Here is a 57,347-nt window from a genome sequence, read left to right on the forward strand (position 1 = left end):
TCCGCAGACCGAGTCGTACTGGGGCAACGTCAATCCGATCGGGCCGCGCAGCGTGTACGACGAGGCCAAGCGGTTCGGGGAGGCGCTCACCGCCGCGTTCCGCGAGTCGCGCGGGGCCGACACGGCGATCGTGCGCATCTTCAACACCTACGGCCCGCGGATGCGCCCCGACGACGGCCGCGCCATCCCGACGTTCATCCGCCAGGCGACGGCCGGGGAGGCGCTCACCGTCACCGGGGACGGCTCGCAGACCCGCTCGATCTGCTATGTCGACGACACGGTCCGCGGCATCCTGGCGCTGGCCCTGTCCGGCCATCCCGGTCCGGTGAACATCGGCAGCCCGTACGAGATGTCCATGGCCGACCTCGCCCGCCTGATCATCGAACTCACCGGCTCGCGCTCGGAGCTGCGGTTCATCGAACGGCCCGTGGACGACCCGGCGGTGCGCAGGCCCGACATCAGCCTCGCCAAGGAGCTCCTCGACTGGAAGCCCGAGGTATCCGCGGAGGAGGGCCTGCGGCGGACGATCGAATGGTGCACGAGAGAGCCCGTGCGCGCCCGTACGGCGTGATCGGCGACGGCCCTGCGGAGGCGGACGCCGCCGTACGGGGTTCGGCGGCGTCCGCGTCCGGTGTACGGCGGTCGATCCGCGTCCGGACGTGATCGTCAGTCGACGTCGACCCAGCCGAGAGTCCGCTCGACCGCCTTGCGCCAGCCCGCGTAGCCCTCCTCGCGCTTCCGCTCGTCCCACGCCGGCTGCCAGCGCTTGTCCTCGTTCCAGTTCCGCCGCAGCTCGCCCGTGTCGCGCCAGAACCCGACCGCGAGCCCTGCGGCGTAGGCGGCGCCGAGCGCGGTGGTCTCCGCCACCACGGGCCGCGACACCGGGACGCCGAGGATGTCGGCCTGCAGCTGCATGCACAGCTCGTTGGCCGTGACGCCGCCGTCCACCTTGAGCACGTCCAGGGTGACCCCCGAGTCCTCGCGCATCGCCTCCACGACGTCACGGGACTGGTAGCAGATCGCTTCCAGCGTCGCGCGCGCCAGGTGGGCGTTGGTGTTGTAGCGCGACAGCCCGACGATGGCGCCGCGGGCGTCGCTGCGCCAGTACGGGGCGAACAGGCCGGAGAACGCGGGCACGAAGTAGACGCCGCCGTTGTCCTCCACCTGCGCCGCCAGCGACTCGCTCTGCGACGCGCCGGAGATGATCCCGAGCTGGTCGCGCAGCCACTGCACGGCCGACCCGGTCACCGCGATCGACCCTTCGAGCGCGTAGACGGCGGCGTCGTCCCCGAACCGGTAGCAGACGGTGGTGAGCATCCCGGCCTTCGAGCGCACCAGCTCGTTGCCGGTGTTGAGCAGCAGGAAGTTGCCGGTGCCGTAGGTGTTCTTGGCCTCGCCGGGCGCGAAGCACACCTGCCCGACGGTGGCGGCCTGCTGGTCGCCGAGGTCGCCCGACAGCGCCACCTCGCCGCCGAGCGGCCCGCCCGGGCGCGTCATCCCGTACGGGTCGGGCGCCGAGGACGGCTTGATCTCCGGCAGCATGGCGCGCGGGATGCCGAAGAACGACAGCAGCTGGTCGTCCCAGTCGAGCGTCTCCAGGTCCATCAGCATCGTGCGGCTGGCGTTGGTCGGGTCGGTGACGTGCACGCCGCCGTCGGTGCCGCCGGTGAGGTGCCACAGGATCCAGGTGTCGATGTTGCCGAAGACGGCCTCGCCGTTCTCGGCGGCCTCGCGCACGCCGTCGACGTTCTCCAGGATCCACTGGACCTTGCCGCCGCTGAAGTAGGTGGCGGGCGGCAGGCCGGCCCGGTGCCGGATCGTCTCGCCGCGCCCGTCGCGCTCCAGCGCCGAGGCGATGCGGTCGGTGCGGGTGTCCTGCCAGACGATCGCGTTGTAGTAGGGGCGCCCGGTCCGGCGGTTCCAGACGAGGGTCGTCTCGCGCTGGTTGGTGATGCCGAGGGCGGCGAGGTCGCGGTGCCCCAGGTCGGCCTTGTCGAGCGTCGTCTGGATGACGGCGCGGGTGCGTTCCCAGATCTCGGTGGGGTTGTGCTCGACCCAGCCGGCCTGGGGCAGGATCTGCTGGTGTTCGAGCTGGTGGCGGGCGATCTCGTTGCCGCCGTGGTCGAAGATGATGAAGCGGGTGCTGGTCGTCCCCTGGTCGATCGCTCCGACGAAGTCGGCCATCGGTCTCTCCTGCTGGACGAGGTGGTCAGGGCTGGACGTCGTACTCGGGCTTGGTCTCGGGCCTGGTCTCGGGCGCGGGCTCCGGCGGGAGGTTGCGGCCGATGAGGAACAGGTAGAGCCCGGCCCCGATCACAGCACCGGCGAGCGGTCCGATGATAGGGACCCAGAAGTACAGATCGCCGTACTGGTCGCGCCAGGCGCCGCCGTACCCGGTGAGGTACTGCGCGAGCCGCGGCCCGAAGTCGCGCGCCGGGTTGATCGCGTAACCCGCGTCGGTGCCCCACGCCATGCCGATGCCGACGACGAGCAGGCCGATGATGACGGGGGTGAGGTTCGACAGCGGCGGCAGGTTGCGCAGGTCGGTGAGGGCCATCACGACGAACAGCAGGATCGCGGTGCCGATGATCTGGTCGCGGAAGCCGCCCCACATGCTGACCGGGAGCGTTCCATTGCCCGGCAGCGTGGTGAAGACGCCCTGCGTCTTGATGGTGTGGCCAGGGTCGGCCTTGGCCAGCACCTCGGTGTAGTTCCACCGCACGAGCAGCGCGGCCACGAAGGCGCCCGCGGTCTGGGCCGCGCAGTACGGGAGCACCTTGCGCCAGGAGAACCGGTTGAACACCGCCAGCGCGAACGTGACCGCCGGGTTGATGTGCCCGCCGCTGATCGCGGCGGAGACGTAGACGCCGAGGGTCACGCCGATGCCCCAGGCCCAGGCGATGCTGTCGTGGTCACCGATGCCGCCCGCGGCGACCTGCGCCACCACCCCCACCCCGAAGAGGATGAGGATCATCGTTCCGGCGAACTCGGCGGCCATCTCGCGGGCCAGCGGCGGGAATCTCAGTCGTTCCGCCATCTCTCCTCCTCGGGACGAACGGGCGGGTGTGACGTGAGGCACAACTGTCAGCGAAAGTAAGTAACTGGGACGAACCGGTCAACCGGTAAGGCCTTCCGATGTCGCCTCCGCACGCCTGCCGGCTCCGCATGACGCCGGGCCACTTGATTCCGGACCGAGGTTGTGGTTGTCAGCGGCGGGTGACCGGCTCCCAGCCCCGGGCGGGCTCGCGCGTGTGCGGCCCCTCGTCTCCGCGGCTGCGGTAGACGATGTAGGGACGGAACAGATACTTCAGCGGTACCGCGAACGCGTGCACCAGGCGGCTGAACGGGAACAGGATCACCAGCGCGATCCCGGCGAGCACATGCGCGGCGTAGAGGAAGGGCACGCCCGCCATCAGGCCGGGGTCGGGCCTGAGGGTGAAGATGCCGCGGAACCAGGGCGCGACCGTCCGCCGGTAGTCGTACGGCCCGAGCACCCCGTTGGCGACGATCGTGACGGCGACGCCCAGCACGATCGACCCGCCGAGCAGCACGTACATCAGCTTGTCGTTGCGCGTCGTGGCCGAGAAGACCGGGCCGGTGGTGCGGCGCCGGTAGACGAGCAGGACGAGCCCGGCCAGCGCCGCGAACCCGGCGAGCGAGCCGCCGATGAGCGAGCCCCAGTGGTAGGCCCGTTCCGACACGCCCGCCGCCTCCGTCCAGCCCTCGGGCACGAGCAGCCCGATCACGTGGCCGAGGATCACGAAGATCAGGCCGTAGTGGAACAGCGGGCTGGCGATCCGCAGCATCCGGCTCTCGTAGAGCTCCGACGAACGCGTCGTCCAGCCGAACTTGTCGTAGCGGTAGCGCCACACGGTCCCCGCGACCAGGACCACGATCGCCACGTACGGCAGGACCGCCCAGAGCAGCAGGTTCATCGGGACTCCCGGCTTGGTCGGACGTCGTCAGGCAGGATCGGCGCAAGGCCGACGCTCTCGGCCGGCGGGCCCGACCCCGCGAGCCTGACCGCCTCGGCGCGGTCGCGCGGCGAGGGTCCGGGCAGGGTGGCGCAGACCGCCTCGACCGGCGCGGCGTAGGGCGTGCCGCGATCGAGCAGCGCGAGCCTCAGCAGTTCCAGACCGGCCCGGTGCTCGGCCAGCAGGGCCGCGCCGCCGTGCAGCGCCGCGAACTCCAGCACGATCGGCAGGAAGTCGGGCGGCTCGCGGCTGTCGAGTTCGACCCCGGCGGTCCGGTAGCGCGCCTTGAGCACGGCGAGCGAGGCGCCGCGCCGCCGCGTGTCGCCGTCCCGGTAGTAGGTCAGGTAGAGGCAGCAGCGGCGGCGCAGGTCGAACGTCTCGACATAGTGCTCGGCGAGCCGCCCGAGCGGCGTCGCGTCCAGGTGGTCCAGGAACGCCGTGAGCCGTCCCGCCGCCCGGCCCGTGCCGAGCGCCGCGACGGCCCCGCGCAGCATCGGCCGCCGGTCGTACAACCCGCGGTCCGGGTAGGCGAGCAGCAGCGACGCCGCCTGCCACACCGTCGTCCGCCCGTCCATCAGCCGTCCTCCTCCGGTCCGGGTGGGAACAGCCCGTCCGGGCGGCCCTTGCCGTCCCAGTTGAGCAGGTTGACGCGGCCCCTGCGGTCGGACGGGTCCGTCAGCGCGCCGCTGGTCTGCCGCTCGCGCAGCGCGTGGAAGCTCTCCACCGAGGCGGGCCCGACACGGCCGGACGACTCGCCGAACGGCCCGTTGCCCTCGTCGTGGTCGCCGTAGTCGACCGGGCACACCGTCTCCTCCAGCGCGGCGGCCTCGGCCCGCGCCTGGGTGGGGATGACGTACCGCTCCTCGTACTTGGCGAGCGCGAGCAGCCGGTACATGCCCTCCAGGTCGGCCGAGCTCATGCCGACGTCGATCGCCTTGCCCACGTCGGTGGGGCCGCCGAGGTTCTTGTCGCGCATGTACGAGCGCATCGCGGCCAGCTTTCGCAGGACGCCGATCACGGGCGCGGTGTCCCCGGCCGTGAACAGCTCCGCGAGGTACTCGGCGGGGATGCGCAACGTGTCGATCGCCCCGAAGAGGTTGCGCGCGTCCTCGCCGTCGTGGCCGGAGTCGCGGAGCGCCTCCACCACCGGCGAGAGCGGCGGGACGTACCAGACCATCGGCATCGTCCGGTACTCCGGGTGCAGCGGCAGCGCCACCCGGTACCGGCTGATCAGGGTGTGCACGGGCGAGCGCCGCGCGGCCTCCACCCAGGCGTCCGGCACGCCGTCGCGCCGCGCCGCCTCGCGCACCCGCGGATCGGCCGGGTCGAGGAAGAGCCCGAGCTGCGCCTCGTACAGGTCACGGTCGTCCTCGGCGCTCGCCGCCTCGGTCACCTTGTCCGCGTCGTACAGCAGCACCCCGATGTAGCGCAGCCGTCCCACGCACGTCTCCGAGCACACGGTCGGCAGGCCGACCTCCACGCGCGGGTAGCAGAACGTGCACTTCTCGGCCTTGCCCGTCCGGTGGTTGAAGTAGATCTTCTTGTACGGGCAGCCGGTCACGCACATCCGCCAGCCGCGGCACTGGTCCTGGTCGACCAGCACGATGCCGTCCTCGGCGCGCTTGTAGATCGCGCCGGACGGGCAGGAGGCGACGCACGTCGGGTTGAGGCAGTGCTCGCAGATCCGCGGCAGGTAGAACATGAACGCCCGCTCGTAGTCGAGCCGGACCGTGTCCGAGATCTTCTCCACGACCGGGTCGCGCGCGGCCAGCGCGGGACCTCCGCCCAGGTCGTCGTCCCAGTTGGCGCTCCACTCCACCTTCATCGGCCTGCCGCTGATCAGCGAGTAGGGCCGGGCCACCGGGATGTCGTCGTCCAGCGGCGCGGTGGTGAGCGTCTCGTAGTCGTAGGTCCAGGGCTCGTAGTAGTCCCTGATGTTGGGCAGCAGCGGGTTGGAGAAGAGGGTGAGCAGCTTGCGGACGCGTCCCCCGGCCCGGGGCCGCAGCCGTCCCCTCCGGTCCAGCGTCCAGCCGCCCCGCCACCTCTCCTGATCCTCGTACCGCCGCGGATAACCCTGGCCGGGCCGGGTCTCAACGTTGTTGAACCAGACGTACTCCATGCCCGACCGGTTGGTCCACGCCTGCTTGCACGTCACCGAACAGGTGTGGCAGCCGATGCACTTGTCAAGGTTCATCACCATCGCCAATTGCGCCATGATGCGCATCTCAGTAGGTCACCTCCTGGGACCGGCGGCGGATCACGGTGACCTCGTCGCGCTGGTTGCCGGTCGGGCCGAGGTAGTTGAACCCGAACGACAGCTGCGCGTACCCGCCGATCAGGTGGGTCGGCTTGACCAGCAGCCGGGTCAGCGAGTTGTGGATGCCGCCGCGGCGGCCGGTGGCCTCGCTCTTCGGCACGTCGATCACGCGTTCCTGGGCGTGGTGGTAGTAGACCGTCCCGGCCGGCATGCGGTGCGAGACGATCGCGCGGGCCACGACGACCCCGTTGGGGTTGACCATCTCGATCCAGTCGTTGTCGCGCACGCCGATCCGGTCGGCGTCGGGGACGCTCATCCACACGGTCGGCCCGCCGCGCGACAGCGTGAGCATGAACAGGTTGTCCTGGTACTCGGAGTGGATCGACCACTTGGAGTGCGGGGTGAGGTAGCGGACGGCGAGCTCGGCCGTCGCGTCGCCCCCGAGCGCCGGCTCGCCGAACAGGCGGTGCATGTTGAGCGGCGGGCGGAACACCGGCAGCTGCTCGCCCAGCTCGGCCATCCACTCGTGGTCGAGGAAGAAGTGCATGCGGCCGGTGAGCGTGTGCCACGGCTTGAGGTGCTCGACGTTGACGGTGAACGGCGAGTACCGGCGGTCCGGCGCCTCGATGCCCGACCATTCGGGCGACGCGCCGACCGGCGCCGGCCGCGCCTGGGTGTCGGCGAACGTGACGCGCCGCTCGGCGCCGTGGGCGGCGAGCGTCTCGAACGACGTGCCGGTGCGTTCGCCCAGCCGCCGGAAACCCGCGGCCGCCAGCCTGCCGTTGGTGGTGCCCGACAGCGCCAGGATCGCCTCGCACCACTTGACGTCGGTGTCCAGGCGCGGGTTGCCGTCGGCGCCGGTCCCGCACCGCTGCCGGAGCCAGCCGATCTCCTCGTCGGGCTCGAAGACGACGCCCTTGACCGGGAGTCCGGCGCCGGCCGCCTTGGGGCCGAGCGCCGCCATGCGCCGGCCGACCGCCGGATAGTCGCGTTCCACCACGGCGAACGCGGGAGTGGTGCCGCCCGCGACGCCGTGGGGAGCGCCCATCTCCCCGGGTGTGTCGTGCTGGAGCGCGCCGGCCACCAGGTCGCGGCGTACGCCCAGGTGCGTCGCGGCCAGCTCGCTGAACCGGTCGGCGATCAGCTGGAAGGCGTCCAGGTCGCTGCGCGCCTCCCACGGCGGGTCCACCGCCGGGGTGAAGGCGTGCACGAACGGGTGCATGTCGGTGGACGACAGGTCGTGTTTCTCGTACCACGTGGCGGCGGGCAGGACGAGGTCGGACATCAGGGTCGTGGACGTCATCCGGAAGTCCAGCGACAGCAGCAGGTCGAGCTTGCCGCGCGGCGCGTCCGGCATCTCCTCGCCGCGCAGGTTGGAGTCGGTGCCGAGCAGGTGCCGCAGGAAGTACTCGTTGCCCTTGGCCGACGAGCCGAGGAGGTTGGCCCGCCAGACGGTGAGGACGCGCGGCCAGTTCTCCGGAGCGTCGGGGTCGTCGCAGGCGTATTTCAGCGTCCCCTCGCGCAGCCGCTCGGCCACGTGCGCGCCGGGGTCGCCGTCACCGATCTCATCGGCCAGGTCGAGCGGATTGCGGTCGAACGCGGGGGCCATCGGCATCCACCCGAGCCGGACGGACTCGGCCACCAGGTCCTTGGTGTGCCGCCCGGCGAACAGGCCCTTGCCCATCGGGGAGGCCAGCGCGTCCGCCCCATGGCCGTCGTACCGCCACTGGTCGGTGTGCAGGTACCAGTACGGCGTGCCGGGGATCTGCCGGGCGGGCCTCGCCCAGTCGAGCCCGAAGGCCAGTTGCGCCCAGCCGGTGAAGGGCCGGACCTTCTCCTGGCCGACGTAGTGCGCCCAGCCGCCGCCGTTCACGCCCTGGCAGCCGGTCAGCATCAGCAGCGACAGGAACGTCCGGTACATCGTGTCGGAGTGGAACCAGTGGTTGGTCCCCGCCCCCAAGATGATCATGCACCGGCCGCCGGAGTCCTGGGCCGTCCGGGCGAACTCGCGGGCGATCCGGACCGCCGACCGCGCCGGGACGGAGGTGATCTCCTCCTGCCAGGCGGGCGTGCCGGGCGCCGTGGCATCGTCGTACGAGGCCGGCCACTCCCCCGGCAGGCCCGGTCGCGCCACACCGTACTGCGCCAGCATCAGGTCGTAGACGGTGGTGACGAGATGCCCCCGTACGGTGCGGACCGGCACGCCCCGGCGCAACGTTCCGGCCGACCCGTCCGGGGCGTCGAAGCGCGGCAGGACGACTTCGGCCGTCTCGCCCTCGCCGCTTCCCAGGACCGTCAGGAGGGGGTCCACGCCGCGCAGGTCCAGGTTCCAGTTGCCCTTGCCGGTCTCGTTCCAGCGGAAGCCCAGCGACCCGTTCGGTACGACGGGCTCGCCGGTGGCCGAGCCCAGCAGGACCGTCTTCCACGCCGCGTCCTCGCCCCGGTCGCCGAGGTCGGCGGAGGTGAGGAAACGGCCGGGCACGTACGCGCCGTCTCGCTCCTCCAGCGTCACGAGGAACGGCAGGTCGGTGAACCTCTTGACGTAGTCGGTGAAGTACGGGACCCGCCCGTCGACGAAGAACTCCTTGAGGATCACGTGTCCCATGGCCAGGCCCAGCGCGCCGTCGGTGCCCGGATGCGGCGCGAGCCACTCGTCGGCGAACTTCGTGGCGTCGGAGTAGTCCGGCGAGAGCACCACGACCTTCTGCCCGCGGTACCGGGCCTCGGCCATCCAGTGCGCGTCGGGCGTCCGGGTCACCGGGACGTTGGAGCCCCAGAGCATCAGGTAGGCCGCGTCCCACCAGTCGGCCGACTCGGGCACGTCGGTCTGGTCGCCGAACACCTGCGGCGAGGCGACCGGCAGGTCGGCGTACCAGTCGTAGAACGACAGCATCGCGCCGCCCACGAGCGACACGAACCGCGAGCCCGCCGCGTGCGACACCATCGACATCGCCGGGATCGGGGAGAAGCCCGCCACCCGGTCGGGCCCATACGTCTTGATCGTGTGCACGTGGGCGGCGGCGGCCATCTCGACGGCCTCGTCCCAGCCGACCCTGACCAGGCCGCCCTTGCCGCGCGCCGACTGGTACCGGCGCCGCTTGCCCGGGTCGGTGGTGAGCTCGGCCCACGCCGCCACCGGGTCGCCCAGCCGCGACCGGGCCTCCCGGTACATCTCGACCAGCACGCCCCGCGCGTAGGGGAAGCGGACCCGGGTCGGCGAGTAGGTGTACCAGGAGAACGCGGCGCCGCGCGGGCAGCCGCGCGGCTCGTACTCCGGCCGGTCGGGGCCCACGGACGGGTAGTCGGTGGCCTGCGTCTCCCAGGTGATGATCCCGTCCTTGACGTACACCTTCCAGGAGCACGAGCCCGTGCAGTTCACGCCGTGGGTCGAGCGGACCACCTTGTCGTGGCTCCAGCGGTCCCGGTAGAAGACGTCCCCCTCCCGGCCGCCGGTCTCGTAGACCGCCCTCAGGTCCGGCGAGATCCGCCCCTTGCGGAAGAACCTGCCGGTACGCAGCAGCACATCGCTCATCGCACCCCCGAACTGATCGCTCCGGCGATCATTCCCATCACGCTGGGTACATAAGCGGTGACATCCTGCTGGAATTCGGGGGCATCGATGAGCGAAAGCGCGCTGCGCCGAGGACAGACGCTCAACCTGGCGCTGGCCACCTGGACGTTCGCGATCAACTTCTGGGCCTGGAACCTCATCGGCCCGCTGGCCTCGGCCTACTCCAGGGACCTGCGGCTGTCGGCGTTCCAGACGTCCATGCTCGTCGCGATCCCGGTCCTGGTCGGCTCGCTGGGACGGATCCCGGTCGGCGCGCTCACCGACCGCTACGGCGGGCGCGTCATGTTCGCCGCGGTCAGCTTCCTGTCGATCGTCCCGGTCCTGTTCGTGGCCTTCGCCGGAAACTCGTACGGCCTGATGCTCGCCGGGGGCTTCGTCCTCGGCATCGCGGGCACCGCCTTCGCGGTCGGCGTTCCGTTCTGCAACGCCTGGTACGACAAGTCCCGTCGCGGATTCGCCACCGGTGTCTTCGGCGCGGGCATGGGCGGCACGGCACTGTCGGCCTTCCTCACCCCGCGCCTCGCCGACGCGATCGGCCGGACGCCCACGTTCCTGCTGGTCGCCGCGGCCCTCGCGGTCACCGGCGCCGTCGTGCTGCTGGTCGCCAGGGACTCGCCGGAGTGGCGGCCCTCGGCCGAGCCGGTGGCGCCGCGGCTGGCGGCGGCGCTCAGGATCAGGACCACCTGGCAGGCGTCGCTGCTGTACGCGCTGGCGTTCGGGGGCTTCGTCGCCTTCTCCACCTACCTGCCGACCTACCTCCGGGACGTCTACGCGTTCGACGCGGTGGACGCGGGGATGCGCACGGCCGGATTCTCGCTGGCCGCCGTCGTCGCCCGCCCGCTCGGCGGGATCCTGTCCGACCGGATCGGCCCGCGCCTGGTGCTGATGGCCTCGTTCGCGCTGGCGGCGGTGATGGCGGTCGTGGTGTCGCTCAAGCCCGCACCCGAGCTCGGCGCGGGGCTGTCGTTCGTGCTGCTGGCGTTCGCGCTCGGCCTCGGCAGCGGCGGCGTCTTCGCCCTGATCGGCCAGCGCGTCGAGGCGTCCAAGGTCGGCTCCGTCACCGGGCTGGTCGGCGCGGCGGGCGGCCTCGGCGGCTACTTCCCGCCGCTGCTCATGGGCGCCGTCTTCGGCGCGACCGGCTCGTACCTCATCGCGCTCCTGCTGCTGGCGTGCTGCGCCGTCGCGGCGCTGCTGCTGACCGCGCTGGCGTTCCGCGACACCGGCCGCGCGCGCACCGAGCGTCCCGCCGCCGAACGCGGCCACGTCCGCCGGTGACCGCCGTCAGTGCCCTCGGAAGGCCTCCTCAAGCCACCAGGCCGCCCGGTTCCGGGTGACCTTCGCGTCGATGACCATCGGCCGGTCGCGCGGTCCGGCCAGCCACTCCCGGACGGCCGCGAGATCGCCCTCGCCCCGCACGGTGACGGCGGCGCAGCCGAAGCCGCGCGCGATCGCGGCGAGATCGGCGGGCGGGAAGGTGACGGTGTCCAGCGGATGCCCGTCCGGCCCGAAGTGGTGCACCTCCGCGCCGTACGCCTCGTCGTCGTAGATCACCACGAGCAGGCCCAGCCCGAGCCGCGCCGCGGTCTCCAGCTCGGCGATCGCCATCAGCGCGCCGCCGTCGCCGAGGGCCGCGACCGTCAGCCGGTCCGGGCGGGCGACCGCCGCGCCGATCGCGGTGGCCAGGCCGAGCCCGACCGACTGGAACGACTGCGTGAACACCAGGCCGTCGGCGTCCGGGACGGCGAGGAACATCGCCGGGTATCCCATGAAGTTGCCGGAGTCGACGGCGACCGTGCGGTCCGCCGGCAGCAGGTCGTCGAGGGCGATCGAGAGGGTCCGCGGATCGATGTGCTCGCCGTCGGACTCGTCCTTGTACGCCTGGTCGCGCCAGCGGCCCTCGCGCGTGAGCCGTTCGGCCACCGCGGCCGACCGGTAACCCGGCACGGCGTGGCCGCGGGCGGCGAGCTCGGCGTCGACGAGCCGCGCCGTCTCGGCCACGTCCCCGATGATGCTGAGGTCGACCGGCTGGTGCGCGCCCAGCGCCTCCGCGTCGACGTCCACCTGGACGACCTTGGCGTTCTCGCCGACCAGCGAGCCGTGCCGCAGGGTCCACATGTTCAGCGAGCAGCCCCAGCCCACGAGCAGGTCGGCGCCGCGGATCAGCTCGCCGGCGACCGGGGTGGCGAACCCGCCGCTGACGTCGAGGTCGTAGGGGTCGCCGCCGAAGAGCCCGCGGGCGACGGCGGAGGTCGCCAGGAGAGCGCCGCAGCGTTCCGCGAGGTCGCGAAGGGCGTCGCCCGCCCCCGACAGGCGGGCGCCCCGCCCGGCGATGAACACCGGCCGCTCGGCCGCGGCCAGCGCGCCGGCCAGCCGGGCGACCGCGGCGGGCGGCGGCACCGGCAGCAGCGGCACCGGCACCGCCGGCGCGGCGAGCGGCGCGCCCGCCGGGATGACGACCGGACCGGGGTGCTCGGCGGCCTGGACGTCGAGCGGCAGGCCGAGCAGCACGGTCCGGCGCAGGCCCACGGCGGTCCGGCAGGCGCGCGCGACGTCGGCGAGCGCCGACTCCGGCGAGTGGACGCGCTCGGCGACCGCGCCGACCGCGATCGCGATCGCGGCCTGGTCGACGCGGAAGTTGGACCGCACCGCCGAGGCGGCCACCTCGCCGGCCAGCACCAGCAGCGGCGTGCGGCTCTTGGCGGCCTCGGCGATGCCCGTGATCGCGTTGGTCAGCCCGGGTCCCTGGTGCACCGACACCACGCCCAGCCCGCCGCTCACCCGCGCGTACGCGTCGGCCATCGTGGCGGCCCCGCCCTCGTGGCGCGCCGCGACGAACGTGGCGCCGCCCGCGGCCAGGGCGTTGGTGACGTGGAAGTTGCCGCTGCCGACGACGCCGAAGACGGTCTCGACGCCGAGCCGGGTCAGGGCGGTCCCCACGGCCTCCGCGACGTTCACCGTTCGACCAGGGCGAGCACGCGGGCGGGGCTGCCCGAGCCGCCCACGATCGGCAGCGGCGCGGCCAGCACGACCGCGCCGCGCGCGGGAAGGCGCGCCAGGTTCTGCAGCTGGGTGAGGCCGTACTTGCCCGCGCCGAGGAAGTACGAGTGGCACGGGAACGGCGGCTCGAACCCGTGGGCCGCGCCCGCGTCGGTGCCGACGGTCTCGACCCCGATCCCGATGATGGGCGTCTCCTCGGCGAGCCAGCGCGCACAGTCCGCGGAGATCCCGGGCGAGTGCGGTCCCGTCTCGTCGGCGTTGAGGAACGCGTCCGCGTCGCCGGAACGGGCGTCCCATCCGGTCCGGTAGAACAGCCACCCGCCGTCAGGCAACGGCCCGTTGGCCTTCTCCCAGGCGCGCACGTGGTCGATCTCCAGCACGAAGTCGGGGTCGGCGGCGGCCCGCGCCGACGCGTCCAGGACCACGGCGGGCGCCACGAGCCGGCGCGGTTCGACCTGCGAGACGTCCTCCCCGTCGCGCCCGGTCACCCAGTGGACGGGCGCGTCGAAGTGCGTGCCGACATGCTCTCCGGTGGTGAAGTCGTTCCAGTACCAGGCGGGGCCCCGGTCGTCGTACCGGCTGATCTGGCGCAGCGCGAACGGGACGGTGTTGGCGAAGGGCTCCGGCAGCCGGAGGATCGGCGTCGACTCCGACAGCGGCGCGGTCAGGTCGACCACCTCCACCGATCCGGCGGCGACGGCGTTGAGCAGTTCGGCGAGCACGGACATCGTTCCTCCCACGGCACGGTGCACCGAACGTATCCGCATACCGAGCGCGCAGGAAGCGAGGGCGCACCGGGTGCCGCATTTCGAAACAGACACGGATGTGTGTTCAAGCACAGCCAAGGGGCCCTAAATGCGTTCCTGTGCACATTTACCTGCGGAAATCAGGCGGGCACTATCGGGGCGTCCCCGTGCTCTCCCACCTCCCGCGGAGGCCCCTCTTGCACACCCGAACCCGCGCCGCAGGCGCCGCGTTGCTGGCCATGGCGCTGCTCACCCTCCCGGTCACGGCCCAGGCAGAGGCCGAGCCGGCGCCCGTACCATCGCCGGTCTCGACGTCGCAGCCGGCGCGCGCCTTCGACCTGGTGCGCCCGTCCGGTGACCCGGTCAAGCTGCGCGACGCGCCGCGCAAGCTCTCGGTGACCTACACCTACAACGGCCGGCAGCACACGCTGGACGACTACCTCGCCCGCACCGGGACCCAGGGGTTCGTGGTCCTCGACGCGCGGACCGGGCAGGACGTGGTGTTCGAGCGCTACTCCTTCGCCGCCCGCGACACCCTGTTCCAGTCCTGGTCGATGGCCAAGTCGTTCACCTCGGCGGCGGTCGGCATCGCCGTCGGCGAGGGCTTCGTCAAGTCCATCGACGACCCGGTGACCCAGTACCTGCCCGAGTTGCGCGGCTCCGGCTACGACGGGGTCTCGCTCCGCGACCTGCTGCGGATGTCGTCCGGCATCCAGTGGAACGAGCCCCTCGACGTCCCGCCGGTGCACGTGGCGGCGAGCATGGGCCACCCGCTGCCGAAGATGGCCGCGCAGCGCAAGCGCGGCTGGGCGCCGGGCAGCCGGTTCGAGTACACCTCGATGAACTCCTTCGTGCTGGCCTGGGTGGTCAGCCGCGCCACGGGCAAGCCGTTCCACCAGTACGTGGAGCAGAAGATCTGGCAGCCCGCCGGCATGGAGTCCGGCGTCTACCTCGGCAACGACTCCAACGGCAACAGCATGGGCTACTGCTGCTTCTACGCCACCGACCGCGACTTCGCCCGCTTCGGGCTGCTGTTCCTGCGCGGCGGCACCGCCCACGGACGGCAGGTGGTCCCGCGTTCCTGGGTGGAGGAGTCGACGCGGCCCTCGTCCACGGTGAACCGGGGGTACGGCCTGCACTGGTGGCTCGACGACGACGGCGCGTTCAGCGCGAACGGGCTCGGCGGGCAGGTCATCTACGTCTCGCCGAAGCACGACGTGGTCATCGTGAAGTCGACCCTCGCGACCGTCCTCGGGATGGAGGAGACCGAGACCGCCTTCCGCGCCGTGGCCGCCGAGGTGGCCCGGACCCGCCAGGGCTGACCGTGTTCTACTGAGCAGCGTGACGGGAGCAGAGGCGAGGATCACCACGGGACGGATCCGCGGCCGGGCGCACGACGGCATCGCGGTCTTCAAGGGCGTGCCGTACGCGGCGGAGCCCTTCGGCCGGAACCGGCTGGCCGCGCCGGTTCCGGCCCCTTCGTGGGACGGGACGCGCGAGGCCGCCGAGTACGGCCCGCGCCCGCCGCAGTCGAGCATGCTGCCCGGATTCCCCGCGTGGAGCCCCGCGGAGGGGCTGGACTGCCTGACGGTGAACGTCTGGACGCCCGACCCCGGCGGCTCGGGGTTGCCGGTCATGGTGTGGGTGTACGGCGGCGCCTACATCATCGGCAGCTCGTCCCAGCCCGAGTACGACGGCGCCCGCCTGGCCGCCGACGGCGTGGTGGTCGTGACCTTCAACTACCGGGTCGGGATGGAGGGCTTCGGCTCGGTCGAGGGCGCGCCGGACAACCGGGCGCTGCTCGACCAGATCGCCGCGCTGCGGTGGGTCCAGGACAACATCGCGGTGTTCGGCGGCGACCCCGGGCGGGTCACGGTCTTCGGCGAGTCCGCCGGGGCGGGCTCGATCGCCGCGCTGCTGGCGATGCCGGCGGCGCGCGGGCTGTTCGGCCGGGCGATCGCGCAGAGCGTCCCCGGCACGTTCTTCGCGCCGGGGTTCGCGCGCCGGCTCAGCACCGCGATCACCGCGGAGGCCGGCCGCACCCCCGCCGTCGCGGACCTGGCCGGGGTCGCCCCCGAGGTGCTCGTCGCGGCGGCCGACACGATGACGGCCAAGCTGCGCGACGACCACCCGAACTGGGGGCCGATCGCCAGCACGCCCACGCCGTACTCCCCCGTCGTGGACGGCGAGGTGCTGCCCACCACGCCGTGGCGGGCCCTCGCGGACGGCGCCGGACGCGACGTGGAGCTGATCGTCGGCTTCAACCGGGACGAGTTCCGGTTGTTCCTGGCCCTCGCGGGACGGTTCGGCACCCTCGGCGACGAGCACGTCGAGGCGGTCATGGAGCGGCTCGTGCCGCCCGGCGGTGCCGACGCCTACCGCGCCGCCCACCGCGACACCTCCGCCGAGGACCTCTACAGCCTGGTGCTGTCGGACTGGCTCTTCCGCATGCCGAGCGCCCACCTCGCCGACGCCCACGCCGCGGCGGGCGGCACGACCTTCGCCTACGAGCTGGCCTGGCCCTCCCCCGCGCTGAACGGGATGCTGGGCGCCTGCCACGCCCTCGACGTCCCCCTCACGTTCGGCAACCTCGACAAAGGCGTCGCGGCGCTCGTGGTGGGCGATCCGGTCCCCGAGGAGGCGGCCGAGCTCTCGGCGCAGTTCCGGGCCGCGTGGACGGCGTTCGCCACGTCCGGCGACCCGGGATGGCCCGCCTACACCCCGGGCGCCGCGGTCACCCACGTCTTCGACGCCTTCACCAAGGACGTGCGCGATCCGGAGGCCCTGTCCCGCCGGATCTGGGCCGCCCATCGCTTCGATCCCCTGGAATAGCGCTTTTCGCTGTCCGCGATCGGACGGGTTCCCCTGTTGACCCCGGGGTACAGGTTAGGCTTACCTAAGTAGGTCTACGACTCGGAGGTCGAGATGGCGACGGGGACGGCACGGCGCACACCGAAGGTCAACAAGGGCCGCGTACTGCGCAAGGAGAAGATCACCCCGCACATGATCAGGGTGGTGGTCGGCGGTGAGGAGCTCGCCGGGTTCGGCGCGGGCGAGTTCACCGACCACTATGTGAAGCTGCTCTTCGCGCCGCCGGGAGCCGAGTATCGCGAACCGTTCGACATCGAGGCGATCCGGGCCGAGCTGCCGCGCGAGCAGTGGCCGGTCACGCGCACCTACACCGTGCGCGCGTGGGATCCGGAGGCGGTCGAGCTGACCCTCGACTTCGTCTACCACGGCGACGAGGGGCTGGCGGGCCCGTGGGCCGCCAACGCCGAGCCCGGCGACGAGATCAGGTTCCTCGGGCCGGGCGGCGGCTACGCGCCGAGCGCCGAGGCGGACTGGCATCTGCTGGTGGGCGACGAGAGCGCGCTCCCGGCGATCGGCGCGTCCCTGGAGCGCGTGCCCGAAGGCGTTCCCGCCCGCGTCTTCATCGAGGTGGAGGGGCCGGAGGAGGAGCAGAAGCTCGACGCGCCCGCGAGCGCCGACATCGTCTGGCTCCACCGCGACGGCGGCCGGGTGGGCGACGCGCTGGTCCGGGCCGTGCGCGAGCTGGACTTCCCCGAGGGCGACGTCCACGCGTTCGTCCACGGCGAGGCGGGCTTCGTCAAGGACCTGCGCAGGCATCTGCGGGTGGAGCGGCAGGTGGCGCTGGAGCAGCTGTCGATCTCCGGCTACTGGCGGTACGGACGCGACGACGAGGCCTGGCGTTCGGCCAAGGCCGACTGGAACCGCCGGATCGAGGAGGAAGAGGCCAGGGCTCTCGCGGCCAGGTCCGCCTAGGCGGTCGCCTCGGTCTCGGCCGGATCCTCCTCCGCCGCGAAGCCCGGTACCCAGCGCTCGGCCTCGGCGCGGAAGGGCCCTTCCGCCTCCAGCTGGCACAGGACGCCGCCGCATCCGCCCAGGGCACGGCTGACCGCCAGGTACTGGGGCGGGAGCTTGATCTGGCGGACGATGCTGCCGGGCCGCATGTCGGTGGCCAGGCCCAGCCCGCGGCCCGTCTCCTGGCGCATCCATTCGCGGGTGAACCTGAACCGCTCCTCGACGAACGGGACGGCCTGCGGCGCGACGATCTCCGCGACCTGCTCGGGATCGACCTGGGCGTCCGGCGCGAGGAAGCCCTCCTCGCGGGCGGCCGCCACCATCTCCTCGCCGCTGCCCAGCGCGCTGATGCGCAGCAGCCGCCCGATCGTCCAGTGCAGCTCGGGCGTGACGCTGGCGGCGCCGCCGAAGTCCAGGACGCCCAGCCGGCCGTCGTCCATCAGGCGGAAGTTGCCCGGGTGCGGATCGATGTGGATGAGGCCGCAGCGGACCGGCCCCGCGTGCATGAAGCGGAAGAGCAGGACGCCGGCGCGGTCGCGCTGCTCCGGCGTCCCACCGGAGATCACCTGGGACAGCGGCGTGCCGTCGATCCACTCGGTGACCAGGACGTTGCCCGACTGCGCGACCACCGCCGGGATCAGGTAGTCGGGGTCGCCGGCGAAGGCCTCGTGGAAGGCCGTCTGGGCGCGGGCCTCGTCGACGTAGTCGAGCTCCTTCTCCAGGCGCCGCTTGAGGTCGGCGACGACCGGCTTGACCTCGATCCCGGGGAACAGCGGGGTGATGAGCCTGCTCAGCCGCGCGATCTGGTTGAAGTCGCTCATGAGCGCCTTGCCTGCGCCCGGGTACTGCACCTTGACGGCGACGGCGCGGCCGTCGTGCCAGACCGCCTTGTGCACCTGGCCGATCGAGGCCGCCGCGGCGGGCCGCTCGTCGAACTCGGCGAACAGCTCGCGCCAGTCGTCGCCGAGGCCCGCGGCCATCACCTTGTGCGCGGTGGCGGCGGGCATCGGCGGCGCGGCCTCCTGGAGTCTGGTCAGGCTGGCGCGGAACGGCCCGGCGACCTCCTCGGGCAGCCCGGCCTCGAAGATCGACAGGAGCTGGCCGACCTTCATCGCGCCGCCCTTGAGCTCGCCGAGCACCTTGAACAGCTGTTCGGCGGTGCGCTGCTGGACCTCCAGCGCCACGGCCTCGGCGGGACGGCCGAGCGTCCGCTTGCCCAGGCCGACCGCGGTGCGCCCGGCGAACCCGAGGGGAAGACTCGCCAGTTTGGCGGTGCGGGTCACCGCGCGGCGGGGGATGTCGCTCAAGGCCTGACCGTCCCTTGCTGTCGCTTGCGAAGGCCGCCGTCGATCTGCACGTCCGGCGGTCGCAGCTTCTCACGACCGGGGGACGGACGTCACGACCTGTGCGTTCCCCTCACCTCGCCCGCGCAGGTCGTCACCGCGGAGCAGGAGCGCAGCAGCAGCTCGATCACGTCGAGGGCCGTCTCGATCTCCGGCCGGCTGCCGCCCAGGTAGTGGGCGTACATGAACGAGTCGCAGATCCGCACGATGGCCTGCGCGAGCGTGCGCGTGGGCAGCGGCACCAGCAGCCGCCCCGCCTCGATCTGCTCCTCCAGCTCGGCGGTCAGCAGCGCGATGGCGCGCTCCTCGATCGGCCCCTGCATGGTGGCCAGGCGCACGAACAGCCGCGGCTCGCGTTCGGTGAACGCCTTGAGCGGCACGGCGGTGACGACGGCGCGCATGAAGCGGTCGAGCACGGTGAGCACGCGGTCGGGGCCGCCGCCCTGGACGCCCCGCACCGCGGCCCGGTACGTCCGCTCGGTCATCTCGGCGAGCACCGTGCCGAGCAGCTGCTCGCGGCTGCCCACCCAGCGGTAGAGCGTCGCGCGGCCGACCCCGAGCTCCGCCGCGAGCGCGGACATGTCGATCGGCTCACCCCGCAGGTAATGCGCGGACGCGGCGGCGATCGCGTCGGCGGGCCCGAGGGCAGTCACCCGCCCAGCATCGCACAGCCCTTACCGTCAGGGCGCGGCCACCACCGACAGGGCGGCGAGCGCGTCGAGCACCTGACGTGCGCCGGGGGTGCTCGCCGGGTCGGCCAGCCACTGCAGGGCGAGCCCGTCGGAGATCGCCACCAGCACGGAGACCACCGCCTCGGGGTCACCGGGCACCTCGACGCCGAGCTCGGCCGCGGCCCGGCGGATCATGGCCGCGCCGTCACGGCGGGCCTCGGCGTACGCCTCGGCCAGCCTGGTCCGCAGCGTCTCCGACCGCAGCGCGGGCGCGTACGCCTCGACACATGAGACGAGCATCGGCCGCAGCTCGTCGAACACGTCGATGAGCGCGACGAGCACCCGTTCGAGCAGGTCCCGGGCGTCGCGCACCGGAGCGCCGCCGAACATCGCCCGTTCGACCCGCGCGGTCCAGTCCCGGACGACGCCCGCCAGCGCCTCGTTCAGCAGCGCCTCCTTGCCGCCGAAGTGGTAGCCGATGGAGGCCAGGTTGGTACCGGAGGCGGCGACCAGATCCCGCGCGGTGGTGTGCGCGTAGCCCTTCTCGCGGAGGCAGACCAGCGCCGCCGAGAGCAGCCTCTCCCGATGGCCTTCCACCGAGCGCCTTCCCGCAGTCCCCACCCGGCCTCCCTTCCCAAGGACGAACTCCGCCTGACCGTTTACCCGAGACGCGTCCCATGATAGGGATCTATACAAGCGTCTAATACAACCGTATAGAACGGAGCCGCCGATGACCCTCACTCCGGTGCCTCGGATCCCCCTGCCGTACGCCTTGCGCTACGTCGTCGATCCCGTCGGGACGTTCGAGGCCGCACGCCGTCGTTACGGCCCGGTGTTCCGGATGGACTTCCCGGGCTTCCCGCCCGAGGTGTTCGTGACCACCGCGGAGCTGGCCGAGCAGGTGTACGCCACGGACGCGTCCGGCGGGCGGGCCGGCGAGATCCGGCGGCAGTTCCTGGAACCGCTGGTCGGACGGCATTCGCTGCTCACCCTGGACCACGCGCCGTGGTGGCGGCACCGCAGGCTGATCAGCCCGCCGCTGCACGGCCGCGCCATCGCCCGCTGGCGCGCGGAGATCGCCGGGATCGCCGCGGCGGAGATCGCCCGCTGGCCGCTGAACACCCCGTTCGCCCTGCGCGACCGCATGCAGGACATCACGCTGGAGGTCATCCTGCGGCTGGTGTTCGGCGTCCGCGACACCCGGCGCCTGGACCGGCTGCGCGGCGCCGTCGCCGAGCTGATCGACGCCGCGGGCGCGTGGTCCCTGCTGCTGATGCCCCCTCGGCCGCGCGACTGGCTGCTCGCGGCGCCCGTCCCGCGCCGCGTGCCGTTCCTGCCGACCACGCGTTTCGCGCGGGTGCGGGAGGCCGTCGACGAGCTGTTGTACGACGAGATCGCCAGGCGGCGCGCCGCCATCGACCCCGACGCCACCGACGTGTTGTCACTCCTGCTGGCCGCCCGCGACGAGGACGGCCAGGGCATGTCCGACCAGGAGCTGCGCGACGAGCTCATCACGCTGCTGGTGGCCGGGCACGAGACCACGGCCACCGGCCTGGCCTGGGCCTTCGAGCGGCTGCTGCGCAACCGGCCGGTGCTGGACCGGCTGACGGCCGAGCTGGCGGCGGGCGAGGACGAGACCTACCTGGACGCGGTGGTCAAGGAGACGCTGCGCTCCCGGCCGGTGGTCTACGACGTGCCCCGGCTGCTGGACGCTCCGCTGCGCCTGGGCGGGCACGAGCTGGAGGCGGGCTGGATGGCCTCGCCGCTCATCATGCTCATCCACCGCGATCCGGAGGTGTTCCCCGAGCCCGGCGCCTTCCGGCCGGAGCGGTTCCTCGGCCCGGACGCCGCCCGCGCCGGCAAGGCGTGGATGCCCTTCGGCGGCGGGCGTCGCTACTGCGTCGGCGCGCAGCTGGCGCTGATGGAGATGCGCGTCATCATCCGAGAGGTGCTGGCGGCCGTGGAGCTGAGCGCGGTCGATCCGGCTCCGGAGAAGCCTCGCGTGCGCCACGTGACGCTCGTACCGTCGAAGCGGACGCGGGTCGTGGCACGGCCCGTGCGGTCGGGACGGTCGCGGAGCGCCGCGCCGTCACGGGTGGTCTGACCACCAGCAGCACCGCGCCGAGCAGCACGCTCACCACGGCGCCGTCCAGCCAGTAGTGGTTGGCGGTGCCGACCACGACCGCGACGGTGATGACCGGATGGGCGATCCACAACCACCGCCAACGGCCGCGGGTGCTCACGATGAGTCCGGTCGCGACGACGAATGCCCAGCCGATGTGCAGCGACGGCATCGCCGCGTACTGGTTGGCCACGGTGTCGGCGTGCGGCGGCCCGTACACCGAAGGTCCGAAGAGGGCGCCGGTGTCGACCAGGCCGGTGCCGGTGAGCATGCGCGGCGGCGCGAGCGGCAGGAACAGGTGGAGGGCGAGCCCGGCGGCCGTCAGGGTGACCAGCACCCACCTGATCCAGCGGTAGTGCGCGGGCCGCCGCAGATAGATCCAGAGGAGGAACGCGGCGGTGGCCGGGAAGTGCACGTACGCGTAGTAGGAGTTGGCGGCGTGCACGAGCGGGTCGCTGTGCAGCAGCGCGTGCTGCACGTCCAGCTCGCTGGGCAGCCGCAGGCGGCGTTCCAGGTCCCAGAGCCCGCGGGCGTTGTCGAACGCCTCCGCCACCCGCCCGTTGGCCAGCAGGCGGCCGAGCTTGTACGCCCCGAACAGAACGGCGATGAGCAGCAGTTCCCGGATGGGCCTGGGCCGGCCGCCGCTCGGCCGGAACCACCGTGGGCGCTGTGGCCGGGGAGTCTGCACAAGATTCATCGCGGTCCTTCGGGGGGTGGGCGATCCGCAACGGGGCCCGCCGCCGCCCCGCCCTCTCGGACGGAACGGCGGCGCGGGCTCCGGTCAGGTACGGGCGGTCTCCAGCTCACGGGCGGCCGGGGCGTCGTCCGCGCCGAGGTGCTCGCGGAGCTGCTCCCCTTCGACGTCGACGTTCGGCACGAGCCGGTCGAGCCACCGGGGCAGCCACCAGGCGGAGCGGCCGAGCAGTGCCATCACGGCCGGGACGATCGTCATGCGGACGACGAACGCGTCGAACGCGACGCCCGCCGCGAGCGCGAAGCCCATCATCTTGATCATCGACTCGCCGGAGAAGACGAACCCGGCGAACACGGCCATCATGATGACCGCGGCCGCGGTCACCACCCGGGCGCCGTGCCGGAACCCGGTGACGACCGCCTCGTCCGGCCCGGCGCCGTGCACGAACTCCTCGCGCATCCGCGTGACGAGGAAGACCTGGTAGTCCATCGCGAGCCCGAACACCACGCCGATCAGGAAGATCGGCATCATGCTCATGATCGGGCCGGTCTCCGCCACCCCGAGCAGCGAGGCCAGCCAGCCCCACTGGAAGACCGCGACCACCGCCCCGAACGTCGCGGCGACCGTCAGCAGGAAGCCGAGCGTCGCCTTGAGCGGCACCAGGATCGACCGGAAGACCAGCGTCAGCAGGAGGAACGCCAGGCCCACGACCACCGCCAGATAGGGCAGCAGCGCGTCGCCGAGCTTGGCCGAGATGTCGATGTTCATGGCCGTCTGGCCGGTCACCATGACGTCGGTACCGGGAGACGCGCTGTGGGCGCGCAGCTGCGACACGAGGTCCTCGGTCGCCTCGGTGCTCGGCCCGCTCTTGGGCACGACGGTCAGCATCGCGGTGTCGCGCGCCTGGTTGACGACCGGCGGGGTGACGACGGCGACGCCGCCGAGACGCTGGGCCTGCCCGGCGAACCGCTGCGCCGCGGGCTTGGCGTCGCCGCCCTCCCCGGCGTCGACGACCACCATGAGCGGGCCGTTGAAGCCGGGCCCGAAGCCCTCGGCCAGCAGGTCGTAAGCCTTGCGCTGGCTGGTCTCGGAGCCCTTGGCCTCGTCGCCGGGAAGGCCGAGCCGCAGGTCCAGGGCAGGCGCGGCCAGCACGCCCATCCCGACCACGGCCAGCAGCAGCACCGGCAGCGGGCGCCGCACGATGAACCGGGCCCAGCGTTCCCCGGCCGGGGGCTTGCCGCCCGGCCGCGCGCGACCACCGCGCAGGCCGGGAATCCAGCCGCCCAGCACAGCGCCCCGTGTGGGGGGACGACCCCCCACAGCCCCCCGGGCGGCTCCGCCGAAGATTCTGCGCCCGGCGAACCCGAGCAGCGCGGGCAGCAGGCTCAGCGCGATCAGCACCGCGACGACCACGGCGAACGCGGCGGCGAGGCCCATCTCGGTGAGCAGCGGGATGCCCACGACACCGAGTCCGGCCAGGGCGATGACGACGGTGAGACCGGCGAAGACGACCGCCGACCCGGCGGTGCCGACCGCGCGGCCCGCGGCCTCCTCGCCGCTCCGTCCCTCCTCCAGCTCGTGCCGGTAGCGGGAGACGATGAACAGCGCGTAGTCGATGGCGACGGCCAGCCCGAGCATGAGCGCCAGCGTGGAGGTGGTGGAGCTCATCTCGATCAGCCCGGTCGCGGCGGTGATGCCCGACATCGCGATGCCGACGCCGAGGATCGCGTTGAGCAGCGGCAGCCCGGCGGCGACCAGCGAGCCGAAGGTGATGACGAGGACCACGGCGGCGACCGCCACACCGATGATCTCGGTGGCGCTCTGCTCCGGCATGCCCTCGGTGGCGCTGCCGCCCATCTCCACCGCCACCCCCGCGGCCTTGCCGGGCTGACCGGCGGCCTCCAGCGCCGTGCGGTCGTGCTCGGTGAGGTCGATGGGCGTCACCTTGTAGGTCACCTGCGTATAGGCGATCCGGCCGTCCGGCGAGACGGCCTTGGCCTGGTACGGGTCGACGACGTTCGCCACGTCCGGCAGGGCCCTGAGCTTGCCGACCACCTGCTCCACGGCGGCCTTGCCCGCCGGGTCGGTGACCGTGCCGCCCGCGGGCGCGGCGAACACCACGCGTGCGGTCGCGCCGTCGGCGGACGCCTGCGGCATGCGCTTCTCGAGCAGGTCGATCGCCTTCTGGGACTCGGTGCCCGGGATGGAGAAGTCGCTGGACGTCGGACCGGCCAGGGTGGCGGCGCCGACGCCGAAGAGCACGAGCAGCCCCACCCAGAGCGCGGCGACGAGCTTGCGGCGCCGGTAGGAGAACCGGCCGAGCCGGTAGAGGAAGGTGGCCAAGAGAACAGATCCCATCATCGCGGGCGGCCTGGGGGCGGCCCGAGCGGTCACGTGGGCATGCCAAAAACGGACATGCGGGTATCGCCTTACGACGGGCTGGGTCGTCAGGCTGCCGGGTGGGGTGGGGTGGACGTGGGGGTCGGCGGGACGGGGCGGGCTAGGCCCGCGGTGGCGGCAGGCCGGCGCGCAGTTGCGCGAAGGCCTCGTCGATCAGGTCGGGCAGGTCGGTGCCGGTGGTGCCTTCGGCCCACAGCTCGACCGCCGCGCGCATGGCCGTGCCCGCGGCGCCGGCCAGCAGGTGGGGGTACAGATCGCGCTCGGCGTCGGTCCCGGTGCGGGCCGCGACGATCTCGGCGATCTCGCGCTGCATCTCCCCGATGCCGCACAGCTGCTGCCCCATGAGCGCGGGATTGTCCTTGACCACCCGCAGCAGCGCGATGGTCTCGGCCCGCGTCTCGGGCGGCAGCATGATGCCGACCAGCACGGCGCGCAGGGAATCCCAGACCGGCTCGCCCGCCGGGCGGGCCCGCAGGCCGTCGATCACGGCCTGCGCGCCCTCGGTCAGGGTCGCGACGATCGCCTCTTCCTTGCCGGGGAAGTAGTTGTGGAAGGTCCGGGGCGACACTCCGGCGGCCGCCGCGATGCCCTCCACCGTGACCCTCTCGACGCCGTGCTCCACGGCCAGGCGCATGGCGGCGAGCCGCAGCGCCTCGCGTGTCGCGGCCTTCTTGCGTTCGCGCAGGCCCATCTCGACGGTCATACCACCACGGTAGGCCAAACTTGCGCGTTCAGCAAAGTTTCAGAGGCTGTCAGTTTGCGTGATCTGAATCATAGTGCGTCCGGCAGTGGCAGTCCCACGTAGTTCTCGGCGAGGGACGTGGCCGCCGCCCGGGACGACGCCACGTATTCCAGGTGCGAACGTTGCAGGCGCCGTGCGAAGTCGTCCGCGGCCGGGTCGGCGTGCAGGAGCGTGGTCATCCAGTACGAGAAGTGCTCGGCCCGCCAGACCCGCGCGAGACAGGTCGCGGAGTAGGCGTCCAGAAGCGTCTCGGAGCCGCCCGCGTAGCGCTCGGCCAGCGCGTTCGCCAGGACGGTGACGTCGGAGACCGCGAGGTTGAGGCCCTTGGCGCCGGTGGGCGGCACGATGTGCGCGGCGTCGCCCGCCAGGAAGAGCCGGTCGTGCCGCATCGGCTCGGCGACGAAGCTGCGCATCGGGGTGATCGCCTTGTCGGTGATCGGGCCCTCGCGCAGTTGCCAGCCGTCGCTCGTGGCGAAGCGGGCGGCGAGCTCGGTCCAGACGCGCTCGTCGGGCCAGGCGTTCAGGTCCTCGTCCGGCGCCACCTGGAGATAGAGCCGGCTCACCTGGGGCGAGCGGAGGCTGTGCAGGGCGAAGCCGCGCTCGTGGTGGGCGTAGATCAGCTCCTCGGTGGACGGCGCGACGTCGGCGAGCACGCCGAGCCAGGCGAACGGGTAGTCGCGCGAGAACGTCCGGACGCCCGGCACCGCCGCCCGGCCGACGCCGTGGAAGCCGTCGCAGCCGGCGACGTAGTCGCAGCCGAGGGTGTGCACCGCGCCCTCGTGCCGGTAGGTCACGCTCGGCGCGGCGGGGTCGATGCCGAGCACCTCGGCCTCGAACCGCACGTCGCCCCCGTCGGCCAGGCGGCGCGCGACCAGGTCCTTGACGATCTCGGTCTGCGCGTAGACGGTCACCGTGCGGCCGGTCAGCTCGGTCAGCGGTATGCGGTGGCCCGCGCCCGCGAACCGCAGCTCCAGCCCGTGGTGGACGAGCCCTTCCCGGTCGAGCCGCTCCCCCACGCCGCTGTCGCGGAGCACGTCGGTGGTGCCCTGCTCCAGCATCCCGGCGCGCTGGCGCTGCTCGACGTAGGCCCTGCCGCGGCTCTCCAGCACCACCGAGTCGATGCCCTGCCGGTGCAGCAGGTGCGAGAGCAGCAGTCCCGCGGGGCCGCCTCCCACGATCGCGACCTGGGTACGCATGGCGCCTCCTCGTTCGTTCCCTGCGATCCTGGCGTGCGCACCCGCTGCGTCAAGGGCCGGATTTCCGTTCAGCGGAAGCGCCGCCCGGTCGTCCCGCGGGCCCGCCGCGCCAGTGCGCGACCAGGTCGCGCGACAGGGCGCGGGCGGCGGTCGTGAGGGGCGGCAGCAGCCGCCGGACGTCGGCGCTGCGCGTGCGCGTCACGAGCGACAGGGCCGCCACCACGGTGCCGTCGCCGTCCCTGACCGGGGCCGCCACCGAGGCGGCACCGAGGGTCATCTCGTCGCGGGTGACGGCGTAGCCGTTGCGGCGGACCCGGGCCAGGCAGTCACGCAGCTCCTGCGGATCGGTGATCGTGCGGGCGGCGTGCCGCGACAGCCCGCCGGCGAGGACGTCGTCCAGGACCGCGTCCGGCGCGTACGCGAGCAGGACCTTGCCGACTCCGGTGGCGTGCAGCGGCAACGCGGCGCCGACCTGGGTGACGACGGGCACCGATCTGATCCCGCGCAGCCGTTCGACGAAGAGCGCCTTGCCGTCGCGCAGCACCGCGAGCTGGACGTTGTCGTGGGTGGCCTCGTACAGGTCCTCCATGTGCGGCAGCGCCAGCTCGCGCAGGCCCGTCACGGCGGGCGCCTGGCTGCCGATGCGCCACAGGCGGGTGCCGATCCGGTACGTGCCGTCCGGGACCCGTTCGAGGAAGCCGCCCGCGACCAGCTCCCCGACCAGGCGATGGCCGGTCGCGAGCGGCAGCCCGGCACGGCGGCAGATCTCGCTCAGGCTGAGGCGGACGTCCCCGGCCGCGAAGGCGTCCAGGATCGCCATGACCTTGGCCGCGACGCTCCTCAACCCGTGCTCATTCCGTGCCCGGCTCGGGTTCGGCCAGGATCCGCTGGGCCACCGCGAACGCCGCGTTGGCGGCGGGCACACCGCAATAGACGGCGGTCTGGAGCAGGACCTCCTTGATCTCCTCCGGGGTCAGCCCGTTGCGGAGCGCCGCGCGGACGTGCAGGGCGAGCTCCTCCAGCTGGCCCCGCGCCACCAGGGCGGTGAGGGTGACGCAGCTGCGGGTCCGGCGGTCGAGGCCGGGCCGGGTCCAGATCTCACCCCACGCGTAACGGGTGATCAGGTCCTGGAAGTCCGCGGTGAAGCCGGTGGTGTGCGCCACCGCCCGGTCGACATGGGCGTCGCCGAGCACCGCGCGCCGCGTCCGCATGCCCTCGGCGTGCCGCTCCTCGTCGTTCATGCGGGCAGTCCCTTCCATGTACGGTCCAGCTGGGCGGTGACGGCGCGGGTGACGGGTTCCGGCCGTTCGGCGTTGGCGAGGTGGCCGGCGCCGTCGATCACGACCAGCTCGGCGCCCGGAATCCCGGCGGCGAGCGTCTCGGCGTGGCCCGCGGGCGGGGTGGCCACATCCCGCGCGCCCGCGATCACCAGGGTCGGCGCGGTGATCCCGCCGAGCCGGTCCGTCGCGTCGAAGCGGGCGAGCGCCTCGCAGCAGGCGGCGTAACCCTCCGCGTCGGTGGCGCGGAGCATCTCGACGTAGGGTCCGGCGCCGGTGAAGCCGGGCGTGAACCAGCGCGCCGCGGCCGTCTCGGCCAGCGGTCCGGTGCCGTCCCCGCGTACGCGCCGGGCTCGTTCGTGCCACGCCTCCGGCGGCCCGAAGCTGGGCGACGTGCAGCACAGGATCAGGCTCGCGACACGGTCGGGCGCGCGGAGGGCCAGAGCCGTGCCGACCGCTCCGCCGAGTGAGACGCCCGCGTAGGCGAACCGCTCGGTCTCCAGCCGGCCGAGCAGCCGCACGATCTCGTCCGCGATGCCCTCGACGGTGACGGGACCGGCCGGCGGTGATGACCCGCCGTGGCCGGGCAGGTCGTACCGGAGCACCCGCCAGCGCGAGGCGAGGGCGGGCACCTGCGGATCCCACAGCCGCGTGCTGGTGCCCAGCGACGGGCCGAGCACGACGAGCGGAGCGTCCTCCGGGCCGTCGAGGCGGTGGTGAAGGGCCGTCACCGCAGGCTCCTGCGATACGCCGCGAGCACCCGGTCGACCAGCTCCGTGGCGGCTCCGGTCGCGGGTTCGGCGCGGGGATCGGCGTCGGAGCCGCCGCCGAGGACCGCCAGGAGGCCGTCCAGGTTGGCCCGCATCCGCTCGGGAAAGACCTCCAGCCCGTCGAGCAGCTCGGCCATGGTCGCCGCGGCGCCGCCGGTCAGCCGGAGGCACTCGCGCAAGGGCTGCCATTCGGCGTGCCACTCCCCGGCGGGCCGCTCCAGCGGCGCGGCCTGCGCGGCGAGCACGACCTGGGTGCAGGCGGGCACCTGAAGGGCGGCGGACCGGACCATCGCGGCGAGCGCGGGGTTGCGTTTGTGCGGCATCGCCGACGAACCACCGCGTCCGGGCGCCGCGGGCTCGGCGAGCTCGTCGATCTCGCTCTGCGCGAGCAGCACGACATCTGTCGCGATCTTGCCCAGGCCTCCGGTGACGAAGGCGAGCGCCGCCGCGAGCTCGGCCACCGGGGTACGCCGCGTGTGCCACGGCAGCATCGGCTGGGCGAGCCCGGTCTCCGCCGCGAACGCGCCGACCAGCTCCACGGCGCGTTCCCCGAAGGCGTCGAGCGTCCCCGCCGCTCCGCCGAGCTGGACGGGCAGCAGTACCGACGCGAGCCGGTCGCGCGACTCCAGGACACCGGCCAGCCAGCCGGCCGCCTTGAGCCCGAACGTCGTCGGGAGCGCCTGGCGCCCGAGGGTACGGCCCGCCATCGGGGTGCCGCGGTGCCGTTCGGCGAGCACGGCCAGCAGGGCGAGCACGCGGTCGAGGTCGGCGAGCAGGATCGTCCGGGTCCGGGAGGCGACGAGCATCGCGGCGGTGTCGACCATGTCCTGACTGGTGGCGCCATGGTGGACGTGCTCGGCCGCCGCCCCCGCCAGGCGCCGGAGATCGGCGACCAGCGGCACCACCGGGTTGCCCGCGCCCCGGGCGCGGCGGGCGAGCTCGACCAGGTCGATCCCGTCCCCCCGGGCCGCCCGTTCGATGGCCGAGGCCGCTTCCGGCGGCACGATGCCCAGCCGTGCCTGGGCCCGCGACAGCGCCGCCTCGGCGTCGAGCAGGGCGCGCAGCCACGCACGATCGCCGGTCGCCGCCTCGGCGGCGGTCCCGGCGCGGACCGGCGACAGCAGCCCGGCATCGGGCTGCCCGTGCTCCCGCGCACCTCGCCGCCCGTGCCGCTCGGCGCCCTGACCGTCAGAACCCAAGGAAGACCGTCTCCCGTTCGCCTTGAAGATGGATGTCGAAACGGTAGGCCCCGCCGGCCTCCCGTACTGCGATCAGGGTGTCACGACGCGCCGCGGGCACCTCGGCCAGGAGCGGGTCGCCCTCGTGGTCGTCTTCGGGGAAGTAGAGCCGGGTGAAGACGGGCTTGAGCAGGCCCCGCGCGAAGACCAGGACGGAGAGGTAGGGGGCGCCCGCGCCGACCCGCCCGGGCTTGACCGTCGAGAACCAGTAGCTCCCGTCCGCACCGGTCGGGCACCGCCCGAAGCCGGAGAAGGCCCCCGCCGCACGCCGCAGCCCGCCGGGCCGCCGCGCGATCCTCCCGGCCTCGTCGGCCTGCCAGATCTCCACCAGCGCGTCCGGGACCGGATCACCGGCCCCGTCGAACACCCGGCCGTGCACGCGGACCGCGCCGCGCCGTCCGGCGGGGACGAGCTCCGGCCCGCCGTCGTAGGGCAGCGCGTGTCCGAAGAACGGGCCCACGGTCTGCGAAGGGGTCGTCATCACTCCTCCACCGGGGTGTCGCCGAGCACGATGTCCCACTGGTAGCCGAGGGCCCATTCCGGCTCGGTCGTGTCCAGGTCGAAACGGGCGATCAGGAGCTCGCGCGACCGCGCGTCGGGGATGGACTGGAAGATCGGATCGTAGGCGAACAGCGGATCGCCCGGGAAGTACATCTGGGTGACCAGGCGCTGGGTGAACGCGGTGCCGAACACCGAGAAGTGGATGTGCGCCGGCCGCCAGGCGTTGTGGTGGTTGCGCCAGGGATAGGCGCCCGGCTTGATGCTGGCGAACCGGTAGCGGCCCGCCGCGTCGGTGAGGCACCGGCCCGCGCCGGTGAAGTTGGGGTCGAGCGGCGCCGGGTGGTCGTCGCGCGCGTGGGCGTAGCGCCCGGCGGCGTTTGCCTGCCAGACCTCGACGAGCGCACCGGGGACCGGGCGGCCTCGGGCGTCCAGGACCCGGCCGGTCACGATGATCCGTTCGCCGAGCGGCTCGCCCGGCGCCTGCCGGGTGAGGTCGGCGTCCAGCGCCCCCAGCTCGGCGTCGCCGAACACGGGCGCGGTCAGCTCGACGCTGTCGGGCCCGAGCCTCGGCATGACGGGCTCCCGGCCGGGCGCGCGCAGCACGGTGCTGGCGTAGTCGGGGTGCAGGTACGGGGGGTGGGTCATGCCGGCTCCAGAACTGACGGCCCGGTGCGGGCGCGGAGCTCCTCGGCCGTCACGCCCGGCGCGGTCTCGACCAGGACGAGCCCGTCGCCGGTCACGTCCAGGACGCCCAGGTCGGTGATGACCCGGTCGACGCAGCGGGCGCCGGTCAGCGGCAGCGAGCACTCCTCAACGATCTTCGCGGCGCCGTCCCGGGTGGTGTGCTCCATCACGACGATCACCTTGCGGGTGCCGTGGACGAGGTCCATCGCGCCGCCCATCCCTTTGATCATCTTGCCCGGCACCGACCAGTTGGCCAGGTCACCGCGAGCCGAGACCTGCATGGCCCCGAGCACCGCGATGTCGATGTGACCGCCGCGGATCATGCCGAACGACAGCGCCGAGTCGAAGGCCGCGGCGCCGGGCGACAGCGTCACGGTCTCCTTGCCCGCGTTGATCAGATCGGGGTCGACGTCGTCCTCGGCAGGGTAGGGCCCCACGCCGAGCACCCCGTTCTCGGCGTGCAGCACCACGTGCCGCCCCGCGGGGATGAGGCCGGGGATCAGGGTGGGAAGGCCGATGCCGAGGTTGACGTAGGACCCGTCCGGCAGTTCGGCGGCCGCCCGCGCGGCGATCTCGTTCCTGGACCAGGGCATCAGGCGCCCGCCTTCCGCCGCGCCGGAGACGCCGACGACGCCGACGTCGCCGATGTCGTCCGCCGTTCGATCGGCTTGTCGGCGGCCTGCTCGGCGGTCAGCGCCACCACGCGCTGCACGAACACGCCGGGCAGGTGAACGGCGTCCGGGTCGAGCTCGCCGGGCTCGACCAGCTCTTCCACCTCGGCCAGGGTGACGCGGCCCGCGGTGGCGCACAGCGGGTTGAAGTTGCGGGCGGCCCTGGCGAACACGAGGTTGCCGTGCCGGTCGCCCTTCGCCGCGCGGACCAGGGCGAAGTCGGTCGTGATCGCTTCTTCGAGCACGTACGACCGCCCGCCGAACTCCCGTACCTCCTTGGCGGGAGAGGCGATCGCCACGGCGCCGTCCGCCCCGTAGCGCCACGGCAGCCCGCCCTCCGCGACGAGCGTGCCGACGCCCGCCGGCGTGTAGAACGCCGGGATGCCCGCGCCGCCCGCCCGCAGCCGCTCCGCGAGCGTGCCCTGCGGCATCAGCTCGACCTCCAGCTCGCCGGCCAGATACTGGCGGGCGAACTCCTTGTTGTCGCCGACGTAGGAGCCCATCGCGCGGGCGATCCGCCCCGCCGCGAGCAGCTGCCCGAGTCCCCTGCCGTCCAGCCCGCAGTTGTTGGAGACCACCCGCAGGTCACCGGCCCCCTGCTCGTACAGCGCGCGGATCAGTACCGCGGGCACGCCGCAGAGCCCGAAGCCCCCGACCGCCAGCGACGACCCGTCGGCGATGTCGGCGACCGCGTCGGCCGCCGATGCCACGACCTTGTCCATGCCCTCACCCTCGCAGGGGTCGCGGCCGGTGACAGGCCGAGGCTTCCGCTCAGCGGAAACCCGGACCCGCGACCCGAGGACGTCAGCCGGCGGGGGCGGGGGCAGGCTCTCCGTGCACCAGCGGCAGGCCGAACAGGGCGAACAACGAGAGATCGAAGAAGACGCCGACGTGCGCGACGGCGCCCTCGGTGTTGATGCTGAGCACCTGCAGCTGGAACGCGCGGTGCACGCCGTCGTCGTCGCGCTTGTACATGCCGAAGGCGGGCTGGCCGTTGGCCGACGTCGGCACCATGATGATGTCGCCGGGCCCGGGGCGGCACTGGACCCGGATGAGCCGCCCGATCGCCTCGGCACCCACGAACCACTCGGGGAACGGCGGCATCTCCCAGGCCGCGTCCTGCTTGAAGAGCTTGATCAGACCCTCGATGTCGGCCTTCTCGAAGGCGGCGGCGTAGCGTTCGAGCAGGTCGCGCTGCTCGGGCTCGGTGGGCTCGGCGAGGGCGTCCTGGTCGGGCGCCGCCTGCTCCAGCTGCGCACGGGCCCGCTGGAGCGCGCTGTTGATCGCCGCCGTGGAGGTGTCGAGCAGCTCGGCCACCTCGGCGGCCTTCCACTTGAGCACGTCGCGCAGGATGAGCACCACGCGCTGCTTGGCGGGCAGGTGCTGGAGCGCGGCGATGAACGCCAGGCGGGTGCTCTCGCGGGAGGTGACGATCGAGGCCGGGTCGACCGCCTCGGAGCCGAACACGCCGTCGGGCGCGGGCTCCAGCCACGGCACGTCGTCGAGGGCGACGACGGGGCGCTCGGGGTCGTCGCTCGGGGCGCCGAGCCCGGAGGGCATGGGCCGCCGGCCGCGCTGGTCGATCGCGGTCAGGCAGACGTTGGTGGCGATCCGGTAGAGCCAGGTGCGCAGGGACGAGCGTCCCTCGAAGCTGTCCTGGGCCTTCCACGCCCGGATGTAGGTCTCCTGGACCAGGTCCTCCGCGTCGTGGATGGACCCGAGCATGCGGTAGCAGTGCGCCAGCAGCTCCCGCCGGTAGGCGTCGGCTTGGCTCTGGAAGTCCGGGTCGACGGTGGTGTCAGCCATGATCGTGATCCTCACGCGCGGCACGAAGGTCGTTGTCGTCGGTCCGACGGTACGCGGCACCCCTGACAGGATGTGGGCGAAACGGTACCACCCCCAGCTGACCAGGCATTTCCCGGCAAACGATGAGTTTTGGCGCACCCCGCGGTCCATATCCGTGAACGCACCGAGAACCATGCTGACGACGGAGTGGACATGACTGACACCGGGACACGGCGAGCCGGACGGCGGGAGTGGGTCGGCCTGGCCGTGCTGACACTGCCCACCCTGCTGCTCTCCCTCGACATGAGCGTGCTCTACCTCGCGCTCCCCCACCTGAGCGAGGACCTGGGGGCGACCGCCACCCAGCAACTCTGGATCATGGACGTGTACGGCTTCATGATCGCCGGGTTGCTGGTCACGATGGGCACGCTGGGCGACCGGATCGGCCGGCGCAGGCTGCTGCTGATCGGCGCCACCGCGTTCGGGCTGGCCTCGGTCGCCGCCGCCTACTCCACCAGCCCGGAGATGCTGATCGTCACCAGGGCGGTGCTCGGCGTCGCCGGTGCCACCCTGATGCCGTCGACGCTGGCGCTCATCAGCACGATGTTCACCGATCCGCGGCAGCGCGGCCGGGCGATCGCGGTCTGGATGAGCGCCTTCATGGGCGGCGTCGCGCTCGGCCCGGTGGTCGGCGGCGCACTGCTGGAGCACTTCTGGTGGGGCGGCGCGTTCCTGCTCGGCGTCCCTGTGATGCTGCTGCTGCTCGCGACGGGCCCGGCCCTGCTGCCGGAGTACCGCGCCGAGCGGCCCGGACGGCTGGACCCGCTGAGCGTGGTGTTGTCGCTGGCCGCGATCCTGCCCGTCGTGTACGGCCTCAAGGAGATCGCCAAGAGCGGCTGGGAGCCGCTGCCGGTCACCACGGTGGTCGTCGGCGCCGCGTTCGGCGTGCTGTTCACCCGGCGTCAGCGGCGCCTGACCGACCCGCTCCTGGACCTGAGCCTGTTCACCAACCGGACGTTCAGCTCGGCGCTGGTGATCTGGCTGCTGTTCGGCCTGATCCAGGGCGGCAGCTACCTCTTCTTCGCGCTGCACCTCCAGGTGGTGGCGGGCCTTTCGCCCATGGAGGCCGGACTGTGGCTGCTGCCGTCGTCGCTGGCGATGGTGGCGGGCTCGCAGGCGGCCCCGGCGCTGGCACAGCGTTTCCGGCCCGGCTCCGTCATCGCCGGCGGGCTGCTGCTGACGGCGCTCGGGTACGCGGTGCTGACCGGTGTCGACTCCGGCGGCGGCGTCGCCGTCCTGGTGACCGGCCTGGTCATCGCCCTGCTCGGCGTCGGCGTGGCGGCGGCCCTCGGCACCGACCTGATCCTCGGCGTGGTCCCGCCCGCCAAGGCGGGGTCGGCCTCGGCGCTGTCGGAGACCAGCGCCGAGCTGGGCATCGCACTGGGCGTGGCCACGCTGGGCAGCCTCGGCACGGCCGTCTACCGCGACCGGCTGACCGACGCGCTTCCCGGCGGCCTGCCCGACGAGGCGGTGCGGACGGCGACCGAGGGCATCACCGGAGCCGCCGCCGCGGCCGGCGCCCTGCCCGCCGGTCAGGCCGGCCAGCTGATCGCCGTCGCCCGCGACGCGTTCACCACGGGCCTGACCACGCTGGCCGCGCTCAGCGCCGTGCTGTTCGCCGGGCTGGCCGTGCTGGCGTTCGTCACGCTGCGGCACGTCCGCCCGGGCTCAGAAGGCGAAGCCGCCGGGACGCCCGTTGCGGTCGGCGAGGAGCCCGGCGAGGGTGGCCACGGCGATCTCGGCGGGGGTACGGGATCCGATGTTGAGCCCGATGGGACGGTGCACCCGCGCGATGTCGGCGGCGCAGACCCCGAGGGCGGTCAGGGCCGCAACGTGCGGGGCGGGGCGCCGGGGGTTGCCCATGACCCTGATCCAGCGGACCTGACGGGCGAGCGCGTCCCGCAGTACTAGCCCGAGCTCCTCGCGATGGTGGTCGGTGACCACCATCGCCCGCCGGCCGCCCGTGCCCGACCGGCCGCCGGAAACACTTCCCTCCGGGCGCGGTTGCCTGCACCCTGGATTCCACAACCCCGGCAGGCACGCTCTGGAGGGACAGTGATCGTGAGACCGGAGGGCGGCCCGCGGGTTGTCGTGGGGGTCGACGACTCGGCGGGCGCACGCTGCGCACTCGCCTGGGCGATCGGCGAGGCCCGCATCCGGGGGCTGCCGCTGCTGGTCGTCCACGCCGCGCCGCTGCCCGCCCACGTCGCGGCGGCCGGTCAGCTCGGCTGCGTGACCGAGGCGCTGCAGAGCGCGGGCGAGCAGCTGATCGCCCAGTTGCTCGGCGAGGTGGCCGACGGCCGCCCCGCCGGCGTCGAGACGGCGACGCTGCCGGTCGTCGGAGAGCCGGGCGCGACCCTGGTGCGGCTCGCCCGCGGCGACGACATCCTGGTCGTGGGCCGCGGCGAGCGGCCCCCGCTGTCGCGGCTGCTGCGCCCGTCGGTGCGCCTGCACTGCGCGCGCCGCACCCGCGCCACCTTCGTCTGCGTCCGGCCGCCCGCCGTCCAGTCGGTCATCGAGCAGCTCTCGGACGGCACGCGACCGCAGGACCGGTTCGGGATCCGCAGGCTGGGCCAGCGGCTGTGGGGATCGGACTCCGGCACGGTCAACGGCGCCACGGATCGCTGAGCGCCCGGCGCCGCGCACCCGGCGGTGAGCGCCGTGCCGCCGCTGTGCGACGGTGGAGCATGCGCAAGTACGTGATCTTCGGCGTCCAGGGCAGCGGCAAGGGCACCCAGGCCAAGCTGCTGTCCAGGGACCTCGACCTGGTGCACATCAGCGTCGGCGACATCTTCCGCTGGCATGTGCAGAACCACACCAAGCTCGGCGCCCAGGTACGGCGGATCATGGCGGCGGGCGAGCTCGTCGGCGACGACCTCGCCGAGGGCGTCGTCCGCGAGCGCCTCGACCTGCACGACTGGAACTACGGGTTCGTCATCGACGGTTTCCCGCGCAACGCCCGGCAGGCGGAGTTCTTCCTGGAGAGCTACGACATCGACTCGGTCATCCACCTCGACCTGCCCGACGGCGAGGTCCGCCGCCGCGTCCTGGCGCGGCGCCTGTGCGCGCGGTGCGGCATGGACTACAACCTGATCGCCCACCGGCCCGAGGAGGAGGGACGGTGCGACGTGTGCGGCGGCGAGCTGGTCGCGCGGGAGGACGACACCGAGGAGGCCCTGGCCGAGCGCCTGCGCATCTACCACGAGAAGACCGACCCGGTGCTGGCCCTCTTCCGGCGCAAGGAGTTCGTGGTGAGCGTGGACGCCCGGGCCGACATCGGCACGGTCCAGAAGAACCTGCGTGAGCGGCTCGCCCTTCCCGCGCCACGAGTCTCGGAGCCGTGAGGCGGCGCGGGAAGGTGAAGGCCGGATGAGCTAGCGGGACGCCTGCACCTCCAGCCGGTAGTAGCGGGGCAGGTCGTCCCACGGATTGGGCCCGTCCCGGTCGGTGACGTAGGCCCCGGCGTTGTGCCGACGCGCCCTCGCCAGCACTTCGCATAGGGCGTGCCGTGGCGTCGCGTACACGAGGTGGCAGAAACGCCCGGCGTCGGCTTTCGTCGCCCACTCCGGCGCACGCAGGCTCCGGTACGTGCTCCACGGGCCCTCGAACGTGACGAGCAGATCGGCCAGGCCCGCGTAGCGCGGGTCGGGGTGCACGCCGTGGTTGAAGACGACGAACTCCGCTCCTTCCGCACGCACCGCGTCCACGACGCGGGCGTAGTGGCCGAGTTGGCGGTGCCCGGCGGCCACCTGGTCGAGGAAGACCCGCCGGACGCCGTACCAGTCGCGGTGACGCCGCATGTCGGCCGCCACGTCGCCGGGTGACCGCAGCCCGTAGGCGGTGTCGACGTAGCCGGCGAGGGTGATGCCCGCCGACCGGGCCCGCGCGGCCACGGCGGCGAAGTCGGCGTCGGGGACGACGCCCGGCCCGTCGGCGACGTTGAGGACGGCCAGGTGCGGGCAGGTGTCGGCGAGTGCGGACCAGGCGTCGGCGGCGGGCGGGAAGTACGCGGGAACCACGATCAGACCGGACATCCCACCTCGTTCCAGAGATCCCGCATGGAGGCGTCGAGCCCGATGGCGGGCGTCCAGCCGAGGGCCCAGCGGATCGCGCCGATGTCGGCCCGCTGCCACGCCACGCCGCTGGACCGGCCCGGGTTCGCCCCGGGAGCGGTCTCGGTGACGCGTGCGGACGAGCCCGCGGCACGGATCAGCGACCCCACCAGTTCGCGCAGTTGCGTCGCCCGGCCGCTGCCGACGTTCAGCACGGCGGGCGGCGGGGCGGGCGCCCGCACCGCGGCCAGCACGGCGGCGGCGACGTCGCGCACGTCCACGAGGTCGCGGTAGGCGTCGAGCGAGCCGAGCCGGACGGTCCCGTCCGTGCCCGCCGTGCGGCGCAGCTCGGCGGCGAGCCGCCCCGCCAGCGTGGTCGCCGGGGCCCCGGGCCCGACCGGGTTGAAGACCCGCAGCACCACGGCGTCCAGGCCGCTCGCGGCGGCGGCCCGGACGAGCTCGGTGCCGGCGAGCTTGGTGACGCCGTAGGCGGCCAGCGGCCGGGGCGGTGCCGTCTCCGCGACCGGAACGCCCCGGACGACCTCCCCGTACTCGGCGGCCGAGCCGAGGTGCACCAGCCGGAACGGGTGTCCGCAGGCCGCCGCCGCACGGACCAGGTGCGCGACGGCGACGACGTTGCCGCCCACCATCGTGCCCACGTCCCCCGCGGTGGCGCCCGCGCAGTTCACGACGGCGTCCGGGGCCGTCGCGCGGATCGCGGTGGCCACGGGCTCCCATCCGGCCGCGAGGTCGAGCCGCAGCCCGCCCGGCCGGGGCGCGCGTGACGCCTCGGCGACCTCGATGCCGAACTGGGCGGCGCGTTCCCGCACGTGCCGCCCGATGAAGCCGTTCGCGCCGATGAGCAGGATCCTGGTCATCGCGTCACCTCGTCGAGCAGGACGGGACGCAGGGCGCTGAACTCGGCGTTGGCGCGGTCGTAGTCGTCGGGGCGTCCGATGTCGAGCCAGTAGCCGTCGAAACGGAACTCCTGCGGGAGGTCGCCCGCCGCGAGCAGATCCAGCACCAGCTCGTCGAAGCCCAGCGGCAGTCCGGGCTCGTAGCGGGCCAGCGTCCGCCGGGAGAGCCCGTACACGCCCATGCTGACCCGGTAGTCCAGCGTGGGCTTCTCCGCGAACTCCACGACCTGTCCCTCGTGCGTGGTCAGGACGCCGAAGTCGATGCTGACCTGCCGCGCGTACGTGGCGACCGTCAGCGGCGGCCGGGTGGCGGCGTGGCGGCGCAGCAGGTCGGCGTAGTCGAGGTCGGTGAGGACGTCGCCGTTCATCACCAGGAAGTCCGGCGGCAGCCGGTCCTTGATCGTGAGGAGCGGGCCGATCGTGCCCAGCGGCGACTCCTCGACGGCGTAGTCGATGCGCAGGCCCCAGCGCTCGCCGTCGCCGACGTACGAGCGGATCAGATGGCCGAGGTGCCCGATCGCCAGGGTCACGGTACGGAAGCCGCGCCGGGCGAGCTGGTGGAGCAGGATCTCCAGGATGGAGTACTCGTCCCCGATGGGGACCAGCGGTTTGGGCAGGGTCGAGGTGTACGGCCGCAGCCGCACGCCCTTGCCGCCCGCGAGAACGACCGCGTGCATGGCGCTCCCCCTCAGACCTGGTAGGCGCCCGGCTTGTACCGGGCGAGGTTGGCGGGGTCGAGGAACCACTCGATCGTCGCCTTCAGCCCGTCGGCCCGCGTGTGCCGGGGCCGCCAGCCCGTCGCGCGCCGCAGCCGCCCGTCGTCGCAGAGCAGGCGCATCACCTCCGAGTCCGGTGGCCGGCGGCGGATCTCCTCGCCGCGGAACTCCACCCGCGCGCCCATCAGCCCGGCGATCTCGTCGGCCAGGGCGCCCATGGAGATCTCCGTGCCGGAGCCGGCGTTGAGGACCCGGCCGGTGACGGCCTCCTCGGGCGCGGTGCCGACGCTGACGAAGGCGGCGGCGGTGTCCTTGACGAACGTGAGGTCGCGGGTGGGCTCCAGCGCCCCGACCGAGACCACGGGCGAGCCCGCGGCGATCTGGCTGATCACGCTCGGGATGAAGGCGCGGGCCGACTGGCGCGGGCCGAAGGTGTTGAAGGGGCGCAGCGTCACGACCGGCGTGCCGAAGCTGGCGTGGAAGCTCTCCACCAGCTTGTCCGCCGCCGCCTTGGACGCCGCGTACGGCGACTGCGTCTGGAGCGGGTGGGTCTCGTCGATCGGCACCGTGCGCGCGGTGCCGTAGACTTCGCTCGTGGAGGTGTGCACCAGCCGTGACGCGCCCGTGAACCGGACGGCCTCCAGCATGTTCAGCGTCCCGATCACGTTGGTCTCGACATAGGAGCGCGGGGCCCGGTAGGAGTACGGAATCGCGATCAGGGCGGCCAGATGGTAGACGACCTCGGCGTTCCCGACCAGGTCGCGCGCGGACGCCGGGTCGCGCACGTCGCCGAGGATCACCTCGACCCGGTCCATGACGTCCCGGGGCAGCGTGTCCAGCCACCCCCAGCCGCCGAACGCGTTGTACTGGACCATGGCGCGCACACGATCGCCGCGTTCGACCAATGCCTCCACGAGGTGTGAGCCGATGAAACCTTCGGCTCCTGTCAGGGCGACCAGCCGTTCCATGGTGACCTGCCTTTCTGCGTGCGGGGTTGGGGTCTTCATCGATGGCATGTGACGTGGGACAGGGCGACGAGCGCGTAGCCGCCCAGGGCGGCGAAGAGCGTGCCGGAGGCCGCCGCCTCGACCACTCCGGGGCCGGCGTCGCCGACGAGACGGACGACGGACGCCTCGCCCGCGAGGGCGAGGGCGCAGCCGCCGAGCACGATCGAGACGCGGCCACATGACAGGAGGGTGAGGGCGACGAAGAACGCGCAGCCCAAGGCGAGGTGGCCACCGAGCACCCACATCGGCGCGGCCTCCACGGGCACACCGGCGAGCGCCGCCACGACGGCCAGGAGCAGGGCGAGGGAGAGGAGGTATCGAGTGACGGCCCGCGACAGCGCCACGCGGGCGCCGCGTGAGAACGCCGCGACGGTCACGTTCCGGTGCAGCAGGTCGTGCGTCGCCCGTCGGTAGCCGAACAGCGTCCATTCGGCGGCGCCCATGGACAACGACAGCGCGAGCACGGCGGCCGTCGTCGCGGTCGCCGAGGCGGGCCGTCCCGCGAGGTCGTTCAGCAGCGAGTGGCTCAGCAGCCCGCCCGCCAGCAGGCCGAACGCCGCGTGCGGCGCCGCCGCGGCCAGCTCCTGCCGGGTGACCACCGGCCGTCCGGGCGAACGCGCCGCACGGTCACGGCGGGTGCCGTGGAAGGCCAGGGCGACGGTGGCCCCGACCGTCGCCGTCCAGGCCCACCACACGGCCGGCGGCACCGGCAGGCCGCCGGACTCCCCCGTGGCCAGGTGCGCCAGGGTGGCCGTCACGCCGGGGCCGAAGGCCAGCAGGAGCCGCCCCTCCTCGCCGTTGACCAGCACCACCGTGGCGGCGAGCAGATAAAGGCACTGACCGGCGGCCAGCGCCGTCGCCGGTCCATCCGCCCCGAGCACGAGCCCGGACAGCGCCGTCAGCGACAACGTCGCCAAGGCGCCCGCGACGAGCCCGTACCGCATGACGCGGGCGGCGCCCGCCGCGTCCGCCTGCCCGGCCCGGACGTATCCCAGGTAGGCGACTCCCTGGCCGAGGGTCCAGGACGCCAGCAGCGAGACGATCAGGACGGGGGCGGCGCCGGGGCCGGTCAGCAGCGGTGTCGCGACCAGGTAGCAGAGGCCCGGCAGCCCGAACAGCAGGCCGCGCAGCAGATGCCGCCACGCCGTTCCCCGCCACGGGTTCGGGGCCGGTTCGACGGCCCGGGGACGCCGGTCGGCCTCGGCGAACAGCGTCTCGGCGAACGCGAAGACGTCGGAGTGCCCGGCGCGCCGGGCCGCCTCGTCGTTCATCCCGTCCGCCTCCAGGCCCGCCGCGACCTCCAGCGGATCGACGGCCTCGGCGCACAGGTCCTCCAGGCCGAGCGCGCCGGCCGGATCGCCTGTGGACGGGGTCGTGGCGCTCATGCGGACCTCGCCTCCCCCTCATGCCCGGCGGTGCGAAGCGCTCCGGCGGCGAGGTCCGCGTAGATGGAGCGGAACGAGTCGACGGCCCGGTCCACGGTGAACAGCTCCAGCGCGCGGAGGCGGGCGGCGTTGCCGAGCCTGCGCCGCGCCATCTCGTCGCGCAGCAGCGTGACGCAGGCGCGCGCCATGCGCTCCGGATCACGCGGCGGGACCACGATCCCGGTGTCGGCGACGGCCTCCCGGATGCCGCCGACGTCGGTGGCGACCGTCGGCCGCGCGCAGGTCATCGCCTCGATCAGGGTGTAGGGGAATCCCTCGCTGATGCTGGACAGGACGACGACGGTGCCCGCCGCGTAGGCGTCGCGGATGTCGTCGACCCGTCCCTCGAACGTGACGCGGCCGCCCACGCCGAGCTCGGCGGCCAAGGCCTCGCAGCGGTCGCGGTACTGCTCCGCGCCCGCCGGGGTGCCGCCGAACAGGCGCAGCCGGGCCTCGGGAACGTCGTCGACGACCAGGGCGAACGCGCGGATCAGCGTTTCCAGATCCTTGATCGGGTCGACCCGGCCCGCCCAGCTGATCGTGGGCACGGCGGGCTCGGTGCCCGCGACCGGGAAGTGCTCCGGGTCGACGCCGTTGTAGACGGTCTCGATGCGGTCCGGATGGGCGCCGCAGCGCTCCTCCCACCGCCGGTTGTAGCGGTTTCCCGGCGTGACCAGATCGGCGGCCCGGTAACCGGCGCCGCACAGCTGCCGCAGGAATCCCAGCATCGACGCCTTGACCGGCCACGAGTACGGCGAGCGCCGGTAGCCGATGTAGCGCTCGCGCAGATAGATGCCGTGCTCGGTCAGGCACAGCGGCGTGCCGTTGACCCATTTGGCGACCAGTCCCGGCAGGATCGCCACGCCGTTCGACACCGCGTGCGTGACCCCGCCGCCGTGCGCCGGTCTCAGCAGCGGCCGCAGCGAGTGCTCCAGCAGGTCGGCCGCCGTCAGCGCGTCATGCACCGTCGGCCTCACGCCGGTGCGTTCCGTCAGGCCGCCGGGCGCCGACCACGCGTCCATCAGCCAGCGCACCGGGCCCTCGCCGCGCAGTCCCGCCTGGAGGTTCTCGCGCTGCCCGAACGTGTGGAGAGCGCGCAGGACCGTCCCGAAGCGGTCGACGTCCTCGCCCGGCCCGAGGATCGCGTCCAGGAGGCTCCGGTACAGGGACTCGAACTCGCGCCCGGCACGCCGCCGGAGCGTCCGCGCCCGCGGCATCGGCCCCCAGAGAGGCAGCGACTCCGCGGTGACGTTGCCGGGCAGGTCCCACACGACCGGCTCGGCGCCGGTGGCGGTGAGCGCGAGGACGTGGAACGAGGTCCTGGGCATCCCGCGTACGAGCTGGTCGCACCACACGCTCACGCCCCCGTAGGAATGCGGATAGGTGCCCTCCGTGACAAGCGTGACGTCCATCCCGTCCCCCGTTCGAGCCGTGTCCACCCCGGACCGGTCGTCCCGTTCGCCGCCCGGGTCATCGCGTCCCGGCCGGGAGTGTGAGCGTGAGGTCGCGCGCCTGGAAGGCGGAGCGCTCGCCGGCGTAGGCCTCCCCGAAGGCGGTCCCGGCGGCGTTCACGGTTCCGTTCGGGACGGTGACCGGCACCTGTTTCCCGGACGGCGCGCGGACGACGAGCGTGCGGCCCTGTGTGTAGGCCGTGATCTCCCCTGCGCGCAGTGCCGCGCGCCAGGCCTCCTGCCGCTGGAGCACCGTGCCCAGTGCCGTCATGCGCGCGTTCACGACCGGCGCGGCGGCGGCGAACGTCGCCCTGTAGTCCCCGAGCACACGGTCGAGCAGCGGATAGAGCAGCCGGTCCTCGGCGATGTTGGACTGGTGGACGTAGTGCGGCCGCGGGTCGTTGCCGAGGACGTGGTACAGCGCGACGCGCGCGTCGATGGGGATGATGTGCGCGTCGTAGCCGGTCTCGGGATCGAGCGGGTCGATGCAGGTCGTGGCGGGGTTGTCCTCGCACAGCCCGCTGCCGCCGTCGGCCCGGGCCGTGTAGATCCAGTTGTACTCGTCGACCTCGTCCTCGCGCGTGGCGACGTTGAAGAACAGGCTCATCGGATGGCGCGGCAGCGTGCGCGCCGACCCGATCTGGCGCTGGGGCTCGCCGCGCGAGGCGTCCGAGGCCAGCCACCGGATCCCCGTCTCGGTCAGCGCCGGGGCCAGGGCGGGGTTGTCGGCGGGCTGCTGCGGAAGGATCCTCATGCCGGAGTGCTCGCCGGTGACCAGCTCGCCCGCGGGCACGCTGAGGCCCTTGCCGCGCGCCCAGGCGAGGTTCCTGGAGATCTCGTCGCGGATCTTGGCCTGGCTCGCGTACTCCGGCAGGCCGGTGACCGGGTCGGTCACACAGCGCCAGGGCGAGACGGTGAAGTCGCGTTCGCACCCGAGGTACTCGTGGCCGAACGTGTGGTTGAGCCAGCGGAAGCTCGCGCGCTGCGCCACGAAGGCGTCGGCGAGGGGGTCGGTGCCGTAGTCCTCGATCTGGTCCTCGTTGCCCTTGCCGTTGAACGCCATCTCGAGGCTGAACGAGCGGCTCCGTTGCCATTCGGCGGCGTACCGTACGTCGGCCGGGACCATGCGGATTCGGGGCAATACCGGCTCCTGCCGCGGGCAGTCGCTGCCCGGCGTGCAGTTGCGCTGGGCGTCCCAGCGGGCGTTCGGCAGGAAGATGTCGTCGACGTGCACCGAGAAGTAGTTGCGCTGGTAGCCGAGGTGCACGCCGCGGGTCAGCCACGTGATGAGGCCGTGGGCGAGGGCGCGGAAGTGCCACTGGTGCGCGTTGGCGGCGAACGTCAGCACCATCTCGGACCGGCCGCCTCTGGTGTGGACGCCCGCCAGCACGCCGGTGACGCCGTGGGCGGTGGTGGTGACGTACGGGACGAACGAGGTCCCCGCCGCCGGGTCGTCGGGCAGCGGGGCGGCGACGTAGCCGTAGCTCTCGTCGATGTCGGGATCGACGTCCTCGAACCGCACCGGACCGCGCAGGTACTGGTGGGCCCCCGCGAGGGCGGCCGGGGTGACCGCCGTCGTCACGCCGTCCAGCGGCCCGGAATAGCCGGGCGACGCCAGCCCGACGGCGGGCGACGGGTAGACGTAGGCGTCGAGCTGGCGGATGCCGAACCGCTTCTCGTACGCCACCAGCGCCTGGAACTCCGCGCTCCCGCCGAACGGATCGGCGTTGGGCAGGACGACCCCCTGGTACTTGGCCCGCGGCACGCCGCCCACCGTGTCGCTCAGGAACGCCGCGTCGATCACCGGGCGGCCGGGGTCGCGCAGATCGACCAGCCGGTACGGGACGCCCTCGGCCGCGAGCCGGTCAGCGATGGCCGAGATCGTCGCGTCGCCGTTCGTGACGACCAGGACCCGCAGGTCGACGCGCGGCTCGGCGGCCGTCGCGGCCGGGTGCGGCGGGAGGATCCAGGCCATGGCGGCCATCAGGGCGAGCAGGCCTCCGGCCGCCCTCCGGCGTACTCGCTGCACCCGTGCCTCCTCGCGCGATGACGGTCCCCCGGCACCGTTACCGACTGCCGCGTCACCGCCGCGAGCCGAAGGAAAGTTCCATGAGGAGAATGGGTGCGCCCGTCGCGCGAGTAAAGGGAATTGCGGGCCCGTCCTCGTCCGGGACCGGTCCTAGGACCGGTGATAACGCGTTTCAGTTACCGTCGAGTTCATTCCAGCGGAATGCCGCGTGCTCCCGGTCGTAGACGCCGAGCCGTTTGTAGATCTGATGGACGTGGTTCTTGACCGTCTTTTCGGCGATCACGAGCCGGGCGGCGATCTGGCGGTTGGTCAGCCCGGCGGCGACCAGGTCCATGATCTCGGCCTCGCGGGGCGTCAGCAGCGCCCGCCGTCCCGACACGGTGAGCTCCCCCTCGTGCAGGCCGCGCACGAGCGCGGTCATGACGGGCGGGGAGACGCAGGCCTCGCCCTCGGCCACGGCGCGCACGACGTCGACGAGCTCGCAGGGCTCGAAGTGCCCGTACAGCAGGCAGCCGTGCGCCCCGGCGGCCAGGACGCGGACCAGCGACCGCGGGCTCACGCCCGCCGACAGGACGATGACCCGGGTGCGCAGGTCGGCGTTGTGCAGCGCGGTCACACGCTCTCCCAGCGGCGGCCCGCCGAGCAGCACCACCTGGGGCCGGTGCCTGCGGACCCGGTCGACGAGGGCATGGTCTCCCGCATGGCCGCCGCCTCCCCCGGTGCCGCCTCCGCCTCCGCCGCTGTCTCCGCCTTCGTCCCCGTCTCCGTCGCCGACGACGACCAGGGCCGGGTGCGCGTTCTTCAGCGACGTGTGCAGGCCCAGCCGGATGACGGGATTCTCCTCGGCGATGAGCACCTTGACGGTCTGCCTGGCCGTACCGGTCACCGCATCGATCCTCTTGTCCGGTCGGAAGCGGGAACGCTCCGATGAGCAGGGTTCAACTGATCGTAGTTGATGTGGAGTCAAGGGCCTTCGGACCGAATTCGCCCGGCCGCACCGACATCGGGAAAGGCCCGCGGCTAAATGACGGCCGATTCATGTGCCTGTAATCCGTTAACGCATACGGCAACGGAGGTGTGATCTTCTTACTGACGCCTTGTCCGGATCGTGACCGGTCTAGGCCAGTCGGGTCCACGCGGCGGTCAGCGGGCGTTCTCCCAGTCCACCACCCGCAGCGCGAGGAACAGGTCGACCCGGTCGGGGAAGCGGCCGAGGTCGCGGCCGGTCAGCTCCTCGACCCGCCGCAGCCGGTAGCGGACGGTGTTGACGTGGACGTGCAGGTCCGCGGCGCAGCGCTGCCACGAGCCCGAGTGTGCGAGGAACGCCGCGAGGGTCTCCACCAGCCGGGCCTCGTGCTTGCCGTCGTACTCCTCCAGGCGGCCGATGAGCCCCTCGCGGAACCGCTGCCGTACGCCGCGCGGCATGGCGGCGATCAGCACGTCCACCGAGTCGACCTCGTCGCCGCTGGTGACGGCGACGGGGTCGGAGCCGAGCGCGGCGAGACGGCGGGCGTTGCGGGCCTCCTGCAACGCCTCGCGGGGACCCGACCGCGCGGCGGCCACGCCGCTGAGGCCCGCGGTGACGCGGCGGCCGGGGAGCGCGGCGCCGAGCAGGCGGGCGGCGGTGCGCAGCCGCCGCGCGGCGTCGCGGGCGTCGTCCTCGACCAGCGCGAAGGTCGCGCCGCCTCGGTCGGCGGCGGCGACGGCGACGCCGGTCCGGTGCCCGAACAGGTCCTCGATGAGGAACCTGGCGACGGCCGCCCCGTCCGGCCCGGTCACCGACACCGCCACCGCGATCGGCCGCCGCGTGAATCCGAGGTCCGCCAGCAGCTCGCCGGCCGCGCGGGCGGTGCGGTCGTCGTCGAGGACGCCGCGCACGAGCCGGTCTCCGAGCGCCCGGGTGGCGTTCGCCCGTTCGGCCTCCCGGGCGAGGTGCGCCCCCAGCGCGGCCGCGAGGTCCCCGGCCGGAACGGTCAGGTCGCGATCGTCCGGGTCGCGGACCGCCAGGAGGTACCCGGCGGGCGGCTTGGGCGCCGGGAGGAGCGGGCGGAGGGCGAAGCGCGAGCCGCCGATCGACACGGTCCGCGGCTCGCCGCCGGCGCGGTGGAAGCGGCGGGTGATGGCCTCGGCGCCCTGCGCGGGCAGCTCATCGGTGGCGGCCAGGGTCCGGCCGGTGGGACTGATGATCCAGCATGGGCGGTCCAGCTCCGCGGCGAGCAGGGCGAGCGGGGCGCTGAGCGCGCCGCTGGCGGCGACCGACGCCAGCAGCGCGCCCCGCCGGTCGCCCGCGTCGCGGGTGCTCTCGGCGGTGACCCAGCGGGTGAGGGTGGCGAACGAGACGTCGGCCGGCACCTCCAGCAGCGGCAGCCCGTGCCGCTCGCAGGCGGCGACCAGGTCCGGCGGGATCTCTCCGAGGGCCGCCGCTCCGGCCCCGAGCCCGACCGCGCCGCGGCGGGCGACGGCGGCCACGAACCGCTCGGAGTCGCCGGGCTCCCGCCGCCACATCAGCCCGGTGAGCACCAGTTCGCCGCCCGCCAGATAGCGGCTCGGATCGGGCAGGTCGGTGGTGAACACCCACCGCACGGTCCGGTCGGGAAGCTCGGCGCCGGTGAGCACGCGCAGTCCCAGGCCCTCGGCGCGGACCAGCCCGCGCAGCGTCGGCCGGGGCACCGCTATCCGCCCCCGGCCTCGTCCGGCTCCCCGGCCCCGTCCGGCCACCAGCGCTCGGCCGCCAGCCGGACGGCATCGATGATCTTCTCGTAGCCGGTGCACCGGCACAGGTTCCCGGCGAGGGCCTCCCGGATCTGCTCGTCCGTCGGCCGGTAGCCGCGCCGGACGAGGTCATGGGCCGCGACGACGAAGCCGGGCGTGCAGAATCCGCACTGCACCGCCCCCGCCTCGACGAACGCGCGCTGGACGAGGTCGAGCTCGCCGTCGTCCCCGAGGCCCTCGACGGTGACGACCTTCCGGCCGCGTGCCTGCCCGGCGGGCACCAGGCACGCGCAGGCGAGCACGCCGTCGAGATAGACGGTGCAGGAGCCGCACTCCCCCTGCTCGCACGCGTTCTTGCTGCCCGGCAGGCCGAAGCGCTCCCGCAGCACGAACAGCAGGCTCTCGTGGGCCGCCACCTCGTCGGCGCACCGCCGTTCTCCGTTCACATGGCATGACAGCCGCATCCGCGGTTCTCCTTTCCCAGTTCGGCCCACGCCCAGGTGAGGGTGCGGCGGGCGATCACGGCCAGCGCGTGGCGCCGGTAGGCGGCGGTGCCGCGGACGTCGTCGATCGGCACGGCGGCGGCCCCGACGTGCGCCCCGAACTTCTCGGTCAGCGACGCGGGCAGCGTCCGCCGCGACTCCCAGAACCCGCCCGCGGACAGTTCCCCGGCCAGGAAGCGCTCCGCGGACCCGGCGCGGCGCGGCGTGGGCGCCGCCGAGCCGATGCCGGTGCCGACCGTGCGGGCGTCCAGGTCGATGGCCACGGCGAACGAGCAGACGGCGATGACCATCGCGTTGCGGGTGCCGATCTTGGCGAACTGCTGCGGGCCCCGCGCGACCGGCACGCGCACGGCCGCGATCAGTTCGTCCGGTTCCAGGGCGTTGCGCTTGACGCCGGTGAAGAAGTCCTCGACCGGGATGGTCCGCGTGCCGCGCACGGACGCGGCCTCGACCGTCGCGCCGCCCGCCAGCAGGGGCGGGTGGGCGTCCCCGGCGGGCGAGGCCGAGCCCAGGTTGCCGCCGACCGAGCCGCGGTTGCGGATCTGCGGGGAGCCGATCGTGCGCGCCGCCATGGCGAGCCCGGGCAGCGGCCGTGCGAGCCCGCCGACGATCCGGGCGTACGGCTCGGCGGCGCCCAGCCGGATCGACCCGGCGTCGCGGTCCCAGCCGGTGAGCTCGGGGATCCGGGACAGGTCGAGGAGCGCGGGCGGCCGTGCGCGGTCGAAGTTGAGCTCGACCATGACGTCGGTGCCGCCGGCGACCGGCAGCGCCTCGGGCCGTTCCGCCCGCAGGGCCAGTGCCTCCGCCCAGCTCGTGGGCTGCAGGTGTTCCATGGGTCAGTCCTTTCCGAGCCGGGCGAGCAGCCGGGCGGCCCGGTCGCGCGCCGCGGCGCTCAGGTCGATCGGCTCGCCCTCGAAACCGGGGCCACGCGTGGCGTCCAGGCCCATCCGCGAGGTGGTCCCGTCCTCGCCCGAGGACGGGTCGAGCGGGCTGCCGGGCAGGCCGCCGACCACGAACAGGTCGCGGTGCGGCTGGAAGTGGGCCGCCAGCGCCCACAGGACGGCGGCGTCGTCGGTGACGTCCACGTCGTCGTCGACGGCGATCACGGTCTTGAGGTACGGGTCCCAGCCGAGCAGGCCCAGCATGACCTGGCGGGCCTGCCCGGCGCGTTTGCCCTTCAGCGCCACGTAGGCGTGGAAGTGCGTCCCGGAGTTGGGATAGTGCAGGGCCGTGACGTCGGGGAAGCGGGTGGTGAGCTGTTCGGCCATCTCCGACTCGCGCGGGACGCGGGCCAGGTTGAGGTGTTCGGCGGAGTTGCCCGCGACCACGTCCAGCAGGAGCGGGCCGTCCCGGCGGCAGATCGTCTCCACCCGCAGCACGTTATTGGTCGAGCGGTGCGACGAGTAGCCGGAGAACTCGCCGAACGGCCCTTCGGGGGCGTGGTCGTCCGGGTCGATGACGCCCTCGATGACGTAGTCGGCGGTGGCGGGCACCCGGATGCCGTGCCGGGGCGTGCGCACGACCTCCAGCGGCGCGCCGAACAGGCCGCCCGCGATGTCGCGCTCGTCGACCCCCGGGCCCACCCGGGCGGACGCCGCCAGCATGAACAGCGGATGGCCGCCGATCACCATCGCGACCGGCAGCGGCCTGCCGAGCTCGCGGGCCCGGTGCAGCAGCCGCCACAGGTCGCCGCGCGAGTGCAGGCTGAGCGCGAGCTCGCGGGTCGAGTGCGGCGTGGCGCGGTGGTAGCTGAGGTTGCCGGCGCCGCCGTCGGGATCCTCCGCGACGACGATCCCGCTGGTGATGTAGCGGCCGAGGTCGGACGCGAAGTGCCGGATCATCGGCACCGCGGCGAGGTCCGCCCGCTCCCCGGCGAGCACCTCGGCGAGCACCGGTCCGTCACCGGCCACCCGAGGCGGGCAGGCGCGCCGCGCCCCCGCCTGGTACGCGCCGTGCAGCCCCTCCGGGCCGGTGCCGAGCAACGCCGCGATCCGCCGCCGCGACGCGAAGACGTTGGTCACCAGCTCGACGCCGAGCCCGGCGATCCTGGGGCAGCGGATCAGCTGGTCGCGGCCCCGGGCGGCCAGCCCGAAGGCGAGCGCGCTCACGTCCTCGCCGCCCGGGAGCTCCTGGTCCACGACGAGCACGTCGCCGGGCGAACGGGCGGTGTACTCCGCGAGATAGGTGTGCAGGTCCTGTCCGTCGGTCACGGGTTCTCCTCCGGAGCGTCGGGGCCCGTCCAGCGGCGGAAGAGGTGGTGCTCGACGCCGAACTGGTCGAGCACCTTGCCGACGGTGTGGGCGATGAGGTCGTCGATGGTGCGGGGCCGGGCGTAGAAACCGGGGACGGGGGGCAGCACCGTCGCGCCGGCCTCGGTCACGGCCGTCATGTTGCGCAGGTGGACCAGCCCGAGGGGCGTCTCCCTGGTGACGAGGACGAGCCGCCTGCGTTCCTTCAGGGTCACGTCGGCGGCCCGGCTGAGCAGATCGTCGGTGTAGCCGTGCGCGATCGCCGCGAGCGTCTTCATCGAGCACGGGACGACGGCCATGCCGAGGGTCGGGAACGAGCCGGACGACACGGCGGCGGCCAGATCGCGGGCGTCGTGGACGACGTCGGCCAGCGCGCAGACCTCGTCCGGATCGCGCCGCGCCTCCAGTTCGATCGTGCGCCGGGCACCGGCCGAGACCACCAGATGGGTCTCGACCGTGCCGAGCTTGCGCAGGGCCTCCAGCAACGCGATGCCGTACTGCGGGGCACTGGAGCCGGAGATCCCGACGACGAGGCGGTTCATATGGATCCTTCCTCTGCCTGCTCCCAGCGCGGCACCGGCAGGTGGTGGAAGAGCAGATTGAGCAGGACGGCGGTGACGGTGCCCACGGCGACCCCGCTGTCGAGGAACAGCCGCACCGACTGGGGCAACTCGCCGTAGGCGCCCGGCAGGGCCATCGGCACGAGCCCGACGCCGAGCGAGACCGCGATGATCACGAGGTTGGGGGTGTCGCGCCGGACGTCGGCCAGCATCCGCAGCCCGATGACCGCGACGGTGGCGAACATCGCGAGCGTCGCGCCGCCGAGCACCGGCTTGGGCACGGCCGCCACGACCCGGCCGAAGACCGGCAGGACGCTCATCAGCACGAGGATCACCCCGGCCGTCGCCGTGACCCACCTGCTGCGCACCCGGGTGAGGCTGACCACCCCGATGTTCTGCGTGAACGTGATGTAGACGAACGACTGGAACACCCCGCCGAGCGCGCTGACCACCCCGTCGGCACGGAGGGCGGCGGCGATGTCGCGGGGCGCGGCGGGCCGGTCGACGGCCTGCCCCACCGCGAGCACCTGCCCGGCCGTCTCGACCATGAGGACGAACTGGATCAGGACCAGCGACAGGCAGGCCACCACGTTGAACGACGGCGCCCCGAAGTGGAACGGCTCGGGCACGCCGGCGATCGGCCCGTTCCCCACGTGCCCGAAGTCGGCCTGGCCGGTGAACAGCGCCACGAACGTCACCAGCACCATCGCGATGAGGATCGACAGCTGCGCCAGCAGCGGCGGCAGGAACCGGTAGAGCAGGACCACCACCAGCAGCGTGAGCCCGCCGAGCGCGATGCCGGGCGGCGCGCCGAAACCCGGATCGCCGGGCCTGCCGCCGAAGACCATGCGGGCGCCCGCCGGGATCAGGGTGATCCCGATCAGCGTGATCGTGGTGCCCACGACCACCGGCGGGAAGAACCGCAGCAACCGGCCGAACAGCGGCGCGCACACGACCATGAACGCGCCCGCGATCATGATCGAGCCGTACATGACCGCGAGCCCGTACTCGGTGCCGATGAGCACCATCGGGACGACGCCGTTGTAGGCCGCGCCGATCACCAGGGGCAGCCGCGCGCCGATCCGCCACACCCCGGCCGACTGGAGCAGCGTGCCGATCCCGCAGAGCAGCAGGTCGGCGGCCACGAGCGCGACGACGTCACGGGTGGGCAGGCCGAGGCCCGCCGCGACGATGAGGGGGACGGCGATCGTGCTGGCGTACATGACCAGCACGTGCTGGACGCCGAGGGGGACGAGCCGCCCGAGCGGGGGCAGCTCGTCGACGGGATGCTTGGGGTCGGTGGACAGGTCTTTCGTGTGCACGCCGGCACCTCCAGGCTCCCCGAGTCGGGATCCGCCCGGCCGGGCACGCGGCCCGGCCGGGCGGAGCGCTACTTCGCGGGGGCGGGTACCGGGTCGGCCACGGCGTAGGTGTCGGTGAGGCGCGCCTGCGCCTCCTCCTGGGTGCGCGGCGGAGGGGTGGGCTTCAGGCCGAGGAGCTTGGCCATGTTGTTGCCCAGGTATCCCTCCAGGTCCTCTTCGGACAGGTGCATGCCCTGCGGCGGCGGGCCGCACAGGACTTCCAGCTCACGCGCCCACATGCCGGGCTCGTTCGGCGGCGAGTCGGTGCCGAACACCAGCTGGTGCCGCTCCATCTGCTGGGCGAACTCCACGATCCGCGACTGCAGCAGCCAGCCGGACTCGCCGTAGACGTTCGGGCTGTCGAGGATCATGTAGAGGGCCTCGAAGCAGTAGACGCCGCCGGTCTGCACGCCGAAGTGCGCCAGGATGAAGTTGACGTCCTTGAACTCCCGGATGATCGGGTAGAACTGCGTCGGGATGGAGTACGGGCCGTCGCCGGTGTGGATGAGCACCACGAGCCCGAGCTCGTCGCAGACCCGCAGCACCGGCCGCAGCCAGTCCAGGGCCCGGTCCGGGCGGTAGGCGTGCATGTTGGCGTGGAGCTTGACCATCTTGTAGCCGTACTCCTTGACGTGGAACTCCAGCTCCTTGGCGCCGTTCTCGGGGCCGAACCGCGGGTTGTACATGAAGTTGCCGATGAACCGGTCCGGATACCGCTGGATCAGCTCGGTGATGTAGGCCATGTAGTCGCGGATGCCCTCGCGGCCGGTCCGCATCCCGTCCTGCCAGACGCTGTTGCCGGGCGGCGGCATGATGCAGCCGTAGTCGATGCGGCGCGGCTTCCCGTTGATCATGTAGGGGCCGTCCATCATCTCGATGGTGCGCTCGCCGGTGAACGGGGAGCCGTCGTGGCGCCACGCCTGGTCCACGATGTTGGTCGGGTGCATGTGGGTGTCGATGATCAAGGTGGTGACCTTTCTTGCCACGTGAACTTCAGTGGCCGGCCACGGTCGGCAGACCGTACCTACGCCAGGTCAGGGAGTACTCACCTCCTCACCGAGCCCGGCCAGGCGGTCGGGGCGGACGGGGACGCGGGGCAGCTCCAGCCCGGTGGCGTCGCGCAGGGCGTTGACGATCGCCGGGGTGGAGGAGAGGGTGGGCGGCTCGCCGACGCCGTTGAGGCCGTACGGGGAGTCGGGATGCGGCAGCTCCAGGAGCTCGATCCGGACGGGCGGCATGTCGAGGATCGTGGGGATCAGGTAGTCGGTGAACGAGGGGTTGCGCACCTTCCCGTCGACGACCTGGAGCTCCTCCATCAGCGCGAGCCCGAGCCCCTGGGCGCTGCCGCCCTCGATCTGGCCCTCGACGGCGCGCGGGTTGACGGCCTTGCCGACGTCCTCGGTGGTGGCGAGCTCGACGACGCGCACGAGTCCGAGTTCGGTGTCGACCTCGACGACCGCGCGGTGCGCCGCGAAGGCGAACGCGATGTGCGCGTCCCCCTGCCCGGTCTCGGGATCGATGCGCTGGGTCGGCCGATGGCGGTACTCGTAGGTCTCGGCGAACTCCTCGCCCGCGAGCAGTTCGATCAGCGGGATCGCGGTCTCGCCGTCGGCCTCGCGGATCACCACGCCGCCTTCCAGCGCCAGCCCCGCGGCCTCGGCGCCGAGGAGGTCGGCGGCCCGCGCGAGCACACGCCGCCGTACGGCATCGCAGGCGCCCTGGACCGCGCCCGCCGTCATCCAGGTCTGGCGCGACGCCGATGAGGAGCCCGAGTCGCCGATGAGGGTGTCGGCGTTGCGGACCTCGACGCTGAAGACGCCCAGCTCGGTCCGCGCCACCTGCGCCTGGACGGTGACCACGCCCTGCCCGCACTCCGACGCCGCGCAGTGGACCTCGGCATGGGGAACGCCGTCGCGGATAGCCAACGTGACGCGCGCGGTGCAGTAGTCGTCCACGCCGCCCGAGTAGCCGATGGCCTTGACCCCGACCGCGTAGCCCACACCCCGGCGCAGCGACTCCCCTCGCGTCACGTTGCCGAGGCCGCCGGGCCAGGTGCGCGGATCGCGGTGATGACCGGGGTCGGGCGGCATCGGCATCGCGGCGAGCCGTTCCAGCAGCTCCGCGACCGGCGCCGGGCCGTCGACCTCCTGGCCGGTCGGCAGGACCGTTCCGGGCGTCATCGCGTTGCGCAGGCGCAGTTTCACCGGGTCGATGCCGAGCTCGCGGGCGAGCTTGTCCATGTTGGACTCGGCGGCGTAGCACGACTGGACGGCGCCGAATCCGCGCATGGCGCCACAGGGAGGGTTGTTGGTGTAGACCGCGAAGCCGTCGATGTCGGCGTGGGGCACGTCGTACGCCCCGGCGGCGAAGTAGCAGGCGTTGGCGATGACGACCTGGGACGTCGAGGTGTAGGCACCGCCGTCCAGGAGCAGCCGCGCCGTCAGGTAGACGAGGCGGCCCTCACGCGTCGCGCCGTGCTCGACGCGGATGCGGGCCGGGTGGCGGTGCACGTGCCCGAAGAACGACTCCTCCCGGTTGTAGACCATCTTGACGGGCCGTCCGGTGCGCAGCGCGAGCAGGCAGGCGTGGATGTGGACCGAGAGATCCTCGCGACCGCCGAAGGCCCCGCCGACGCCGGACATCGTGAGCCGGACCATGTGCTCGGGGAGCCCGAGCGACGCGGCGACCTGGCGCCGGTCCTCGTGCAGCCACTGGGACGAGACGTGCAGGTCGACGCCGCCCTCGCCGTCCGGGACGGCCAGGCCGGACTCGGGGCCGAGGAAGGCCTGGTCCTGCATGCCGACCTCGTACTCCCCCGCGACCACGACGTCGGCGCGTTCGCGGGCGGCGGCGACGTCACCGTGCCTGATCTTGACGTGCCGGACGATCCGGCCGGAACCGAGGGCCTCCTCGGGATCGGTGAGCGGCCGAAGGACCTCGTACTCGACGACGATGCGGTCGAGGGCGCGGCGGGCGGCCTCCGGATGCTCGGCGGCCACCACCGCGACCGGCTCGCCCTGGTAACGGATCACGTCGGCGGCGAAGACCGGCTGGTCGGAGACCTTCATGCCGTACGTCGCGCTGCCCGGCACGTCGCCGTGGGCGAGTACCGCGTGCACGCCGGGCACCTCCAAGGCGGGCGCCGTGTCGAGGCGGACGATGCGGGCGTGCGGGTGCGGGCTGCGCAAGGTGGCACCCCACAGCATGCCCTCACGCCTGATGTCGGAGGAGTATTCGAAGGTGCCCCGGACCTTGGGCACGCCGTCGGGGCGGCGCGCGCTGCTGCCGACTCCGTCAGGGGCCGCGGTGCGTCGCCGCCGCCCGGTGGTCATCGTGCTCACGCTGGGTGGGTCCTTCCTCCGCGCCGGGGGCGCGCTCCGTGGCCTGGCTCAGCCGGACGCGCAGGCGTGTGACGTGGTTGCGCGCGGCGCGTTCGGCGGCGTCGGGATCTCCCGCCGCCATGGCCTCGTAGACCTTGCGGTGCTCCTCCAGGGCGAGGCGCGGCGCGTGCGGATGCCGCCACAGCGTGTGCAGGCCCAGATGGGCCCGCCCCTGGAGCTGGTCGAGGATGTCGATGAGATGGGTGTTGCCGGACAGATTGCGGATGACCTGGTGGAAGCGCATGTCCTGCTGGATGTGGGCGCCCTCGCCGCCGCCCTCCGCGAGGACGCGTTCGTGCGCGGCGAGGATCTCCTCCAGCCGGGTCAGCGCCGCGACGTCGAGGCGCTCGGTGGCCAGCCGGGCCGCGAGCCCCTCCAGGGACTCGCGGACCACGTAGAGCTGGCGCAGATCCTCGATGTCGACGCTGCTGACCTCGGCGCCGCGATGCGGGACGTGGGTGGCGAGCCCGTCGTGGATGAGCCGCTGCACGGCCTCGCGCACGGGGCTGCGGCTGATGCTCATCCGGTCGGCGAGCGCGGGCACGCTCAGCGCCGTGCCGGGAGGCAGCCGGTTTTCCAGGATGGCCGCCCGCAGTTCGTCATAGGCGCGTTCGGCCAGCAGGCTGCCGGCGGCGACGCGCTGGACGGACGAGTAGGCCGTCATCTCCACATCCTCATCACGGTTACACATTACATGTAATCTTGCGCGAGCACCATGGCGCGCGCGATCAGATCCTTCTCGTCCAGGCGCGTGCTGCGGCCGTCGGCGATGAGCACCTCGCCGTCCACCAGCACGGTGTCGACGGTCCGAGAGCTGCCGGTGGTGAGCAGGCTCGCACCCGGGTCGAGCACGGGCACGCACGCCAGATCCCGGTCGAACCGCAGCAGCACCAGGTCGGCCTGCACGCCCGGCACGACGCCTTCGGGCCGGTCCTCCAGCCCGACGACGGCGTTGGCGCCGGTCGTGGCCAGCCGCACCATGTCGGCGAAGCCCAGCAGATCCGACCGGCCGCGCACGGCCCGTTGCAGGTAGGCGCCGATGCGCATGGTCTCCAGCGCGTCCTGGGTGTCGTTGCTCGCGGCGCCGTCGACGCCGAGTCCCACCCTGATCCCGGCCTCCAGCATCTCCGGCACCGGCGCCACGCCGCTGCCCAGCCGCATGTTGCTCAGCGGGTTGTAGGAGACGGCCACGCCGCGGTCGGCGAGAATCGCGCGCCCTTCCGCGTCGAGCTTGCAGCAGTGCACCGCCAGCAGCCGGTCCCACAGGAAGCCCGCCTGATCCAGGTAGGCGACCGCGCCCATGCCCGCGTGCTCGCGGCACATGTCCTCGTCGGTCGCGGTCTCCAGCAGGTGGATGCTGGCGGGCATCCCGCGTTCCGCCGCGAAGGCGCGCACCCGCCGCAGGCCGTCCGGGGTGAGGGATCTGGGGTTCGGCACCGCGACGCCGAGGGTGATCCTGCCGCCC

General features: G+C 73.1%; 50 protein-coding genes and 2 pseudogenes (2 of these 52 running past the window's edge). 9 read left to right on the top strand and 43 right to left on the bottom strand.

The features are described 5' to 3' along the window. Nucleotides 1–571, top strand: partial view of a UDP-glucuronic acid decarboxylase family protein gene (locus ABD333_RS14915; protein WP_344541329.1) — the 3' portion only. Its footprint begins 386 nt before the window's first position; only the last 571 of its 957 coding nucleotides appear in the window; its start codon lies off the left edge, out of view; it ends in the stop codon at nt 569–571. A gap of 95 nt (nt 572–666) precedes the next feature. On the opposite strand, the gene glpK is transcribed toward ABD333_RS14915, so the two are convergent. The 6 genes from glpK to ABD333_RS14945 all read right to left on the bottom strand — a co-directional run bounded on the left by glpK (nt 667) and on the right by ABD333_RS14945 (nt 9,763). Then, nucleotides 667–2,184, bottom strand: coding sequence for a glycerol kinase GlpK (gene glpK, locus ABD333_RS14920; RefSeq protein WP_344541330.1), 1,518 nt, complete (start codon nt 2,182–2,184; stop codon nt 667–669). A gap of 25 nt (nt 2,185–2,209) precedes the next feature. Then, nucleotides 2,210–3,037: an MIP/aquaporin family protein gene (locus tag ABD333_RS14925; RefSeq protein ID WP_344541331.1), complete on the bottom strand. Its 828-nt coding sequence runs from the start codon at nt 3,035–3,037 to the stop codon at nt 2,210–2,212. Nucleotides 3,038–3,206: 169 nt separating this feature from the next. After that, nucleotides 3,207–3,935 carry a respiratory nitrate reductase subunit gamma gene (gene narI / locus ABD333_RS14930; RefSeq protein ID WP_344541332.1) on the bottom strand — a complete coding sequence of 243 codons (729 nt, stop codon included), beginning with the start codon at nt 3,933–3,935 and terminating at the stop codon, nt 3,207–3,209. Beyond that, the gene (narJ, locus tag ABD333_RS14935) at nt 3,932–4,549 is read right to left on the bottom strand and encodes a nitrate reductase molybdenum cofactor assembly chaperone (RefSeq protein WP_344541333.1); all 618 of its coding nucleotides are present in this window, start codon (nt 4,547–4,549) and stop codon (nt 3,932–3,934) included. Before narJ ends, narI begins: the two co-directional genes overlap by 4 nt. Further along, a complete protein-coding gene (gene narH / locus ABD333_RS14940) occupies nt 4,549–6,198 on the bottom strand; it encodes a nitrate reductase subunit beta (RefSeq protein ID WP_344541334.1) in 1,650 nt (549 codons plus the stop codon). The genes narJ and narH overlap by 1 nt, the downstream gene beginning before the upstream one ends. A gap of 1 nt (nt 6,199) precedes the next feature. After that, entirely contained in the window at nt 6,200–9,763 is a 3,564-nt protein-coding gene (locus ABD333_RS14945; RefSeq protein ID WP_344541335.1) for a nitrate reductase subunit alpha, read from the bottom strand. An 87-nt stretch (nt 9,764–9,850) separates the two neighbouring features. Here ABD333_RS14945 and ABD333_RS14950 point away from each other — a divergent pair, with 87 nt between their 5' ends. After that, the gene (locus tag ABD333_RS14950) at nt 9,851–11,077 is read left to right on the top strand and encodes a nitrate/nitrite transporter (RefSeq protein WP_344541336.1); all 1,227 of its coding nucleotides are present in this window, start codon (nt 9,851–9,853) and stop codon (nt 11,075–11,077) included. 6 nt (nt 11,078–11,083) lie between these two features. Here the strand turns inward: ABD333_RS14950 and ABD333_RS14955 are convergent, their stop codons facing one another. Together ABD333_RS14955 and ABD333_RS14960 are read right to left on the bottom strand one after the other, a co-directional pair. After that, on the bottom strand, nt 11,084–12,757 hold the full coding sequence (locus ABD333_RS14955; protein ID WP_344541337.1) for a thiamine pyrophosphate-binding protein: 1,674 nt from the start codon (nt 12,755–12,757) through the stop codon (nt 11,084–11,086). Continuing rightward, nucleotides 12,754–13,527, bottom strand: coding sequence for a cyclase family protein (locus ABD333_RS14960; RefSeq protein WP_344541339.1), 774 nt, complete (start codon nt 13,525–13,527; stop codon nt 12,754–12,756). Before ABD333_RS14960 ends, ABD333_RS14955 begins: the two co-directional genes overlap by 4 nt. 215 nt (nt 13,528–13,742) lie before the next feature. Here ABD333_RS14960 and ABD333_RS14965 point away from each other — a divergent pair, with 215 nt between their 5' ends. From ABD333_RS14965 to ABD333_RS14975, 3 genes are all read left to right on the top strand, one after another. Then, entirely contained in the window at nt 13,743–14,867 is a 1,125-nt protein-coding gene (locus ABD333_RS14965) for a serine hydrolase domain-containing protein (RefSeq protein ID WP_344541341.1), read from the top strand. 19 nt (nt 14,868–14,886) lie between these two features. Next, nucleotides 14,887–16,377, top strand: a complete 1,491-nt coding sequence (locus ABD333_RS14970) for a carboxylesterase/lipase family protein (RefSeq protein WP_344541343.1) — start codon at nt 14,887–14,889, stop codon at nt 16,375–16,377. Between the two features lie 93 nt (nt 16,378–16,470). After that, on the top strand, nt 16,471–17,328 hold the full coding sequence (locus tag ABD333_RS14975) for a siderophore-interacting protein (RefSeq protein ID WP_344541345.1): 858 nt from the start codon (nt 16,471–16,473) through the stop codon (nt 17,326–17,328). Here ABD333_RS14975 and ABD333_RS14980 read toward each other — a convergent pair. The 3 genes from ABD333_RS14980 to ABD333_RS14990 all read right to left on the bottom strand — a co-directional run bounded on the left by ABD333_RS14980 (nt 17,325) and on the right by ABD333_RS14990 (nt 20,002). Further along, a complete protein-coding gene (locus ABD333_RS14980) occupies nt 17,325–18,674 on the bottom strand; it encodes an ABC1 kinase family protein (RefSeq protein ID WP_344541347.1) in 1,350 nt (449 codons plus the stop codon). The genes ABD333_RS14975 and ABD333_RS14980 overlap by 4 nt on opposite strands. Nucleotides 18,675–18,763: 89 nt before the next feature. Then, entirely contained in the window at nt 18,764–19,363 is a 600-nt protein-coding gene (locus ABD333_RS14985; RefSeq protein WP_344541349.1) for a QsdR family transcriptional regulator, read from the bottom strand. Nucleotides 19,364–19,390: 27 nt separating this feature from the next. After that, nucleotides 19,391–20,002 carry a TetR/AcrR family transcriptional regulator gene (locus tag ABD333_RS14990; RefSeq protein WP_344541351.1) on the bottom strand — a complete coding sequence of 204 codons (612 nt, stop codon included), beginning with the start codon at nt 20,000–20,002 and terminating at the stop codon, nt 19,391–19,393. A 220-nt stretch (nt 20,003–20,222) separates the two neighbouring features. On the opposite strand from ABD333_RS14990, the pseudogene ABD333_RS14995 reads away from it, so the two are divergent. Then, nucleotides 20,223–21,323 (top strand): annotated as a pseudogene (locus ABD333_RS14995) (cytochrome P450); the annotation flags it as partial. Here the strand turns inward: ABD333_RS14995 and ABD333_RS15000 are convergent. The 13 genes from ABD333_RS15000 to ABD333_RS15060 all read right to left on the bottom strand — a co-directional run bounded on the left by ABD333_RS15000 (nt 21,319) and on the right by ABD333_RS15060 (nt 33,482). Beyond that, nucleotides 21,319–22,200, bottom strand: coding sequence for a phosphatase PAP2 family protein (locus ABD333_RS15000; RefSeq protein WP_344541352.1), 882 nt, complete (start codon nt 22,198–22,200; stop codon nt 21,319–21,321). The pseudogene ABD333_RS14995 and the gene ABD333_RS15000 sit on opposite strands and share 5 nt — an antisense overlap. Before the next feature lie 84 nt (nt 22,201–22,284). Continuing rightward, on the bottom strand, nt 22,285–24,540 hold the full coding sequence (locus tag ABD333_RS15005; protein ID WP_344541353.1) for an MMPL family transporter: 2,256 nt from the start codon (nt 24,538–24,540) through the stop codon (nt 22,285–22,287). Between the two features lie 157 nt (nt 24,541–24,697). Next, a complete protein-coding gene (locus ABD333_RS15010) occupies nt 24,698–25,300 on the bottom strand; it encodes an acyl-CoA-like ligand-binding transcription factor (RefSeq protein ID WP_344541354.1) in 603 nt (200 codons plus the stop codon). Nucleotides 25,301–25,368: 68 nt separating this feature from the next. Then, entirely contained in the window at nt 25,369–26,535 is a 1,167-nt protein-coding gene (locus ABD333_RS15015) for a 4-hydroxybenzoate 3-monooxygenase (RefSeq protein ID WP_344541355.1), read from the bottom strand. Nucleotides 26,536–26,584: 49 nt separating this feature from the next. Continuing rightward, complete coding sequence (locus ABD333_RS15020; protein ID WP_344541356.1) at nt 26,585–27,379, bottom strand: IclR family transcriptional regulator; 795 nt, start codon at nt 27,377–27,379, stop codon at nt 26,585–26,587. Nucleotides 27,380–27,386: 7 nt separating this feature from the next. After that, a complete protein-coding gene (pcaC, locus tag ABD333_RS15025; protein ID WP_344541357.1) occupies nt 27,387–27,776 on the bottom strand; it encodes a 4-carboxymuconolactone decarboxylase in 390 nt (129 codons plus the stop codon). After that, nucleotides 27,773–28,543 (bottom strand): 3-oxoadipate enol-lactonase, encoded by a 771-nt coding sequence (gene pcaD, locus ABD333_RS15030; RefSeq protein WP_344541358.1) that lies wholly within the window; start codon nt 28,541–28,543, stop codon nt 27,773–27,775. The genes pcaC and pcaD overlap by 4 nt, the downstream gene beginning before the upstream one ends. Continuing rightward, entirely contained in the window at nt 28,540–29,781 is a 1,242-nt protein-coding gene (gene pcaB, locus ABD333_RS15035; protein WP_344541359.1) for a 3-carboxy-cis,cis-muconate cycloisomerase, read from the bottom strand. The genes pcaD and pcaB overlap by 4 nt, the downstream gene beginning before the upstream one ends. Next, nucleotides 29,771–30,301 carry a protocatechuate 3,4-dioxygenase subunit alpha gene (gene pcaG, locus ABD333_RS15040; protein ID WP_344541361.1) on the bottom strand — a complete coding sequence of 177 codons (531 nt, stop codon included), beginning with the start codon at nt 30,299–30,301 and terminating at the stop codon, nt 29,771–29,773. Before pcaG ends, pcaB begins: the two co-directional genes overlap by 11 nt. After that, nucleotides 30,301–30,966 carry a protocatechuate 3,4-dioxygenase subunit beta gene (pcaH, locus tag ABD333_RS15045; RefSeq protein WP_344541362.1) on the bottom strand — a complete coding sequence of 222 codons (666 nt, stop codon included), beginning with the start codon at nt 30,964–30,966 and terminating at the stop codon, nt 30,301–30,303. The genes pcaG and pcaH overlap by 1 nt, the downstream gene beginning before the upstream one ends. Next, entirely contained in the window at nt 30,963–31,598 is a 636-nt protein-coding gene (locus ABD333_RS15050) for a CoA transferase subunit B (RefSeq protein ID WP_344541363.1), read from the bottom strand. Before ABD333_RS15050 ends, pcaH begins: the two co-directional genes overlap by 4 nt. Continuing rightward, on the bottom strand, nt 31,598–32,398 hold the full coding sequence (locus ABD333_RS15055; protein ID WP_344541364.1) for a CoA transferase subunit A: 801 nt from the start codon (nt 32,396–32,398) through the stop codon (nt 31,598–31,600). Before ABD333_RS15055 ends, ABD333_RS15050 begins: the two co-directional genes overlap by 1 nt. A gap of 82 nt (nt 32,399–32,480) precedes the next feature. Further along, nucleotides 32,481–33,482: a sigma-70 family RNA polymerase sigma factor gene (locus tag ABD333_RS15060; RefSeq protein ID WP_344541365.1), complete on the bottom strand. Its 1,002-nt coding sequence runs from the start codon at nt 33,480–33,482 to the stop codon at nt 32,481–32,483. 192 nt (nt 33,483–33,674) lie between these two features. Between ABD333_RS15060 and ABD333_RS15065 the strand changes: the two are divergent. Then, a pseudogene (locus tag ABD333_RS15065) lies at nt 33,675–35,054 on the top strand (MFS transporter); the annotation flags it as partial. A gap of 135 nt (nt 35,055–35,189) precedes the next feature. Here the strand turns inward: ABD333_RS15065 and ABD333_RS15070 are convergent. Then, on the bottom strand, nt 35,190–35,549 hold the full coding sequence (locus ABD333_RS15070; RefSeq protein ID WP_344541366.1) for an XdhC family protein: 360 nt from the start codon (nt 35,547–35,549) through the stop codon (nt 35,190–35,192). Nucleotides 35,550–35,576: 27 nt separating this feature from the next. Between ABD333_RS15070 and ABD333_RS15075 the strand changes: the two genes are divergently transcribed. Both ABD333_RS15075 and ABD333_RS15080 read left to right on the top strand, forming a co-directional pair. Continuing rightward, nucleotides 35,577–36,149, top strand: a complete 573-nt coding sequence (locus tag ABD333_RS15075; protein ID WP_344541367.1) for a universal stress protein — start codon at nt 35,577–35,579, stop codon at nt 36,147–36,149. A 59-nt stretch (nt 36,150–36,208) separates the two neighbouring features. Then, complete coding sequence (locus tag ABD333_RS15080) at nt 36,209–36,865, top strand: adenylate kinase family protein (RefSeq protein ID WP_344541368.1); 657 nt, start codon at nt 36,209–36,211, stop codon at nt 36,863–36,865. A gap of 30 nt (nt 36,866–36,895) precedes the next feature. On the opposite strand, the gene ABD333_RS15085 is transcribed toward ABD333_RS15080, so the two are convergent. The 18 genes from ABD333_RS15085 to ABD333_RS15170 all read right to left on the bottom strand — a co-directional run. After that, nucleotides 36,896–37,555, bottom strand: a complete 660-nt coding sequence (locus tag ABD333_RS15085) for a spherulation-specific family 4 protein (protein ID WP_344541369.1) — start codon at nt 37,553–37,555, stop codon at nt 36,896–36,898. Beyond that, nucleotides 37,543–38,451 (bottom strand): NAD-dependent epimerase/dehydratase family protein, encoded by a 909-nt coding sequence (locus ABD333_RS15090; RefSeq protein WP_344541370.1) that lies wholly within the window; start codon nt 38,449–38,451, stop codon nt 37,543–37,545. Before ABD333_RS15090 ends, ABD333_RS15085 begins: the two co-directional genes overlap by 13 nt. Beyond that, nucleotides 38,448–39,167, bottom strand: coding sequence for a nucleotidyltransferase family protein (locus ABD333_RS15095; RefSeq protein WP_344541371.1), 720 nt, complete (start codon nt 39,165–39,167; stop codon nt 38,448–38,450). Before ABD333_RS15095 ends, ABD333_RS15090 begins: the two co-directional genes overlap by 4 nt. Before the next feature lie 11 nt (nt 39,168–39,178). Then, nucleotides 39,179–40,213, bottom strand: a complete 1,035-nt coding sequence (locus ABD333_RS15100; protein ID WP_344541372.1) for a GDP-mannose 4,6-dehydratase — start codon at nt 40,211–40,213, stop codon at nt 39,179–39,181. Further along, entirely contained in the window at nt 40,210–41,598 is a 1,389-nt protein-coding gene (locus ABD333_RS15105) for a hypothetical protein (protein ID WP_344541373.1), read from the bottom strand. Before ABD333_RS15105 ends, ABD333_RS15100 begins: the two co-directional genes overlap by 4 nt. Beyond that, nucleotides 41,595–43,049: a GT4 family glycosyltransferase PelF gene (pelF, locus tag ABD333_RS15110; protein WP_344541374.1), complete on the bottom strand. Its 1,455-nt coding sequence runs from the start codon at nt 43,047–43,049 to the stop codon at nt 41,595–41,597. The genes ABD333_RS15105 and pelF overlap by 4 nt, the downstream gene beginning before the upstream one ends. A 58-nt stretch (nt 43,050–43,107) precedes the next feature. Further along, entirely contained in the window at nt 43,108–45,117 is a 2,010-nt protein-coding gene (locus ABD333_RS15115) for a hypothetical protein (RefSeq protein ID WP_344541375.1), read from the bottom strand. Nucleotides 45,118–45,289: 172 nt separating this feature from the next. Next, complete coding sequence (locus ABD333_RS15120) at nt 45,290–46,003, bottom strand: LuxR C-terminal-related transcriptional regulator (RefSeq protein ID WP_344541376.1); 714 nt, start codon at nt 46,001–46,003, stop codon at nt 45,290–45,292. A 257-nt stretch (nt 46,004–46,260) separates the two neighbouring features. Beyond that, nucleotides 46,261–47,787: a PucR family transcriptional regulator gene (locus tag ABD333_RS15125; protein ID WP_344541377.1), complete on the bottom strand. Its 1,527-nt coding sequence runs from the start codon at nt 47,785–47,787 to the stop codon at nt 46,261–46,263. Nucleotides 47,788–47,789: 2 nt separating this feature from the next. Beyond that, entirely contained in the window at nt 47,790–48,293 is a 504-nt protein-coding gene (locus tag ABD333_RS15130; protein ID WP_344541378.1) for a (2Fe-2S)-binding protein, read from the bottom strand. Continuing rightward, the gene (locus ABD333_RS15135) at nt 48,272–49,165 is read right to left on the bottom strand and encodes an FAD binding domain-containing protein (RefSeq protein WP_344541380.1); all 894 of its coding nucleotides are present in this window, start codon (nt 49,163–49,165) and stop codon (nt 48,272–48,274) included. Before ABD333_RS15135 ends, ABD333_RS15130 begins: the two co-directional genes overlap by 22 nt. Nucleotides 49,166–49,168: 3 nt before the next feature. Beyond that, complete coding sequence (locus tag ABD333_RS15140) at nt 49,169–50,542, bottom strand: UbiD family decarboxylase (protein ID WP_344541382.1); 1,374 nt, start codon at nt 50,540–50,542, stop codon at nt 49,169–49,171. Beyond that, on the bottom strand, nt 50,539–51,123 hold the full coding sequence (locus ABD333_RS15145) for a UbiX family flavin prenyltransferase (RefSeq protein ID WP_344541384.1): 585 nt from the start codon (nt 51,121–51,123) through the stop codon (nt 50,539–50,541). Before ABD333_RS15145 ends, ABD333_RS15140 begins: the two co-directional genes overlap by 4 nt. After that, the gene (locus tag ABD333_RS15150) at nt 51,120–52,463 is read right to left on the bottom strand and encodes a nucleobase:cation symporter-2 family protein (protein ID WP_344541386.1); all 1,344 of its coding nucleotides are present in this window, start codon (nt 52,461–52,463) and stop codon (nt 51,120–51,122) included. The genes ABD333_RS15145 and ABD333_RS15150 overlap by 4 nt, the downstream gene beginning before the upstream one ends. A gap of 68 nt (nt 52,464–52,531) precedes the next feature. Beyond that, a complete protein-coding gene (locus ABD333_RS15155) occupies nt 52,532–53,467 on the bottom strand; it encodes an amidohydrolase family protein (protein WP_344541388.1) in 936 nt (311 codons plus the stop codon). A gap of 69 nt (nt 53,468–53,536) precedes the next feature. Continuing rightward, nucleotides 53,537–55,834, bottom strand: coding sequence for a xanthine dehydrogenase subunit D (gene pucD, locus ABD333_RS15160; RefSeq protein ID WP_344541576.1), 2,298 nt, complete (start codon nt 55,832–55,834; stop codon nt 53,537–53,539). Continuing rightward, complete coding sequence (locus tag ABD333_RS15165; RefSeq protein WP_344541390.1) at nt 55,797–56,546, bottom strand: GntR family transcriptional regulator; 750 nt, start codon at nt 56,544–56,546, stop codon at nt 55,797–55,799. Before ABD333_RS15165 ends, pucD begins: the two co-directional genes overlap by 38 nt. Nucleotides 56,547–56,572: 26 nt before the next feature. Further along, a protein-coding gene (locus ABD333_RS15170; RefSeq protein WP_344541392.1) for an amidohydrolase family protein crosses the window boundary here: on the bottom strand, nt 56,573–57,347 show its 3' portion. It continues 551 nt past the right edge of the window; 775 of the gene's 1,326 nt are visible here — the last part of the coding sequence; its start codon lies off the right edge, out of view — the gene reads right to left on this strand; it ends in the stop codon at nt 56,573–56,575.

This window comes from Actinomadura fulvescens (assembly GCF_039533225.1).
In the GTDB taxonomy this organism is placed as follows: Bacteria; Actinomycetota; Actinomycetes; order Streptosporangiales; family Streptosporangiaceae; genus Spirillospora; species Spirillospora fulvescens.

Excerpts from the sequence above, each read along its gene's own strand:
- glpK (WP_344541330.1), bottom strand. The coding sequence starts at position 2,184 with ATGGCCGACTTCGTCGGAGCGATCGACCAGGGGACGACCAGCACCCGC.
- ABD333_RS14925 (WP_344541331.1), bottom strand. The coding sequence starts at position 3,037 with ATGGCGGAACGACTGAGATTCCCGCCGCTGGCCCGCGAGATGGCCGCC.
- narI (WP_344541332.1), bottom strand. The coding sequence starts at position 3,935 with ATGAACCTGCTGCTCTGGGCGGTCCTGCCGTACGTGGCGATCGTGGTC.
- narJ (WP_344541333.1), bottom strand. The coding sequence starts at position 4,549 with ATGGACGGGCGGACGACGGTGTGGCAGGCGGCGTCGCTGCTGCTCGCC.
- narH (WP_344541334.1), bottom strand. The coding sequence starts at position 6,198 with ATGCGCATCATGGCGCAATTGGCGATGGTGATGAACCTTGACAAGTGC.
- ABD333_RS14945 (WP_344541335.1), bottom strand. The coding sequence starts at position 9,763 with ATGAGCGATGTGCTGCTGCGTACCGGCAGGTTCTTCCGCAAGGGGCGG.
- ABD333_RS14950 (WP_344541336.1), top strand. The coding sequence starts at position 9,851 with ATGAGCGAAAGCGCGCTGCGCCGAGGACAGACGCTCAACCTGGCGCTG.
- ABD333_RS14960 (WP_344541339.1), bottom strand. The coding sequence starts at position 13,527 with ATGTCCGTGCTCGCCGAACTGCTCAACGCCGTCGCCGCCGGATCGGTG.
- ABD333_RS14975 (WP_344541345.1), top strand. The coding sequence starts at position 16,471 with ATGGCGACGGGGACGGCACGGCGCACACCGAAGGTCAACAAGGGCCGC.
- ABD333_RS15000 (WP_344541352.1), bottom strand. The coding sequence starts at position 22,200 with ATGAATCTTGTGCAGACTCCCCGGCCACAGCGCCCACGGTGGTTCCGG.
- ABD333_RS15010 (WP_344541354.1), bottom strand. The coding sequence starts at position 25,300 with ATGACCGTCGAGATGGGCCTGCGCGAACGCAAGAAGGCCGCGACACGC.
- ABD333_RS15015 (WP_344541355.1), bottom strand. The coding sequence starts at position 26,535 with ATGCGTACCCAGGTCGCGATCGTGGGAGGCGGCCCCGCGGGACTGCTG.
- pcaC (WP_344541357.1), bottom strand. The coding sequence starts at position 27,776 with ATGAACGACGAGGAGCGGCACGCCGAGGGCATGCGGACGCGGCGCGCG.
- pcaG (WP_344541361.1), bottom strand. The coding sequence starts at position 30,301 with ATGACGACCCCTTCGCAGACCGTGGGCCCGTTCTTCGGACACGCGCTG.
- pcaH (WP_344541362.1), bottom strand. The coding sequence starts at position 30,966 with ATGACCCACCCCCCGTACCTGCACCCCGACTACGCCAGCACCGTGCTG.
- ABD333_RS15050 (WP_344541363.1), bottom strand. The coding sequence starts at position 31,598 with ATGCCCTGGTCCAGGAACGAGATCGCCGCGCGGGCGGCCGCCGAACTG.
- ABD333_RS15055 (WP_344541364.1), bottom strand. The coding sequence starts at position 32,398 with ATGGACAAGGTCGTGGCATCGGCGGCCGACGCGGTCGCCGACATCGCC.
- ABD333_RS15060 (WP_344541365.1), bottom strand. The coding sequence starts at position 33,482 with ATGGCTGACACCACCGTCGACCCGGACTTCCAGAGCCAAGCCGACGCC.
- ABD333_RS15080 (WP_344541368.1), top strand. The coding sequence starts at position 36,209 with ATGCGCAAGTACGTGATCTTCGGCGTCCAGGGCAGCGGCAAGGGCACC.
- ABD333_RS15085 (WP_344541369.1), bottom strand. The coding sequence starts at position 37,555 with ATGTCCGGTCTGATCGTGGTTCCCGCGTACTTCCCGCCCGCCGCCGAC.
- ABD333_RS15090 (WP_344541370.1), bottom strand. The coding sequence starts at position 38,451 with ATGACCAGGATCCTGCTCATCGGCGCGAACGGCTTCATCGGGCGGCAC.
- ABD333_RS15095 (WP_344541371.1), bottom strand. The coding sequence starts at position 39,167 with ATGCACGCGGTCGTTCTCGCGGGCGGCAAGGGCGTGCGGCTGCGGCCG.
- ABD333_RS15100 (WP_344541372.1), bottom strand. The coding sequence starts at position 40,213 with ATGAAGACCCCAACCCCGCACGCAGAAAGGCAGGTCACCATGGAACGG.
- ABD333_RS15105 (WP_344541373.1), bottom strand. The coding sequence starts at position 41,598 with ATGAGCGCCACGACCCCGTCCACAGGCGATCCGGCCGGCGCGCTCGGC.
- pelF (WP_344541374.1), bottom strand. The coding sequence starts at position 43,049 with ATGGACGTCACGCTTGTCACGGAGGGCACCTATCCGCATTCCTACGGG.
- ABD333_RS15130 (WP_344541378.1), bottom strand. The coding sequence starts at position 48,293 with ATGCGGCTGTCATGCCATGTGAACGGAGAACGGCGGTGCGCCGACGAG.
- ABD333_RS15135 (WP_344541380.1), bottom strand. The coding sequence starts at position 49,165 with ATGGAACACCTGCAGCCCACGAGCTGGGCGGAGGCACTGGCCCTGCGG.
- ABD333_RS15145 (WP_344541384.1), bottom strand. The coding sequence starts at position 51,123 with ATGAACCGCCTCGTCGTCGGGATCTCCGGCTCCAGTGCCCCGCAGTAC.
- pucD (WP_344541576.1), bottom strand. The coding sequence starts at position 55,834 with ATGACCACCGGGCGGCGGCGACGCACCGCGGCCCCTGACGGAGTCGGC.
- ABD333_RS15165 (WP_344541390.1), bottom strand. The coding sequence starts at position 56,546 with ATGACGGCCTACTCGTCCGTCCAGCGCGTCGCCGCCGGCAGCCTGCTG.